The sequence below is a fragment of the Streptococcus sp. S784/96/1 genome, from assembly GCF_902729355.1.
Classification (GTDB): domain Bacteria; phylum Bacillota; class Bacilli; order Lactobacillales; family Streptococcaceae; genus Streptococcus; species Streptococcus caledonicus.
This window is the reverse complement of sequence record NZ_CACVCC010000002.1, coordinates 1-57,671: the sequence shown is the minus strand read 5'-3', so window position 1 is coordinate 57,671 and position 57,671 is coordinate 1. Positions and strand designations below refer to the sequence as shown.

Below are 57,671 nucleotides of genomic sequence, written 5' to 3'. Positions count from 1 at the left end.
TACAGCTGCCGCTGCTGAGATAAACATCATTTTATATTGTTTTTTCTTATCGGCATCAACGTTTTTGTACATAGCAAGAGCCACACCCATAAGTGTACCAGTCGCACCAATCATTTGACCAACTTTAAAGCGAGCTGGAGTAAATGCTGTAAACAAATCACTATAAGCAACCGTATCACCAGCATCTTTAAAATTAATAAGATCTGTTACCCAAGCCAACCAGAGTGGGTCTTGTCCAAATACCTGAGTACCGTTAGCAGCACCGCTTAAAACATCATAGGTACCACCAAGAGCTGTGTAGTTCATTGGAATGGTCAACATGTGATGTAAGCCAAATGGTAAAAGAAGACGTTCCAAGGTACCATAAACAAACGGGGCAAAGAATGGTGCAGATTCCTTGGAAGTCGCAATCCACATACCAAAACCATTGATTCCTGATTGGATAACAGGCCAGATAAAGGCAAGAGCGATAGCTGTTAATACTGAGCGCCAAATAACAATAAATGGTACGAAACGTTTACCGTTAAAGAAAGAGAGCACATCAGGTAGCTTACGGTAGTTGTAGTATTTATTAAAAGCTGTCGCACCCACAAAACCTGAAATGATACCGACAAAGACACCCGTGTTAAGTGCTGGCGCTTCAAGAACACTGGTAAAATAGTTAGCTACTGCCATTTTAGTCCCAAGGAAGCTCGTCACAACTGCTTCTGAATCAGATAACATAGCACTAGAAATGCCATAAATCGCCCCAGTAATACGGTTAATCAAGACAAAGGCAAGACCAGCAGCAAATGCACCTCCAGCACGTTCTTTAGCCCAGCTTCCACCAATGGCTAAAGCAAAGAGCAAGTGAAGGTTACCGATAATTGCCCAACCAATCTGTGCAACAACATTACCAACTGTTGCTAAAACAGCATTACCTGGTGCAATAAGGGGAATTGAGTTCCCGATACTGACCATCAAGCCAGCAGCAGGCATAACAGCGATAACAACCATTAAACACTTACCGAACTTTTGCCAAAATTCAAAACCGAATTTTTCTTTTAAGTTTTTCATAAGTCCTCCTATGCTAACGTTTGCATTTCGATGCAAACGTTTGCGTTGTTTTGATAAGCTTATTATAGCACACTTTTTTATTTTGTAAAGCGTTTTCTAAAAATATTTCACAGAAGTTAAGCTCATCAACTCTTAATTCTTTCCTTACTTAAAACTGACAAAAAAAGCCTAATTAGAAGATTTAATTAGACTTTTGAAGAGTTGCGTTCTATGATTTCGTGTGCGACAATGAGGTGGTCTTTGCTTTCGTTTGGACTGACCAACTGCTTAGCTGCAAGTTCTCCTAATTGGTATGGAAAAATATCCACTGAGGTTAGAGAGGGACTAGCGAGCTCTGTCATCATTGAATTATTGAAACTTATCATAGCATAGTCACTCGGTGATTTGTCAATGCGGAATAAAAAGCGTTGTAAGCGAAGAGCCAACATATCATCAATGCTAACAAATCCTGTAACGGTTTCTTTGGCTAAATAGTGTGCCAACTGTTCTTGATTAGTGTCATCTTCTTGCCTTGGAAGATGGAGTAATTTAGGTGACAGCCCTGCTTCTTCCATCGCTAATCGATAGCCTTCAAAACGGTTTGCTTGTACTAGCTCTGCCATATCTGTATAGGTATAAACGAGGTCTTTATAGCCTTTTTCAATCAGAAAACGGGTCGCATCTTCTCCTGCTCTGCGATTGTCATTATCCACGAAGGTGATCCATGAAGGAACCTTGCTATAGGGTTGACCGACAACGACACAGGGGATTTTCTCTTTTTGAACCGCTTCAAAAACAGGGTCATCTTTTTTAGCGTATAGGAAAATGAGACGGCGGATGTTTCCACTACGGATGAGCGTTTCAACATTTTTAAGTAATTCTGCTTCACTACGCCCTGTTGCTAGACTAACCATGAAATTATAATCTGTACAGACACTACTAATACCTTGAATAATTTGCATGAAAAAAGGGTTGTTACCAAGCGATTCTTGATTTTCGCGCACTGGCAAGACAATTCCTACCATATTAGAATCACGTTTTACGAGATTTTGAGCTGAGTAGTTTGGAGAGTAGTTTAACTCCTCCATTGCTTTTCTAACTTTTGCCTTGGTAGCTTCACTAATCATGTTGTTATTATGGAGTACACGTGAGGCCGTAGAGGCAGAAACTCCTGCTAGCTTTGCGACGTCTTTGATAGTTGCCATATCATCATTTCTTTCTTTCATATTCATTCCTAATAGCCTTAGGATAGCATTTTCTAAAAAACTGTCAACTTAAAAACTTAAAGTACGGTGCTATCTTAAAAAGTATAGATAATAAAAGTCAAAAAAACATCTCACACTAAATGATTTTCAGCGGTGTTTTTTGTAAAATAGCTGTGCGATTTCCCATTTTCTATGTTAGACTAGAAAATAAGAACCAATGAAAGGCATCCAGATGATTAACGTTGAAGAGATTCTCTCACGCATGAATCCTAATCAAAAAGTCAACTACGATAAAGTCATGCAACAAATGGTCAAAAAATGGCAGGCAGAAAACACCCGACCAAGTGTCCTCATGCATGTTTGCTGCGCGCCATGTAGTACTTATACTTTAGAGTACATCACCCAATTTTGTGATGTGACGATTTATTTTGCCAATTCCAACATTCATCCCAAAATCGAATACGAACGCCGAAGCTATGTCACACAAAAATTTGTCAATGATTTTAATAGCAATGCTGGTCAACAGGTGCAATTTTTAGCTGCCCCTTATGAACCAAACGAATTTTTCCGAAAAGTTCACGGTCTTGAGGATGAACCAGAAGGCGGTGACCGTTGTAAGGTCTGCTACGATTACCGCTTAGACAAAACTGCAGCCAAGGCTGTCGAGCTAGGTTTTGACTACTTTGGCAGTGCGCTGACCATCAGTCCACATAAAAACTCCCAGACCATCAATGCCGTCGGTCTGGAAGTGCAAAAAATCTACGACACCCAGTATTTGCCAAGTGATTTCAAGAAAAACCAAGGCTACAAACGATCCGTGGAAATGTGTGCTGAATATGACATCTACCGCCAATGCTACTGCGGCTGTGTCTTGGGTGCCCAAGCCCAAGGCATTGACCTCATACAAGTCAAAAAAGATGGCAAAGCCTTCATGACAGGTAAAGACCTTGAACGTGACTACTCCCATATCCGATTTGTCGTGAGCGGGAAGGAAATTTGATAAGATATAAAACAAGATAATTCAAGTTACTTCAATGTCACACTATACACCTCTCTAATATTTTTGTCGGGAGGACGATTGCCCATTTCACCATCCATTAGAAAGCAAGACTATGACACCTGTTATTGTTTACCCCAAACGCTACCTAACCTTTCTCTACCTCATCGGCTCACTTAGTTTTATATTAGCAGCGACTACCATTTGGGTGATGAATCCCTCTGAAATACCTATATTACTGCGCTCGATCACACTACCATCAGGAGTGTTCTTTACAGTGTGCCGTTATCTTTTTCAAACGCCTTATTTTCCCAAGACCCTTATTAATTGTTAACGATGATGGCATTTTAGACCAATCAGCAGCCATTAGAGTTACCCAAACTATTCCTTGGAAAGATATCAAGGATATCCAGTTAACCTATTACTTTACCCAAACCTTTATCTCAGCCTATCTCTTCAATGAAGAAAAGTATCTGAACCGCATAAATAGCTGGGCAAAGAAAGCATACCTGACAAACCGTAAGTTAGGATTTCCATTAGTCAACATCATCCTAAACACTAGCAATCAAAAAACTGAAAACATTCTGGCTACCATTGAACAAAACTATGGCGAACGGTATTAAAAATTATGAAAGACAGGTCACTCGGCCTGCCTTTGTTTCTTATTTCGCCATCTCCAAGGCATAACTCACTGCCGACAAAGCATAGAGTGGCGCGGTTTCTGTTCGCATGATGCGAGGACCTAAACCAACTTTGATACCACCAGCTTGTTCAAAGGCTTCGATTTCTTTTGGTGAGATACCACCTTCTGGACCGAAGATAAAGAGAAGTTTGTCCCCTTCTTTCACCGCCTTTAATTCACGCGCCAAGGCTGATAATTCACCTGCTTTAGCCGTTTCTTCGTAGGCAATGAAAGTTTTGTCAAAAGCTGATAGCTGTGCTAAAAAATCTGCCTTTTTCTCAAACAAAGTGACGTTTGGGACACGATTGCGTTTACTCTGCTCTGCGGCGCCGAGGGCAATTTTCGCCAGCTTTTCTTCTTTCTTAGCTAATTTTTTGCCATCCCACTTGACCACAGACCAGTCGGCAGGATAAGCCCAGATAGCACTAACACCTAGTTCTGTTGCTTTTTGTGTGACCAAATCTAGCTTGTCTCCCTTTGGAAAGCCTGAGGCGATGGTCACTTGGACTGGCATTTCCACATTGTCAGCTAACTCTTTTACCAATTCAAATTGATGGGCGGCGCTGTCTGACACTTTCGCCAAGTGCTTCACGCCATCTTCAAAGACCAAAACCACCTCATCACCGTCAGTCAAACGCATGACGTGAAACATGTGCTTGATAGTATCCTTATCAGCGATGGTTACTAGCTTCTCTGCTTTGCCATTTACAAAATACTGCTGCATCTAGCCTCCAATCACGCCCGACATATCGTCGGTTTTCTTAAAGACCACACAGTTCCACTCGCCCTGAATCATATGCGTTTCGAGGAAAAAGCCTGCGCTGTAAGCCGCTTCGAGGACCATATCCAGTTTTTCGGCAATAATTCCAGACATGATGAGATAGCCCTCATCCTTGACCAAACGGTACGCATCATCGGTCAAATGAATCAGAATATCCGCCAAAATGTTGGCAACGATGACATCAGCTTCTTGCGTCACACCTTTCAGAAGATCTCCTGCTGCCACATGGATATTCTCCATCCCTGGGTTCATGTCAATATTCTCCTGAGCCACGCGCACCGCCACATCATCAAGGTCATAGGCGAAAATCTCCTTGGCGCCAAGAAGCGAGCTGGCAATGGAAAGAACGCCTGAACCCGTTCCCACATCAATCACCGTCTCCCCACCACGAAGCACCTGCGAAAGAGCAAAAAGGCTCATCTTGGTTGTTGGGTGAGTCCCCGTACCAAATGCCATTCCGGGATCTAGCTTAATAATTTTCTCTCCATCTGTCGCCTCATAGTCCGTCCAAGACGGCACAATGGTCAAGTCACGCGTGATACGAGCAGGCTCATAGTATTTCTTCCAATTCTCTGCCCAATCTTCCTCAGCCAAATCCTGACTGTCAATGCGGACAGCCCCTGTCGCCACACCGTAATCAGGCAACTCCGCAAGACTAGCCTCAATCTCAGCCTTGACCGCCTCCAAATCCATAGTATCAGGATAGTAAGCCGTCACCGCAATCATCTCAGATTGCTCCACCTCAGGATACAGCTCGCCAAAACGATCCTCTTGACCAATATAATCCGCCGAGTCACTAATCGCAACCCCCTGACTCCCTGTCTCAATCAATAAATTTGAAACAGCTTCCTCTGCCTCACGATGGACAGTAATGGTTAATTCTTTCCAGTTGTTCATCATTAAAATACCAAGCCCGTAAAACACAACGTCAAAATAGGAAAGACTCCGACGATGCTTGCATCTAGGAGAACTTTATCTTTTTGACACAGTGTTTAGGGCGGGTTCAGTTAGATAAACTAACTAAACCATTTCCTTTCTGTTCGTTTTATTTAAAACAAGTTACTACATTCTATGTTTTCCAAAGCGTTTTTGAAATGCGGCACTAATAAATTCAATTCATCAAAACCTAACCAGGTGCAGCTATCATGTTCTTCAGATAACGTTAAAGATGATAAGTCTTCTACTTCTACCAAGTATATAAGTCCCGCTACTTGAAAGTCACCTGTCTTCTTCATATAATTCCATGTGGTCAAAATTTTTTTAGGAGCAACAACTAAATTGGTTTCTTCTTTCATCTCACGAATTAGCGTTTCTTCAATTGTTTCACCAAATTCCATTCGACCACCTGGTATTTCCAATAATGGAGAGGCTTGTTTTGTTTTATGTACTGCCAAAAACTTTCCTTCATCATTTAGTACTAGCGCTTTTATTCCAAAAAATAATTGAGTCATTTTTCTCTCCTTACTTAGCTCCCCCTTACCTAAACACCTCAACCCAATTGCGATTTTGATACAGCACTCGCAATACAGCGATTGCTTTGTCATTGACGATGTAAAAGACGAGATAGTTCCCAGCAAGTGTCATCCGTAGCGTATGGTCCTTAGAAAATTGTCTCCCTATTCGTTCTGTCACATCAATACCAAGGTCTGGCACTTCTAAAAACTGCTCCATTGCTAAACGAATGTTGGTCATGGTGGTTTCGGCAGCCTGAGGTGCTAAAAAACGCTTCAAAATATAGTGGTAAATCTCATCTAAATCAGCCTCTGCTTCGGGCATAATCCGCAACTCACGAACCATATTTTGAAAATACCTCATCAACAGACTTCCCTTTGCCATCAAGATAGCTGGTATAGCCCTTTTGAATTTCAGAGAACAGTTCATCTACAATGCGATCTTTTTTAGACTTTTCATTGTCTAATAGCATAGCAGGGACACGCTCTTGCTCAACGACAATCTGTAACAGATTATTAAACAAGGTCGTCATATCTAAGTTTTCATAACCAACAATTTCTTTTGCACGTTGCAATAAATCTGCATCCGTCCGAAAACTAAACTGAGAATTCTTTTGAATCGTAGCCATTCTTTGTCCTTTGTATATTTTGTATATACATTTTAACACATTTGCTACTATTCAGCAATTTAAAGCCCTATGAGACTCACCTTCATAGAACTACGAATTCTTTATTTTTTGCCTCTAATACTCATCCAAAATCAAAACTAGCATTTTAGAACCTCTAATACTTTTGATGGACTACCGAACGAAGTGAAGCTAAAATGTTTCTTTCGCTATAGTGGTATTCATATCGAGAGTTTACTCTCGATATGAACGGATTTTTGGGAGAACTACAAAAATTGAAAGTCAATTTCGTAGTAGTTCCCCCGCAAGGATTATTAGGTTGGACGCTGTCGAGGAGTCGACAAGTACAGCCAATCATCTACTGCGAAAAACAGGCTCAAAAAGTAGCAATGAAACTCCGTAGGAGGTTGCTTGCGTCCGTACCTTTTTAGAAAGAAGCAAAAAAAGTAATTTTTGATTTTTGTTAAGTATAAGGACATCATAAAATCAAATGTCAACAACCAAAATAAAAGCATAAAATCAGCTATTTTATTACTAATACTGATTCTATGCTTTTTATGTTCTATTTAGGTTATCAAACAATGTTTCAGAGAAAAACGATCGTCTTTAATTTCTCTGTTCTAAATAATCCTTCAATCGTGCTTTGAGACTATCATAAACTTGATCATCGTTTAAAAATCCTTCAATCGGCATCATCTTCCAGCCCTGTCCCTCATCTCCAAAGACAATTTGATTAATGTCTGCTTGGCTAATCATTCCGACCATAAAGACAGAGTCTTTTGTTGGATCAATCATACCTGGATATTGTTTAACCCAGCGAATGCTTTCTTTAGAAATCGTAATCCCTAACTCTTCATACGTCTCACGTTGGATACATTCAAAGGGCGTTTCATTATCCTCACGACCGCCTCCAGCTAGATCCCAAGTATTTGGATAGGGGATGGTTGGAATATCATCACGCAAAATACTGAGAATATTGTCCCCATTTAGTAGGGCAATTTTCGCTCCCGAAAAGGGAAATCTTTCATCTAATAGATCCATGTTTTCCTTCCATTATTCTTGACAATAGCTGAGCGGTACTGCTAAATACGGTCATAATAGTATTTTTGAGCTTCTTAAGCTTTCCCGCTTCTGCCCATGTTCCAGAAATCAGTCACAGCACCTTTAGCTGCTGATGACACGGTATGAGCATACTTACCGAGAACCCCACGGCTATAAAGTGGTGGGATAACAGTCGTTTTCTTACGCTCTGCTATTTCGTCATCAGAAACATGCATGGTGATTTCTTTGGTATCTTGGTCAACGGTAACAAGGTCTCCTGTACGCAAATAGGCAATCGGACCGCCATCCTGCGCCTCTGGGGCAATGTGTCCGACAACGAGACCGTAAGTACCACCTGAGAAACGACCATCCGTCAGAAGGGCAACCTTATCGCCTTGACCTTTACCAACAATCATAGATGATAGTGACAGCATTTCAGGCATACCTGGGCCACCTTTTGGACCAACGTAACGCACAACTACCACATCACCGTCAACAATCTCATCGGTAAGAACCGCTTCAATAGCAGCTTCCTCCGAGTCAAAGACCTTAGCTGGACCCGTGTGGTTACGAACCTTAACCCCTGATACCTTAGCCACAGCTCCATCTGGTGCCAAGTTTCCTTTAAGGATGATCAATGGGCCATCGGCACGTTTTGGATTCTCAAGTGGCATGATAACTTTTTGACCAGGTGTCAAGTCATCAAAGGCTTCCAAGTTCTCTGCGACTGTTTTACCAGTACATGTGATGCGGTCGCCATGCAAGAAACCATGTTTCAACAAGTATTTCATGACGGCTGGCACGCCTCCAACCTCATAGAGGTCTTGGAAAACGTATTGACCAGATGGTTTCAAATCGGCCAAATGAGGCACTTTTGCTTGAAACGCATCAAAGTCTTCTAAGGTCAAATCAACATTAGCCGCGTGAGCGATTGCCAACAGGTGAAGGGTAGCATTGGTTGACCCACCGAGCGCCATAGTTACTGTAATGGCATCTTCAAAGGCTTCGCGCGTCAAAATATCAGACGGCTTCAGACCTAACTCAAGCATACGGACAACGGCACGACCTGCTTCTTCAATGTCAGCTTTTTTCTCTGCTGATTCCGCTGGGTGAGATGATGACCCTGGCAAGCTCATTCCCATGACTTCGATAGCTGTTGCCATGGTATTTGCCGTGTACATACCGCCACAACCACCAGGCCCAGGGCAGGCATTACATTCCAAAGCCTTCACTTCTTCGGCAGTCATGTCGCCGTGGTTCCATTTCCCGATACCTTCAAAAACAGATACAAGGTCGATGTCCTTGCCATTCAGATTACCTGGAGCAATGGTACCACCGTAGGCAAAAATAGCAGGAATATCCATATTAGCAATAGCAATCATAGAACCAGGCATATTTTTATCACAGCCACCGATAGCGACAAAGGCATCCACATTGTGCCCACCCATCGCAGCCTCAATAGAATCCGCAATAATATCACGAGACGTCAATGAAAAACGCATCCCAGGGGTTCCCATAGCAATCCCATCGGCTACAGTAATGGTTCCGAACTGAACAGGCCATGCCCCAGCATCCTTGACCCCTTCCTTAGCTAATTTCCCAAAGTCATGCAAGTGAATATTACACGGCGTATTCTCAGCCCAAGTCGAGATAACCCCAACAATCGGCTGCTTAAAATTCTCATCCGTCATCCCTGTCGCACGCAACATGGCACGGTTTGGCGACTTGACCATACTATCGTAAATCGCAGAGCGATGACGCGGGTTAGTTAGATTATTTTCAGTCATATCACTATCCTCTTACCTTGATTTTTATCTATTTTACCATAATTCTAAAAATTTGGTTGAATTTTCTGTCAATTTATTGTTTAGGTCTTAAATGGATGGAGAAAAACTTCGTGATAAGTTGTCCCATGATTCAGATTCTGCCGAATTTATCATATAAAGTTGGCAGGTTAAAAGAGTAATAACCCGAATATTAATAAAACTAGTCATTTTTTAGCTAATCCAAATAGCATTCCCAATAAAAACACATCCCTCCGCTTCACTTTTTCTCTTATTTCATCCCTACCATCCAAAGGCATCTGTTGGTGCTTGAAGATATTGGAGCCATTTCTTATCCTGCAAACGACAAAGTGTAATAGACAAACCAGCCATATCAAGACTGGTAACTAAGCGTCCTGTTTTGGTAAAGACGATTTCTAATTCATCCAGTGCCAAAAACTCTAATACATCATTTGTAAAGATTAATTCTTCCATTTTAGAAGTTGCACCAAGATTATTGATCACCAAAATAAATGACTCCCTATCTTGCCACTTTAACTTCATTTTGAGCTTATTAATCAATTCATTAGCTAATATTTCCGAAGATTGAAATGGAACTGTGCGATAACCAGGTTCGCCATGAATGCCAATCCCAAATGAAATGTTTCCTGGTTCTAATTGAAACATTGGATGGTTGTCACCCAAAATTGTGGCAGGTTTAGTCGCAAATCCTAGTGTTGCCATTGCCGTCGCCACTTCCAATCCAAGTCTTTCCAATTCTTCTAAACTTGCCCCTTCATAAGCAGCCTGTCCAATGATTTTATGAAGTAAAACAGTCCCCGCTACGCCCCGATGTCGTAATTTAAAATTAGAGGTCTCTACTGAAATATCATCATGTGATACGACATACTTCACCGGGATACCTTCCGAGCGCGCTTGATAAATCGCTTGGGAAAATTCGCGCAAATCAGCTTCAAAATTTTTGATGATGACAAACACACCTTTTCCACGATTCAAAAAACGAATGACCTTTAAAATATCATTAGCGCACGGTGGCACAAAAATCGGTCCACTGATGGCAGCCGTCAACATACCTTTTCCTACATAACCAAAGTGGGCTGGTTCATGTCCACTACCACCACCTGATAGTATCGGAATCTGATTTTCCGACACTTCACGATAGTAGACTGCTGCTAAATCCTCAATTTGCTCTAAATGAGCATTAACCTGAGTAATCGCTTCAATACTTTCTAATACAAAATCCATTCCCTTGTTACATACTTGTACCATAAACTTTATTCCTAATAATTTTTCAATGATGCCGTAATCAGTTGCACAATAGCTTGGCTCTCTAATCGACCTAAGGATAGCGGACTCGTTAAAAAACGTTTAATCACATTAGCCAATGCCAAGCTATGATAGATCAGAAATAATTCCCGCTCTGCTTGGCTATCAAAATCTCTAAACTGATAATCTTCCACTAATTTATCAATCAACTGTCGGCAGTACCCTTCAAAATATGATGAAAAATCATTCTGATCTGCAATTTCAAATAATTTTCCATAAAATTCTCTATTTCTATGGCAGAAGTCCAACAGCTCTGTCAACAATTGCATCCCTGAAATATAATCTAAATTGTCTGTGACTTGTTCACGTAATTCTGTCTGAAAAATCCATTCCATCAATTCGTATTTATCCACAAAATGACTATAGAAAGTTTGACGCCGAATGCCTGCTTCTTCCATTATAACACTGACAGAAATTTTATCAAAAGGCTGTATCACAAATAATTTTTTAAAAGCTTTCGCAATTCGCTTTTTTGTAATCAATGAGGAGACCATCTTTTCCTCCCGTGAAATACTAAGTGTCTTCTATAAGCTAGTCTACCACGTTTCCATACAATTAGAAAGTATTGTAAGGCGGACAGTTTCGCCATTTTGTCCCTTCCGGAAAAGGCTTTCAAACTTTATAATGAAATAGAAAAAACGAAAAGGAGTTACACTCATGAAAAAAATTATCAACAAACCAACAGACGTTCTTCCTGAAATGCTTGACGGACTTGCCTTTGTCCACAGTGACTTAGTCCATCGTGTAGAAGGTTTCGACATTATTGCACGCAATGCTGAAAAAACAGGGAAAGTCGGTGTTATCTCTGGTGGAGGAAGCGGTCACGAACCTTCCCATGCTGGTTTTGTCGGTGACGGCATGCTTTCTGCCGCTGTCTGCGGTGCTGTCTTTACCTCACCAACTCCTGACCAAGTGTTGGAAGCTATCAAGGAAGCTGACGAAGGCGCTGGGGTCTTCATGGTCATCAAAAATTATTCGGGTGATGTCATGAACTTTGAGATGGCGCAAGATTTGGCAGAGATGGAAGGTATTCAAGTAGCCAGTGTTATCGTAGATGATGACATCGCTGTAGAAGACAGTCTCTACACTCAAGGAAAACGTGGGGTAGCAGGTACTATTTTTGTTCACAAGATTCTTGGAGAAATGGCACGTGCTGGTAAATCACTTGAAGAAATCAAAGCCGTTGCGGATGAATTGGTACCAAACATTCATACCGTAGGGCTTGCCCTTAGCGGTGCTACAGTCCCTGAAGTTGGCAAACCTGGCTTCGTTCTCGAAGAAGATGAAATCGAATTTGGTATCGGTATTCACGGCGAACCAGGTTATCGCAAAGAAAAAATGCAACCTTCTAAAGCGTTAGCTAAAGAGTTAGTTGAGAAATTAACTGATTCCTTCGATGCCAAATCAGGAGACAAATTCGGTATCCTCATCAATGGTATGGGGGCTACACCACTTATGGAACAATATGTCTTTGCCAACGATGTAGCGGAGCTCTTAGATCAAAAAGGCTTAGCCATCACTTACAAAAAATTAGGAAACTACATGACTTCTATTGACATGGCCGGTTTGTCATTGACCTTAATTAAACTGGAAAACGAGGACTGGCGTGCTGCCCTTGAAAGCCCAGTTACAACTATCGCTTGGGGATAAGGAGAAGAAAATGGATGTAACAACTGCACAAGCTTGGATGACTGCCTTTCATGCAAAAATCCAAGAACACAAAGATTATTTATCCGAACTCGATACGCCAATCGGTGACGGCGATCACGGGGGCAATATGGCGCGTGGCATGTCCGCCGTCATGGAAAATTTGGAAGCCAATGAATTTGCTAGCGCAGCAGATGTCCTTAAAATGGTCTCCATGCAACTTTTGAGCAAAGTCGGTGGTGCCTCTGGTCCTCTCTACGGCTCAGCTTTTATGGGTATGACAAAGGCAGAGCAGGCTGGCGCCGATTTAGCAGACACCGTTGCTGCTGGCCTTGACATGATTCAAAAGCGAGGGAAAGCGGAACGCAATGAAAAAACAATGGTGGACGTCTGGTCGGGTGTTGTGATTGCCTTGAAGGAAGGAACCCTATCTGAAGAAATCATTGATGAGTTAGTTGAGGCCACAAAAGAGATGAAAGCTACAAAAGGGCGAGCTTCTTATGTCGGCGAACGCTCAATTGGACATATTGACCCAGGTTCCTTCTCATCTGGCTTGCTCTTCAAATCTTTACTTGAAGTCGGAGGTGTCTAAATGTCAGATATTGGAATTGTGGTCGTTTCTCATTCAAAACATATTGCCCAAGGCGTAATAGACTTGATTTCAGAGGTAGCAAGAGACATTTCTATCACCTACGTCGGTGGGACTGAAGACGGCGGTATCGGAACTTCATTTGACCAAGTACAGGCGGTAGTGGAACAGAATGACAAAGATACTTTGCTCGCATTCTTCGATCTCGGATCAGCCAAAATGAATTTAGAATTAGTCGCTGATTTCTCAGAGAAAACTATCATCATCAACTCCGTACCGATTGTAGAAGGAACTTATACCGCTGCTGCACTCTTGCAGGCTGGCGCTGATCTAGATAGTATTCAAACACAATTATCGGATTTAACAATCAATAAATAAAGGAGACTACTCATGACTCAATTTTTAGGTGAATTTATCGGAACCTTCATTTTGGTTCTCCTTGGAAATGGTGTCGTTGCCGGAAATATCCTCAGCAAAACCAAAGAGGAAGGAACAGGCTGGACTGCCATCGTCTTTGGATGGGGTATTGCCTGTTCAGTAGCGGTCTATATTTCAGGGCTTTTTAGTCCTGCTCATCTGAACCCTGCTGTCACACTAGCCATGGCTTCCATCGGGGCTCTCTCTTGGAACTTAGTTGTCCCATTTATTCTTGCTCAGATGCTGGGAGCCATGCTGGCTGCTGTTGTTCTATGGTTACATTATTTCCCACATTGGAAAGAAACCAAGGATCAAGGATTGATTCTTGCGAGCTTCTCAACAGGACCGGCTATCCGCCATACAGCTTCAAACTTCCTTGGTGAAACACTTGGAACAGCTATCCTTGTGATGACCATCCTTGCCATTGGTCCAAATAAAGTTGCTGCTGGCTTAGGTCCAATTATTGTCGGATTAGTCATCTTTGCTGTCGGCTTCTCACTTGGCTCAACAACAGGCTATGCCATCAACCCAGCGCGTGACCTTGGTCCACGTATCATGCACGCCCTCCTTCCAATCGAAAATAAAGGAGATTCTGACTGGTCTTATGCCTGGATTCCAGTAGCTGGACCAATCGTCGGTGGCATCATCGGAGCCATTTGCTACAATATCGCCTTAGGATTACTATAAGATACGACATTATGATAAAAGAGCTGTCGCATGACAGCTCTTTTGGTATGTTTAAGAAATCAATGATTTTTCAATCCCCCTCATCGGCACCCGCCCCCAGGTCTGCTCTGCGATTCTGCTGTCTCCCAACTGGTAGATAGCGTCTACTTGTTGCGTAAGGGCGTCCCATGGTTCTGCGCCGATCCGAGCGACGATTTCCACAGACTTTTTCACCGTTTTGAGGTGCTCGCGCCCTTTGTCGGTAAATCCGAGGACATGGACGGCTTCTGGCAACGGTTTTTCCACAGCATTGACCAAGATATAGGTCAATAATCGTCGCACGCGCGCCTTGGTATAGCGCTTGGTAGCGACTTTTTCCACAAGGTCTTCTACCGTCGCTACGCTCCGAATGGCAGAGCGGATACGACTGGCCAGTTCTGCATTGACTTGGAAAACCTGGGTTAAATCTGGATTCGTCAAAATCTGATATTTCAACAATTGGAAATAGTTCTCCCAAGACACCTGTGGAGAACTGAGTATCAAGTCGCTACTTGGAACTGACTTTTCCACAAAGGATTGGTCTGAAAGGTGTTTTCGGATGGCTGTCGCAGAGGCAATGTCGACCTTTTCTTCCGAATGAAAGCCTGCTCCGATACGCTGAATAGGCTGTAATCGTATATTCTTTCCAGCGCAAGCTTTGGCGTAAGCTAAACCAAGAATATGATTTGGGGTATCTCCTGAAAAGTCAATCCCAGCAAAGGTTTCCCACATTTTTTGCGTTTTCTGTGGATAAGTCATGGAATTTGGTAGCGTTTGGAGAAAAGCCTCCATCTGCTCCGCCTTTTCCCCATAAATAGCCGAAAACCGCTGGTAATCAAGGTCTTCCTCCGTGCCAAATGCCAGCGTGTCGATGCCGAGGCGATGCAAGAGGTCAACTGCGCCCTGGGCGAAATGGTCGGCGGACTGGACGGAGACGAGGAAGGGGAGCTCCACCACTAGGTCAGCCCCATGCGCCAGAGCCATCTGCGCCCGTGTCCACTTGTCAATGAGCGCAGGCTCGCCACGTTGCATGAAATTCCCACTCATGGCAACAATCTTGACACCCTTAGCCTGCTCCAGCAGGTATTTGTGCCCATTATGGAAAGGGTTAAATTCGGCGATGATGCCTGTTGTGGTCATAGGTGGCTCCTTTCAAATGGTATATCAATATTCTCCTATCTCTCCAGTAGAAGTTCACCACTTAATCTTTAAAGATGGAACTCCTTCTGGTAGTAACGTTTCTAATAAAATCGCTGTATTACTTTCAATATTTCGATTAGTTCCAATTTTTATACCAACTAATTTTTGTTTCTTATATTTTAAACTATAGAAGTCTAATTTTTTAATATCTGTTTCCACAGGGTAAATTAAAAATTTTTCAATCCCCTGATCCGTATGCTTATAATTATCTATGAAACGAAATTTATTATAATAATCACTTTCATTTTTTCTAGTAACATCTTCTATTTTTACATTACTTGAATAACCTCTTTGGATAGAAACTCTGAGTATCACTCCTAGAAAAGTCAATATTTGTAAAATTCGTAAAAAACAATCTATACACTGTGTCCAATCCATGTTCCCTCCTACTTCTGACACACAAAGAACCATCTCTTGCTTGTCTCTGTTGGTTCTTTATCTTCAAAGTCGGCATAGACTTTGAAGGATTTGAAGCCTGCTTGTTCCAAGAGGATGTCGTAGGTCAATATATCGTAGGTCCGTTCTTCATGAATCTCATCGTAGCGGGTGAAGCGACCATCTTCGTCCTGAAGGAAGAAGGTCAACTCATGCACAACAGAGTGGGGCGCTTCGTCCTCGTAAGTGTCCCAAACCATGGCAAAGTCATCCGCATTTTCATGGTAGGAGTAACCTGGAAAGACCTCGTCCGTCTGATGGGTCGAGTGCACATCAAAGATAAAAGTACCACCCTCATTGAGATGCGCGTAAACCTCCTTAAAGGTATCGCCAACTTCCACTTCATCCTGTAAATAGCAGAGCGAGTCAGAGTAGCAAGTGACAAAATCAAACGTTCCTAGCTCAGACAAGTCCATCATGTTCCCCTGCTGAAAAGCGATGTGCTTCTTAGCAGATGCCGCTCGTTTTTCTGCAATATTCAGCATCTCTTGGCTGAGGTCAAATCCTGTCACCTCAAAGCCTGCCTGCGCAAAACGAACTGACTGAATCCCAGTCCCGCAAGCCAATTCTAAGAGTTTTTTCTTGTCTTTGGCTTTTGGCAAATGGCGGAGCGAAAAGTCTGTCCACAAATCATAAAGTGAGTCGTCCATGATGGCATCGTAAACCGATGCGAATTTTTCGTAATTTTTTTCCATAATCTTTTTTCTTTTTGATTGTTGCACTTAAGTAGTACGGACGTAAGCGAACCTCCGGTTCCATTACTAAACTTCAAGCCAAAGTCTTGAAGTTTCCGACGACCTAAAACCATAAGGTCTCTTACTACGGCGGACAATATCCTAACAGGCGACCTTCGGTCGCTAATACTTTCTATAATAGTTGTTCATAAGAGAGTGGGATAGAAGTCATGATTTCGAAGTCTTGACTTCCCTTCGCTAGTTTATTTCTAAGCTCAGGCTGAAACTGTCCACCGGACAGTTTCACTTCCACATCCTCACAGCTCCAAAGGTCTGGGAGACCTTTGGAGGTTGGAAATAAAATGAACGAAGTTCATTACATTCGTATAGGATGACCGCTAACGGTTACGCAGCAAGGGATTAGGACCTCCAATCACCCACTGCGTCAAACTATCTCTACACTAAAATTTGAGAGGCTGGGATATTTTTGTCCCAACCTCCTATTCTTTATGCAAGATATGTTGACACGTCCACAAGTGGGGCTTCGTGCCAGAGTTTTTCAAGGTTGTAGTGGGCACGTTCTTCTTCTGAGAAGATGTGAACGATGACGTCATTCAAGTCAAGGAGCACCCAGCCGTTTTCACCTTCAACGTGGCTGGCATCGCCACCAGCTTCTTTGACTTTTTCACGGATGTTTTCCGCAATTGCTTCTAATTGACGGCTGTTCATCGCTGACAAGATGACAAAGTAGTCTGTCAAGCTAGTCAAACCTTCTAAGTCGAGTGCGACAATGTCCTCGGCACGCTTTTCATCAGCGGCACGGACAACAAGTTCTAAAAGTTCATTTTTATTCAAATTTATTTCTCCATTAGTTTAAATACTTCACAAAAGCATTATAAGTTTCAAGTGTTTGTGGGTAAATCGGCTGCGCCTTGCTTGCCAAATGTGCGATGGTTCTAGCGGTTTCAAAAGCGACAGCCTTGTCCAAATCCTCTTGAGCGATTTGACGAGCCTCATCAACACCAGGAAAATCACGACTTGGTTCAATATAGTCAGCAACATAAAGCACCTTATCAAGCAAAGACATGTCCTCCGCACCAATGGTATGGCGTTCTATGGCTACAAGAATCTCCTCATCTTCAAGGTTAAATTCTTGGCTAATGATAAAAGAACCAACCACACCATGCCAGATATTATTACCCCATTTTTTCAGTTCAGGGGCTAAACCACAGTCATCAATGACACTTAAAAAATCCTCATCTGGACGCTCTTTGGCGTAGTCGTGCAGGAGTGCCGCTAGGCTAGCTTTGGTTTCATCTGCTCCGTAGCTCTTAGCCAATGCCACAGCAGACTCCTCTACACCAAGTACATGTTTAAACCGTTTTTCGCTCATGGCGCTTTGCACTTTTTCCAAAATAGCAGAGCGAGAAAGTCCGGTATAGCTTTCATAGGTCATTTGTAGAGCCCTGCCTTTTTGATGTAGTTAAGCACGGGAGCTGGCGTCATAAAGTTTGGTGTGCGGCCTTTTTTGATGAAATCGCGGATGTTGCTCGAACTGATGTCCATGAGTGGCACGTCAACCCAAATGACAGGGTAAGATGTCCCAGCTTTATATTTAGGGCGTTGCACACCGACAAATTGGACCAATTCCACCAACTCGTCAATGCGGTGCCACTTAGGAAGGTACTCAACCATGTCTGCACCAATAATGAAGTAATAATCGGTGTCAGGGTTTGCCTCTGTTAGTTGCTTCATCGTATCGTAGGTGTAGCTTTTTCCTTTACGCTCGATCTCAACGGTTTCAATATCCAAGCCTTCCATGCCATTGATAGCCAGAAGAAGCATGTTTAGGCGATGTTTCTCATCAATGGTTTCTTTCTTATCCACATGCGGCGGTTCATATTCAGGCATGAGATAAACGGCATCCAGCCCCAATTGCTGGCGCACTTGATCAGCAACAATCAAATGGGCGTTGTGGACGGGGTTAAAATTACCGCCCAAAATACCAACTTGTTTACGATTCTTATCCTTGACCTCAGTCTCTAACTCAACCTTGGTAAAGGGAGTGAGTAATTCTATTGCCATAGGCTTTCCTTCATTTTCTAACTTTTCATTATCCGTGTTTAATCGCTTTGACTTTTGGAGACAGTTTGCGATTTTCTTTTTTAGCTGATTCTTTAAACAAAATCAAGATGCGTCCAATTTTAAGGACAGTATCACATCCGATTTCATCTTCCAAGATTTCAGCCACTTCATGGATGTCCTCATCCGTATTTTGTAGAAGAGTGATTTTAATCAGTTCACGCGCATCCAAGGCGTTACGAACACTAGTTTTGATTTGGTCGTTAAGACCATTTTTCCCGATTTGGATAATCGGTTTTAAGCTGTGTGCTTCTGATTTTAGAAAAGCACGTTGTTTTGATGTTAGCATGTTTTATTTCCTTTTTTTAATTTTTACAGATAAATAAACCGTATTCCTTAGGAATTATGAGCTTACCATTCTGCATCTGTTTAACAAGCGTTTCTGCAACCTGCTGACGTTGATGACTTTCTAATTCAAAAACTTCCGGAAGTGAATAAAGATAATCCACAATATCATTGATCACAGTCACTTCTAGGCTATCAATGTAATTTCTTTGTTCAACCTGTGAAAAAAAGTTCTTTAATGATTGCTCCCCATTTTGAAGCGTGAAGCTATTAGGAGTATCGTTTGTTTTCCCAATGGCTTCTATCCATTTACCTAAGGTCTGTGACAATCCATTTTCACCGAATGTCGCTGTCAACAAGCGCCCATTAGGTTTTAACACTCGCTTAATTTCCTTAAGGCCATCTTGTAAATTTTCTAAGTGGAACAAGACCATATTAGCAGAAATCACATCAAAAGAATGGTCTTCAAATGGAAGTTCTGTCAAATCAGATACAACATAGTTAATGTTATCCTGTTTAGGTAAATTTGACCGACTTGCTTCTATCATTCCTTCTGAAAAATCGACTAAGGTTAGCTCATAATGTTTAGGGAGTTTGTGAAAATTATCCTTCCACATAATAGATGTTCCACAACCTAAATCTAGAATTTGCTCACCTTCTTGAAATTCGTACTGATCAAAAATCCAATTGTTAAAGCCGTACTTATTGGTTGAATAACATCGATGGATATCAATTCGAATATTCAGATTATCTGATTTTTGATATTGGGAAGTCAACTGTTCTTTTGAAGCCATTATTTCCTCCAATGTTTTAAATCAACGCCTTTCTCAAGACGACTCCAACACCTTCTGGTGCCCAGGCAGCAACGACTGTTGGCTGGTCTGCTTTGCCATTGACCCGAATCCAACCAAGCCCTGAATACACGATGTCCATCTTATCTTTGATGTTAAATTCGTGACGGACGAGTTTAGGAAAATCGGCAACTTCCTTGGTATTTGGCGGTGTTAGCAAGGTTCCTAAGTGCTTGTTGTAAAAAGCATCCGCTCCTTCAAGTTTGGTACGATGAAGGTTAAGATTGTTGTCAAAATAAGCTGTGAAGCCCTGCTTTTCTCCTGAAACGAAATCAAAGCGACCAAGACCACCCAAGAAGAGGGTTTGTTCTGAGTTCAGTTGATAAGTTTTAGGCTTGATTTCCTTTTTAGGACTGACATACTTGAGGTTTTTAGCCGTCAAATAATGTGCCATTTGGTGGCGATGGATAATTCCCGGTGTATCAAAAATGTAGCTACCATCATCCAACGGAATTTCAATCTTATCTAGAGTTGTCCCTGGGAAGCGCGATGTGGTAATCACATTCTTGTCTCCAGTAATTTCTTTGATAATGGCATTGATAAGGGTTGATTTCCCAACGTTAGTCACACCAACCACATAGACATCACGCCCTTTACGCAAGTCATCAATGCGTTCAATTAGCTCTTTAATGACGTGATGGTTTTGAGCACTTGTCAAAATGACATCAACAGGTCTCAAGCCTTCTTCATGAGCACGCTCTGTTAACCACTGAGTGACCTTGCCATCTTTAACGGATTTTGGCAGGATGTCTTTTTTATTGCCAACCAAAAGCACATCATTTCCAGATACAAAGCGTGACAGTCCTGGAATGACTGAACCATTGAAGTCAAAAATATCAATCACATTGACAACAAGGGCATCACTGTCTCCAACTTCATGAAGTAAGGTTAAAAACTCATCATCTGTGATATGCACATCAACGATTTCATTATAATGACGCAGACGGAAACAGCGTTGACAGTATAGTTCACCTGTTTCTTCTGATTTTTCAATACTTGATTTTGGGGTATAACCCGCTTTTTCTTTATCTGTGGTTTGAATTCTCGCCCCACAACCAATACAAAATAATTCTTCCATTAAATTCCTTTTTTATAAGTGATTTTACCATATTTGGTTTCAATTTTTTTCAAAACACGACGCTCACGCCAACGATTAAATTTGGTATTCCATGCATCAGATTTAACTAATGGTTTCACTAAAATAGACTTAATCCCAGCTCGGTGACTGGCACGAATATCCGTCATGAGCTGATCACCAACCATAACAACCTCATCACGATCAAAGCCATAACGCTTGATAGCCATATTAATCCCACGTGTGAAAGGTTTCATTGCACGACTGACAAAATCCACGCCAAAAGGCTCTACCGCACGCTCTACACGGCTATATTTATTATTCGATACCACAACGACAGGAATATCAGCCTCAGTCATATCATCAAGCCACTCACGCAGCTCTGGGGTACCATCTGGATTATTCCAAGCAATCAAGGTATTATCCAAGTCCACTAAAACAGCACGAATCCCATGCTCACGTAACATCTCAGGTTTCAAATCATAAACAGCCTCAACCACAAAGGTGGGCAAGTAGTCGTCTATACTCATGCTTTCTCCAATAATATTATAATCCTTATTATTATAGCATATTCCCATATTTTTTGGGAAGTTCATACTGGAGCTTTAGAAAATAGCAAAGCTATACACAAAAAAGAGCCCTCAGGCTCTTATAAACTATTATAAGTATTATTCCCATGTTTCATCAGAAGCAACTGTAGATTCAGAACTAGAACTTTCAAATCCATTTATTGTCGAATGTGTTTGTGGAGCATTCTCATCTGGATAATCCGTTTCAGGAGAATAGCCATAAAGCGTTTCGTAGAGAACCGCATTTGTTTTTTCTAAAGTCGAAAGCGTTGGCAAACCAAGCTCTGCTTTGATACGATTTTGAGTTTCAAGCAAGTGAGCTGTTGTCACAATTTGGTAAGAGCCACCATCTTCTAACGTCGCGTCTTCGCCATGTAATTGGTAATTTTCTAAAGTTTCTAAAGAATCACGATAGCCTAGCAAATGAGGAATTGTCTTCTCTGTTACTGAGATGTCAGTCTGCATATTATTACTCACTGCTTTTAAAACTTTTTTGTATGAACCAATACTATCAAACGCCAAAAGTTTTTTAACAATAAGACTAATCACTTCACGTTGACGCCGTTGACGACCATAGTCTCCCTCAGGATCTTGATAACGCATCCTAGAAAAAACCAATGCTTGGTCACCATTAACTTTATGAGTCCCAGGAGCAACCGTTGCAGTGTATTGAGGTTCTTGTTCCTCAATAGAGATATCAAAGTCAAATGGATTGGTTACCTTGATACCACCGACAGCATTAACTAAATCAACCAACCCTTGCATGTTAATCTGCATATAGTTGTCTATTTTTATATCTAACAGATTTTCCACAGTCATGATAGCCATTTGAGCTTCGCCAGAAGCATAAGCTGCATTTAGCTTAGCTTCAACACCATTCATGCCACTTTCTTTAGGACCGGTCAAGGTTGTTAAGATATCTCTTTCTAGGCTAGTCATCGTCGTTCTCTTAGTTTTTGGATTGACTGTGACAACAATCATAGAATCACTATTACCTGCCCAAGGGTCCATACGGTCCCCAGAACCTGTATCTACCCCCATTAATAGGATGGAAAAAGGCTCTGTATGCTCAATAGCCGTACTTTTCACCCCAGTATCTATTTCTTTAAACGTTTTTTTAAACTCTGAAGTTGAATAATGAAGAGCTGAAGTGAAATAAATAACCGCAGCAGCTATAGATGTGGCAATAATAGCCATCAACATTAATACAATTTTTTTTCCAAGTGTCATGTTTTTTTAATCTATCAGTTTTGCCATAGCATAAACATCAAGAAATTCTCCATTCTTAGTTTTAGCACCACGTGGTTTAGTGCCTTCAATCACAAAGCCAAATTTTTGGTAAAGACCTACTGCTTTATCATTGCGAACCTGTACTTCTAATTCTAAACGCCGAATAGCCGAAGTATGTTCTGCCCAGTCAATTAAGGCTTCCATGAGAAAACTGCCAATACCATAACTCTGATATGTCTTTTTCACAGCAATAAAAACTTCGCCGATGTGGTTTGTCTTAGCAAACGTCCCCGCAGATACATTCAGGACCCCAACAACCTGACTTCCCAGTTTAGCTACGAAGCAAATAGCATTTTCTTTTTGTAACTGACTATCAATAAATATTTCCGCTTGCTCAGCTGACATAGCTGGACTATCACTATCACGGGTTAAAAAATCAGTTTCTTCTTGAACTAGCTTCAAGACCTCAGATAAACTTTTAGCATCCTCTAACTGCGCTTCACAAATGATTAGTTCCTGCTCAGCCATTTCCAAAAGCCTCCAAAAGCAACTGACTCCGAGAGCCATAAGCCTTCATTTCCAACTGTCTCCCATCACTCTTATGTGACAGTTTTACTTCTAAATAATCAGCTGGCAACTCGCTCAAGAGTTCTCCCCACTCAATAACACAGACACCATCGCCATAAAGGAAATCATCCAAATCAATAGAATCTGGGTCATCACCAATACGATAAACGTCTAAATGATATAAAGGCAAACGCCCTTCATACTCTCTAACAATCGTATAGGTAGGACTTTTTATCATCTGAGAAATTTCAAGTCCTTTAGCAATTCCTTTGGTGAAAGTCGTCTTACCTGCGCCAAGATCACCTGTCAGAATGAGCACCTGACCAGATTCAAGCAATCGTCCTAATTGCTCGCCAAAAGCAATCAATTCATTTTCATTATGAATATATAACATAATAATTATTTTACCAAAAAGTTAGACAATCGTCCAAATTTTTCTAAAAAATAAAAAGACCCACTAAAGCGGGTCAATCATTATATTACAAAATAGCTAAAATAACAAAATTCAAGATAAAGAGTGCCGTTGCTCCCCAAAGAATTGGGTGAATCTCCTTAGACTTACCTGTTGACATTTTAACCAAGCAATAGAAAATAAAGGCTGCTGCAATACCGTAAGAGATAGAGTATGCAAGTGACATGAAGAAGGCTGCAAAGAAAGCTGGAAGGGCATCTTCAAATTTACTCCAATCAACATCTAAGAACGATGACACCATCATCACACCAACAATAATAAGCGCTGGTGCTGTTGCTGCTGCTGGAACAATTCCAACAATTGGCAAAAGTAAAATTGAAAGTAAGAAAAATGTTGCTGTCGAAACAGCTGTCAAACCAGTACGTCCACCTTCAGCAATACCCGCTGCTGATTCAACGTAAGTTGTGGTATTTGAAGTACCAAAGAGAGCACCAATTGAAGTTCCGATAGCATCCGCAAAGAGAGCACGGTCCATTTTTGAAGAAAATCCTGTTGAATTTTCAAGAGCAGCTTCATCTTCGGCTGAGAAAATACCTGTTTTACGTCCTGTACCAATAAATGTACCAAGCGTATCAAATGTGTCAGAAAGTGAAAAAGCAAAAATAGTCATCAAAACAAGCGGTAAACGTGAGCTATCATTAAAGAGGGAACTCATCCCATCAAATGCGGCAAGGAAAGTTGTTCCAAGTTCAGAAAAAGCAGATCCGATGTTGTTTGAAAAGCTAACAGCTGATACATCTACAACTCCCATTGGAATACCAAGAAGCGTTGTTACAATAATACCAAGAAGAATAGCACCACGAATATTTTTAATAACCAATACAGCAGTTAAAAGAAGTCCGATAACTGCCAAAATAACAGAAGGATCTGTAAACGTTGAAATAGCAGGTACTACACCTCCATTAGCAGCAATCGCATTAACACCATTTGACAAGTCAGCCGCTGCTGGAGCTGCACCATTGATTGTCACGATGTTGCTACCAGAAAGTGAAAACTCAATAATATTGGCATTTTTAAAGCCTAGATAAGCAACAAACACACCAATACCACCACCGATAGCATGCTGAAGACTCACTGGAATAGCTTTAATGATACTCTTACGAACCTTAGTTACCGTAATAAAAATATTGAACAGCCCACAAATGAAAACCATCGCTAACGCTTCTTGCCAAGTAAAACCTAGACCAAAAACAACAGTATAAGTAAAGAAGGCATTTAGTCCCATACCTGGTGCCAAAGCGTAAGGAACATTAGCAAAAAGTCCCATAATTAGAGTAGAGATTACCGTAGCAATAATCGTTGCCAAGAATACCGCTTGTGTCGGCATACCAGCTGCACCTAGGATAGATGGGTTTACAAATAAAATATAACTCATGGCAAAAAAGGTTGTCAATCCTGCCATGATTTCTGTAGAAACGGATGTTCCGTTCTCGTTTAATTTAAAAAATTTTTCCATTTGGACAATTTCTCCTTATGTATAAATAAAATTATCCGTAAATTACGAACGACTAGTACAGTTTAACAAACTTTTGTTCATATTTCAACGTTTTTGACTCAAAAAAATAAAAAGATTAGTGGACAGAAGTCACATTTTATAAAAATTATGTCACTTCAAATGCCTATTCCAATGTTTAGAATGTAACTTTTCACAAACCTGTTAGATTTCTTCAAACTGACTATAGCTACAAAATAAAAAGGCTGGAAATGTTTTCCAACCTTGCTATTTTAATGCTAATCACCAAGTAACAGTGCCAAAATCATTTGAATAGCAGCAAATCCTAATAAAAAAGTGACATCAATTGTTGCTGCATTAGCCCATACTATCTGAGCAAAATTAAGAGGACTTGCAATAAAATCTAGCCAACCTACATTAGCTGTTCTCATAAAATGAATAGCAAAACCAGAGTAGACAGTTGCTATCACCATAATAGCTAACTCTGTGTAAACACCTAATTTAAGAACTTTCATCAAGGATTTCAAACTAACCGTTGCTGCGGCTAGTGCAAAAAGAAGACTCGCCAAATAAGTTAAAAAGCTTGGTAAATCTCCCGCTGTCCAAATATGTTCACCACTCCACGAAACTGAAGCAATACTAAATAATTGATAAAATGTGACGGGATAAAAATAAAACCATACAATAGCCGTAAAAAAGCGCACCATCCCATTTTGTGAGTTGATTCCTAAAAGTCCTAATTCCAGAGTGATAAAAGAAGTCAAGGTATTAAATAGCAATCCTTCAACACTAGGCTGAAAAACTAAAATACTAATCACTAAAAAAACAGCAATAATATGCCCAAAAATAACTTTATGCATGCGCCAATCCTATCCCTAAGAAGTTCACTAATCATTATAACACATTTTAGGATCGTTGCTAGAGTTTTAGGTTACTTTTTATTATTTTTAGTTCAAATAATGTTATAAAAATACTACCATTTATTCGCCAGCTATATTTTATTCTTTTTTCATCAAAGTAACATTTCACTTTTTTTTGTTTATTTTTCACAAAACTATTGATTTTTTTCTGAAAACGTTTTAGAATAGAAAGCGTTCTTGAATCTGTGTTACAAAAATGTAAGCGTTTGTCAAGAGACCTTGGCAGTAATTTACAAAAAAAGAACACAAAAAATTAATTTAAGGAGGAACTCAAGAATGGGTATCGGAATCGTTATCGCAAGCCATGGCGAATTCGCCGCTGGAATTCATCAATCAGGTTCGATGATCTTTGGTGAACAAGAAAAAGTTCAAGTTGTAACGTTTATGCCTAGTGAAGGTCCAGATGACCTCTACGCTAAATTTAACAATGCCATCGCTCAATTCGACACTGAAGATGAAGTGCTTGTACTTGCAGACCTTTGGAGTGGTTCACCATTCAACCAAGCGAGTCGTGTTGCTGGAGAAAATCCAGACCGCAAATTCGCTATCATCACTGGTCTTAACTTGCCAATGCTGATTCAAGCCTACACTGAGCGTATGATGGACGCTAACGCCGGTGTTGAGCAAGTTGCAGCAAACATTATTAAAGAATCTAAGGATGGTATCAAGGCACTTCCTGAAGAGCTCAATCCTGTTGAGGAAACAGCTGCTGCTCCAGTTGAAAAAGCGGCACCTCAAGGCGCTATCCCACCAGGAACTGTTATCGGCGACGGTAAACTTAAAATCAACCTTGCTCGTATCGACACTCGTCTCTTGCATGGTCAAGTTGCAACCGCATGGACACCAGCTTCTAAGGCTGATCGTATCATTGTGGCATCAGATGCTGTTGCTCAGGACGAACTTCGCAAAGGATTAATCAAACAAGCTGCACCAAACGGTGTGAACGCTAATGTTGTCCCAATCAAAAAACTAATTGAAGTTGCAAAAGATACTCGCTTTGGCGAAACTCATGCACTTATCCTATTCGAAACTGTCCAAGATGCTCTTCGTGCTGTTGAAGGAGGCGTTGAAATCAAAGAACTAAACGTTGGTTCAATGGCTCACTCAACAGGAAAAACTATGGTAAACAACGTCTTATCAATGGACAAAGACGATGTCGCTGCTTTTGAAAAGTTACGTGACCTCGGCGTTCAATTCGATGTTCGTAAAGTACCAAACGATTCTAAGAAAGATTTGTTTGACTTGATTAATAAAGCAAACGTACAATAGAAAGGAATACAACTATGTCAGATATTTCATTTATCTCTGCGATTTTGGTTGTTATCGTTGCCTTCTTTGCTGGCCTTGAAGGTATCCTCGACCAATTCCAATTCCATCAACCACTTGTTGCATGTACTCTTATCGGACTTGCAACTGGTCATCTTGAAGCAGGAATCATGCTTGGTGGTTCACTTCAAATGCTTGCCCTTGCTTGGGCTAATATTGGTGCTGCAGTAGCACCAGACGCTGCCCTTGCTTCTGTAGCTGCTGCTATTATCTTCATCAAAGGTGGAGACTACACAAACGTTGGAATTAACGTTGCAACAGCTGCTGCTATCCCACTTGCTGTAGCAGGTCTTTTCCTTACAATGATTGTTCGTACAATCTCAGTTGCCCTTGTTCACACAGCTGACAATGCTGCTAAAAAAGCTGACTTCGCCGCTGTTGAACGTGCACACTTGTTTGCACTTGTCCTTCAAGGTCTTCGTATTGCAATCCCTGCTGCTATGCTCCTTGCTGTCCCAGCGGATGTCGTGCGTAACGCTCTTGGACTTATGCCTGACTGGCTAAACCATGGTATGCAAGTTGGTGGTGGTATGGTTGTTGCCGTAGGTTATGCTATGGTTATCAACATGATGGCAACTCGTGAAGTATGGCCATTCTTTGCACTTGGTTTTGCTTTCGCAGCACTTAGCGACCTTACCCTTATCGCTCTTGGTACAATCGGTGTAGCTTTTGCCTTTATCTACCTTAACCTTTCAAAACAAGGTGGCAACGGAGGCGGTGCTACTGGTTCTGGTGACCCAATTGGCGACATCCTTGAAGACTACTAGAAAGGGGATTTACTATGTCTGAAAAATTAACACTTTCATCTGCTGATCGTAAAAAGGTTTGGTGGCGTTCACAATTTCTACAAGGTTCATGGAACTATGAACGTATGCAAAACTTGGGATGGGCTTATGCTTTGATCCCAGCTATCAAAAAACTTTACACGAAAAAAGAAGATCAGGCCGCTGCGCTTGAACGTCACTTGGAATTCTTCAATACTCACCCATATGTTGCCGCTCCAATCATCGGTGTAACACTTGCCCTTGAAGAAGAAAGAGCAAATGGTACAGAAATTGAAGATGCTGCTATTCAAGGGGTTAAAATCGGTATGATGGGACCTCTTGCTGGTATTGGTGACCCAGTCTTCTGGTTTACAGTTCGTCCTATCCTTGGGGCTCTCGGAGCTTCATTAGCTACTGGCGGTGGTATCATGGGGCCACTAATCTTCTTCTTTGGTTGGAACATTATCCGTATGGCATTCTTGTGGTATACTCAAGAATTTGGCTATAAAGCTGGTTCTGAAATCACCAAAGACATGTCGGGTGGTATCTTGAAAGACATCACTAAAGGGGCTTCTATCCTTGGTATGTTTATTCTTGCCGTTCTTGTTGAACGTTGGGTATCAATTAACTTTACCGTTAATCTCCCAGGTAAACAATTATCAGAAGGAGCTTATGTTGTCTTCCCTGAAGGTACCGTAAAAGGTGCTGAGCTGAAAGGCATTCTTGGAAATGCCCTAAGCGGCATGAGCTTGGATCAAGTTCAAGTACCAACTCTTCAAGACCAATTGAATTCATTGATTCCAGGGTTAATGGGATTACTCTTAACTTTCGTATGTATGAACTTACTTAAGAGAAAAGTATCTCCAATCACTATCATCCTTGCACTCTTTGGCGTTGGTATTCTTGCAAGTTACTTCGGAATCATGTAAGATAAGACCTTATTCATAAACGAAACTCTCCATACACAACGAGGCAGGAAATCCCTAGCCTCGTTGTCTTTTCTAAAAAATGGTGTTCTTTTCCTTTAGTTCATCACTATCTTATCCCCCTCGAACATGTTATAATGACCTTAGCGATATCCTAATCTATTCAACCATTCTACAGCGGAACACATGATGAACACTAGGAAAAACTTACAACCATTAACTCAAAAGCATCTTCAAGTTGACCTACTGGATGCTTTTAAGAGTATTCGTAAAGGAGACTAAAATGAACGAACCTCTATTTTTAACCTCACAAATGCATCCTAAAATTTGGGGCGGGACAAAGTTGCGGGATGTTTTTGGCTACACTATTCCTTCAGAAACAACTGGAGAATATTGGGCTATTTCTGCCCATCCAAATGGTGTTTCTATCGTTGCTAATGGAGAATTTGCTGGACAACCACTGGATAAACTCTACCGCGAACAGCCTCAACTCTTTGGCAATCCGAGTGACGATGTTTTTCCACTTTTGACTAAAATTCTTGATGCCAACGATTGGCTCAGCGTTCAAGTCCATCCAGACGATGCATACGGTTTAGAGCACGAAGGCGAACTTGGAAAAACAGAATGTTGGTACGTCATTGCATCAGACGAAGGTGCTGAAATCATCTATGGACATCAAGCCTCATCAAAGCAAAACCTTCAAGAACTGATTGAAAGAGGAGACTGGGATAATCTTTTAACTCGCGTCCCTGTCAAAGCTGGTGACTTTTTCTATGTTCCTAGCGGTACGATTCATGCCATCGGTAAAGGGATTATGATTCTTGAAACCCAACAGTCTAGCGACACGACCTACAGGGTTTACGATTTTGATCGCAAAGATGACCAAGGACAGACTCGAGAACTTCACTTGCAACAATCTATTGATGTGACTTATATTGGCCAACCTCAAAATAGCCATCCCGCAACTTTAAAAACTCGCGATTTAACCTCAACGTTACTGGTTTCTAATGAATTTTTCACTGTTTATCACTGGGTGGTCAATGGCAGAGCTGACATGCAACAAACTGCTCCCTATCTTCTCGTCAGTGTTTTAGATGGCAAGGGAGAGATTAGTTCCAATAACAATAGCTTTTCTCTAAAAAAAGGAGACCATTTTATTATTCCAAATGCAATCACAGAATGGACTTTCTCTGGGCAACTCGATCTTATCGCTAGTCATATTTCAGAAAAATAGGAGAATTTCATGGCACAATCTTTAAATAAAACAATCGACTTCCAAACAACCGGCGTGTCTTACTTCGGTATTGGTAGCAAGGTTGGTAAATTTCTAGTGGGCGATATTGCTTTAGAATTTTATCCCGATGTCAATGTAGAACAATATATCCAAATTCCTTGGGCAAATGTGCTACAAATTGGGGCAAACGTTACTGGTAAAAAAATCAGTCGTCACTTTGAAGTTTACACCGACAGTGGCAAGTTCTTATTCGCTTCCAAAGATTCGGGAAAAATTTTAAAAATCGCTCGCCAGCATATCGGCAATGAAAATGTCGTTAAACTTCCAACGCTCATCCAGCTCATCTGGAATAAAATTCGCCGTAAAAACTAAGAAAAATCAGGGAAAGGCAAAAAATGAACTTTCTCTGATTTTTTAGTCTTTTTTTGCTATAATAAGTCCCATGACTAAAAAAATTATTGCTATTGATTTGGATGGAACACTTTTAAGAAGTGATCACACCATCTCTGATTATACTGTTAACACTTTGCAAAAAGTTCAAGAGAAGGGACATCAGGTCATTATCTCTACAGGCCGCCCTTATCGCACTGCTTTTCCATATTATCAGCAGTTGGGGCTTCATACACCAATGATTAATTTCAACGGTTCTCTCACGCACATTCCTGAAAGCAAGTGGGCTTACGAGCACAGTGTAACGATTGACCGTCGTTACCTTTTAGAGCTTTTGGGAAAAGCTGAGCAGATTCAAGCAGACTTCATCGCCAGTGAGTACCGTAAGAATTTTTATATCACAACTGATTTTCCAGAGACCATTGAACCGCAACTGTTTGGAGTGTCTAAAATTACAGACAAGATGAAATTAGTGACCGAGAAAATCACTAAAAATCCTAATGCCATCTTATTCCAAACTAGAGTTGAAGATAAATATGCACTAGCTAGTGAGCTGCGCCAGCATTTTTCAGAAGAAATGGAAGTGGACTCTTGGGGGGGACCTCTCAATATCTTGGAATGCTCTCCTAAAGGCGTTAACAAAGCTTATGCCCTCAAGTATCTTTTGAATGCTTTAAACATTGATAAGAGCAAGCTCATTGCTTTTGGTGATGAGCATAACGATACTGAGATGCTTGCTTTTGCTAGCACAGGTTATGCTATGCAAAACGCTAATCCATTGCTCCTTGATTTTGCTGATGAGCAGATTTCTTGGACCAACAATGAGGATGGGGTTGCTAGAAAACTAGAGGAACTCTTTTTATCATAAGTGAATAGGACAGAAGTCATGATTTTAAAGTCTTAACTTCTTTTCACTATCTTATTTCCAAACTAAGGTTGAAACTGTCTAGTGGACTATCTAGGTGAACACTTATAACTAAAGAAGCGTCCCAATCAACCACTGCATCAAAGTAAGCCTACGTTAAAATTTAAGAGGCAGGGATACTTTTCTCCACCCTCTTTTTGATATAATTAAGAGAACTATAACACAACAATTATAGTGGATTGAATAAAGGTTAGGACATCATTAAGTAGCTTTGGCCTATTATTCAATCCACTATAAAACTAGATTAGGAGGAAATTGTGCCTGATAATTTAGCATTACGGATGCGACCACGAAATATTTCAGAAGTCATTGGGCAACAGCATTTGGTCGGGGAAGGTAAAATTATTCGTCGCATGGTTGACGCTAATATGTTGTCTTCGATGATTCTATACGGCCCTCCCGGTATCGGTAAGACATCCATTGCTTCTGCAATCGCAGGAACAACTAAATGGGCTTTTCGAACGTTTAATGCAACGGTTGATAGCAAAAAACGTCTCCAAGAAATCGCCGAGGAAGCTAAATTCTCTGGCGGTCTCGTTCTTCTGCTCGATGAGATTCACAGACTAGATAAAACCAAGCAAGATTTTCTATTACCGCTGTTAGAAAATGGCAATATCATTATGATTGGGGCAACGACAGAAAATCCCTTTTTCTCCGTCACTCCTGCCATTCGCTCGCGAGTACAAATTTTTGAGCTTGAACCATTGTCTAACGATGACATTAAGGTAGCAATCCAGTGTGCTATTTCAGACAAGGAAAGAGGCTTTGCCTTTGACATTAACCTTGACGAAGATGCTCTAGATTTTATCGCTACAGCTACCAACGGGGACCTTCGTTCTGCTTATAATTCACTTGATTTAGCGGTGATGTCCACTCAAGAAAATGAAGATGGTAGTCGCCATATTAGCTTAGACACTGTTGAAAATAGTTTACAACGAAGCTATATTACCATGGATAAAAACGGAGATGGGCATTATGACGTCTTATCTGCCCTGCAAAAATCCATCCGTGGGTCGGATGTCAATGCTGCGCTACACTATGCAGCTCGGCTCATTGAAGCTGGAGATTTACCAAGCCTAGCCAGGCGGCTAACTGTTATTGCCTACGAAGATATCGGCCTTGCCAACCCTGAAGCACAAATGCATACCGTAACCGCTTTAGAAGCAGCTCAAAAAATCGGATTCCCTGAAGCTCGCATCCTCATCGCCAATGTAGTCATTGATTTAGCCCTATCACCTAAGTCCAACTCAGCCTATGCTGCCATGGATGCTGCCTTATCTGATTTGAGAAAATCAGGTAGCCTCCCAATTCCAAGACATCTCCGAGATGGGCACTATTCTGGCAGTAAAGAATTGGGAAATGCTGTGGATTATCTCTACCCACATGCCTATCCTGAAAAATGGGTGAAACAACAGTATCTGCCAGATAAACTATTAGGAGCTAACTATTTCCAAGCCAACGATACTGGAAAATACGAACGTGCTTTAGGAGTTAATAAAGACAGAATTGATAAATTGTCACGATAAATGAAGAGGTTGAGACAAAAATATCTCAACCTTCTCTTTTTGATAGCAATAACAGATTGGCGCAGTGGTTGATTGGAGGTCTGTAACTGGACCCTTCTTTCATTTTCAAGTGTCCACCTAAAATAGTCCACTGGACTATTTTAGTACTACGCAATCGTTAGCGGCCATCCTAATCAACTGTGCGGAGGTGGGACGACAAAATCGAAATCGTCTTTTTTGACGATTTAACGATTTTTGTCCCACTCTCTTTTTATTATGAATTTGGGTCATCTAGTGAGCGACCGTGAAGGCCTTTCTCACGTTGGAGTTGACGTAATTTTTCAGGTGTCACATCATTCCCTTCTTCGTCAACAACTTTAATGCCTGCAATGTGGTGACGGACAGCACGACGATACCCTTCAATATATTCTTCACGAAGTTTCGCCTGCTCCACTTTTTCATCAGCGGTTAAACCAACTGATTTTTTCTTGCGAGCTAGCTCATTGATTCGGTCAATTTTTGCTTGTTCCATGCTTACTCCTTTCTTTTATACCTACGATAGTATCCATTTTCCTTCATTATCTGGTAAATAAGCTTCTTGCGGATTCAATGGGTTATAACATTTTCGAACCCTTTTAAGGTCTGGTAACTTAGATTTCATTTCGTATTCAGTAGGGATTGGACTTAGTTTATAGACTTTTCCTATACGATAGATAATAACGTCATAAACTTCATAGTACTTACCATCTACTGAATAAGAATAAATATTAACACGAGAATTTTTAAAAGGTAAAATCCTCGAAAAATAGCCGATTGTTTCGTGTGTACAATTTTTCTTGAATTTTTGCGCCTCACCGCTGGTCTAGCTTGTCCTTTCTCTCGCTTACAGGTTTTACGCACCCAACGAAAGATTAAAAAGAGGGCAAGAATAAGAGCAAAAATCTCTAAAGGGATAAGAATATAAGAAACTAGAAAATTTCTTAAATCATAGAAAACTTCTATCTTATGCCTTACTTGGTATTCAATCGGTTAAAGGCGGCAACAGAACTTGCTTTGGCAACAAGGCTATCCAAGAGGGCAAGGCGGTTATTTTTCAACGCTTCATCGTCTACCATAACCATTGTGTTATCAAAAAAAGCATCAATAACAGGGCTTAGGGCGAAGAGCTTATTCAATTTCTCAAAGGAGCTACCTGTCAATGTCAAGTTAACACTCGCCTCTGCCAAAGCTTTTTCAGAATCATTTTCAAATAGTTCTGCTGTCACACTTACACCTGCGCTAGCTTTTTCCGCCAAATTAAAGACACGAGAGAGGGACTCAACTGCTGCTTTGTAACCATCCGTTTGACTAGCTGCCACAAGGGCTTCTGCCGCTGCCAACATTTCGGGAACAACGAAAGTAGAACCAGCTAGTACCGCTTCCTTGATATCTTTTAGCGTTTTGCCCATCATCTTGTCCACACGCGCCTTGATAAAGCTGATAACCTCAGCTTTGTTGTCATAGGTCAAGCTATCAAACGATAGGGCGTAAAGGCTGTCAACCAGCTCATCCATTGGAATAGTCCAACCAAAGGCATCCAAAATACGGACAATCCCTTGAGTCGCACGGCGAAGGGCATACGGGTCATTAGAACCACTCGGAATGAGCCCTACTGAGAAGAATGACAAGAGGGTGTCTAGCTTGTCAGCCAAGGAAAGCACCGCACCAACTTTTGTCTTAGGAAGCTCACCCTCGGCTGAATTTGGCAAGTAGTGCTCACGAATCGCTGCCGCAACAGCCTTGTCCTCACCTGCAAGAAGGGCGTATTTCTCACCCATAATCCCTTGAAGTTCGTCAAATTCACCAACCATACTTGTCAAGAGGTCAAACTTGTAGATTTGGCTCGCACGGTCAACCGCAGCTGTTTCTTCTGCTGACAGACCAGCTTGTTTGGCAAGTGACGCGGCAATGACTTGGGCACGGTTCATGTGCTCTGCAAGCGAACCAATTTTTTCATGGAAGGTCACGTTTGCCAATTTTGCCACAAGGTCAGCAATGTTGAGTTTTTGGTCCTCACGCCAGAAGAATTCCCCATCTTCCAAACGTGCCACAAGCACTTTTTCATTTCCTTTAACCACATTTTTAATGTGCTCAGCGTTACCATTACGCACCGAAATGAAGTTTGGCATGAGTTTTCCAGCCTGATCACGCACAACAAAATAACGTTGGTGGTTCTTCATTGAAGTGACCAAAACTTCCTCTGGAACATCGAGGTATTTGGCATCGAAGCTACCCATGAAGGCAGTTGGGTACTCGACAAGGTTCAAGACCTCATTCAACAAGTCTTCGTCAATCTCCACCTGAACATTTTGTTCCGTTTCAATCGCCTTAATTTGCCCTACAATCATGTCTTCGCGCTCTTTAGCATCTGCGATGACAAATTGACTGCGCAAATCAGCTTCGTAAGAATCTGCTGAGGCAATCTCAGTTTCTTGCCCCAAGAAACGGTGTCCACGGCTGACGCGTCCAGAATGGATATCCAAGAAGTCAAGCTCGAGTGCCTCATCATCCAAGAGAACTGTCAAGGTGTGGACAGGACGAATGTATTCAAAACTATTCTTAGCCCAGTGCATGCTGACTGGGAACGTCAAACTAGCAAGCACCTTAGGCACCCCTGCAAGAACTTCCTTGGCAGGTTTTCCTGCTTCATTTTTGGTCACATAGACATACTCTTCACCTTTGATTTCCTCAAAGCGGATATCTGCTGTTGTCAAACCTTTTCCGCGGACAAACCCTTCTGCTGCCTTGGTGAAATTCCCATTGCTATCCACGGCGATTTTCTTGGCAGGACCTTTGAAATCCTCTGTCAAATCTGTCTGCGCATCTGCTAAACCAAGTACACGCACTGCCAAGCGGCGTGGCGTTGAAAAGGTTTCAATGGCATCAAAACTCAAACGATTTTCCTTTAAAAAATCTGCCATTTTTTCACCTAATTGTTTTTCACTTGGGGTTACAACGTAGGCTGGAAGTTCTTCCAAGCCAAGTTCAATTAATAAATTTTTTGTCATATTTTTTCTCCTGCTAGGTTTCTATTGTCACACTCTTAACATTGTAATGTCGTTTTTGTTTTATAGTAATTGGCTTACAGTTAATAAAATCTTTCATCTCAAGTTCTCTCTCAAGTTGTTGAATTTTTTGATTATCTATATCTAATTTAACATAATTCAAACAACATTCATTTGTTTCGTCAAGCTCACAATAATCTAAAAGATTTTCATTATCACCTATGCACTGTGAAACATTTTCTATCAACCAATTTAAAATATCATATTGTATTTCTGAGTTATCAAATTCTTGTTTATAAGGAGTATTTAATTCGATTTTTATGACACAAATTGAAGTTGAGCAGGTATTTATTTCTGCCATTATTCCTCTCCTTTTAACAATTCCAATCGTGTTTCTTCGTCTAAAAGCGGGAAGCCGAGTTTTTTACGTTCTGCGACAAAGGTTTTAGCAACAACACGAGCGAGGTTACGGATGCGGGCAATGTAGCCTGCACGTTCTGTTACAGAAACGGCACCACGCGCATCAAGCAAGTTGAAGGTGTGCGAACATTTAAGCACGTAGTCATAGGCTGGGTGCACCAGTCCTTCTTCCAAGGCACGCGCAGCTTCTTTTTCAAATTTCTCAAAGTTCTCAAGAAGCATGTCTTGGTTTGAAATCTCAAAGCTGTATTTTGAGTGCTCAAACTCTGGTTGCAAGAAGATTTCACCGTACTTAACCCCTGGTGCCCACTCAATGTCATAAACCGAATCCACTTCCTGAATGTATGACGCCAAACGTTCTAGACCATAAGTTACCTCAGCAGTTACAGGGCTTGTTGCCAAACCACCGACTTGTTGGAAGTAAGTGAACTGAGTGATTTCCATCCCATCAAGCCATACTTCCCAACCAAGACCAGCTGAACCTGTTGATGGGTTTTCCCAGTTATCTTCAACGAAACGAATATCGTGTTCTAACGGGTTGATTCCTAATTTTTCCAATGACTCAAGGTAAAGCTCTTGAATGTTTGATGGTGATGGTTTCATGACCACTTGGAATTGGTGGTGTTGGTACAAACGGTTTGGGTTCTCACCATAACGTCCATCCGCTGGACGACGACTTGGCTCCACATAAGCCGCATTCCAAGGCTCAGGACCAATGGCACGAAGGAACGTATAAGGTGACATCGTTCCTGCACCTTTTTCATTATCGTAAGCCTGCATCAACATACAGCCTTGGTCATTCCAGTATTGTTGTAGTGTGAGAATAATCTCTTGGAAAGTTAATTTTTTAGACATCATTTGCTCTCTTTCTTGGTAAGTGTATTTTGCGATGTTTCAGTTTCAAAACGATATTTTTTGAAACTGAAACAAGTGCATAGCCTAGGCAAATCGTTATAACGATTGCCGTTAGTTGCTTAAACCTTTAGATTTATTAGCAACTTTGGCTAGGTGGAAAGTAAGTTTTTTTATTCATTGAATTCCTCCAATTATTTGAATTATTTTATGACTAGCTTTAGGATATGAAAAAGAACCACGCTCCCCACTCCCATGCCATCTGACATAGGGGCGTTGAAAACGCGGTTCCACCCTAATTTATTACTTCATTTATTTTGTTGTTAACTTGACACGTCAAGCGAAAGCGCCAATTACTCCTTGCCTCTACTCGGCTTCCACCACCCCGAACTCGCTAAAGAAACAATCAGAATAACCTTCTTTCTTAGGCATTATTATAGCAGAAAATAAAGAGGTTGTCTAATATTAGCAGACTTCGAATCATTCCCGTAGTTGCTAATTTCAATGAGTGATTTTAGGATAGAAAAGTCAATTTTTTGAAAATACAATCAAATAACCCATATTATGCGCGATACAACTGTCCTTACACCTACAATTTCAATTACCTTTATATCTGAAAACGCCAAAACTTTGTGGCGATAATGTTGAAAAACGGATGTTCTTCTATAAGTTGATAAGCTAAAACGTTAATATCATGTGGTTATTTTTATTTTTATAGTCTTCCAATCGCTTAATAGGACTGGGAGAAAGAACAATGGGAATGATTCGACTTCTAGAACTACAGCTTGTCAACTAAATTCTTTTTATTAATACGCACATTAACAAATAGATAAAATCCTGATAGTAACGCAAACAATATCACAATAATTGCAACGGGCATCAACTCAGGAGCATCGTAACTAGCTAACGCCATTAATGGAATAGCAAAAAGCGCATAAGGGATTAGCATTATTGAACCAGCTGCGACAGCTACTTGATTTTTATTAGGAAAATCAACAAACCAAGTAAATGGTAAAAATAAACGAATCCACTTTTTCTTTTCTGTTAATGATATTAGAGAGGTGGGAAATAAACTTAATATTCTATATCCTACCCAAGCTAAAAGATTATACCAAAGTAAAAAATACAACGCCAATAGAAAACCGATAATTACTTCAACAAGTCCTCGACTTTCGCCCGCTCTTCTTTTCGGAGCAAAGGCATTAGCTAGCAATACTCCGACACTTACCATAGGGATATGCTGTACATAGGTATCAAGTAAAGGTACATCATAGCCAATTTTGATATATTGCAATCCTTCTTGAATATATACATTATTTTCACTATCAATATAGGTCCCTTCTTTATATGGACTAAGTGTACCTACTGGTTGTTTAATATACTCATCTGCTGTTTTTCTAAAAGTCACTCCATCACCTACTATTCTTTCACAAACTCCGCCTGTTCCAATCTTGAATCATCCGTATCCAATGTTAACACATTCCCTTCAATGGTATAATCCACTGTTGAGCCATCATTTTCAGCTGTTAATGTTTTCCTATCTTGATCAACTGTTAACTTTTGACTATCTTTATCGTTACCATCATCTGACAAAGTCTCAAAAGTTAACGAACCTGTTTCACCATCAATCTCAGTAGTAACTTCCCAAGTTGCTTCACCTTCATCATATCTTCCATTAACGTGCGGAGCATCTACTTGATAGACATAGGTACCATTATCATTTTTAGCTCCGCAGGCTGTAAGAATACATACCCCAATCACACTCAAAATGACATATCTCAAGCATCTTGTTACCTTCACTTCATTCTCCTTAATGTACAATAGTATAATTTACCAGCATCGGAAGAACATAATACTCCTCCGCCCTATAATCTTTTAACTAACCTATTTTCCCCAAACCTACTCTCTGTCTAATATTTTTCTAAAAACTACTTTTTTCTCAACTTTTTTGTAAAATCTGTTGAAATTTGTAACATTTCCTTTATAATATATACTGTATTATTTTGTAATTTTTAGTAAGGAAGTTCTATGAAATCAAAAAGCGAATATTTTTATCTTTTTCTCAGCGTTATTGTCCTATCAGCATTGGCTGCTTTATACCTAGTATTTGGCCGAAATTTTGGGGCTTATCAAGCAAGCACCCAAACAGCTAATAGTCGTGAAATTTCAACGACTGAGGAAGAATTATCACCCGAAGAGAAACAATTAATGGAGTTAGAGAACGCTCTCTCCGATTTAGAAAATACACCAAGCAACGAAAAATTAGTGGCACTTCAAGATCAAGTTGCAAATATAGCAGATCAAACTAAGAAAGACGAGCTTCAAAAGCGGCTTGATACGGCAAGTACCGAATTGGCTAACCAAACAGCAGCTGAAACGGCTGTCGTAAATGCTGAAGGATATCGCATCCTTTATAATGTCGAAGTTGCACAGGCTGCTATTAATCTGTTAACGTCTGCGGAAAAAAAAGCGGAGCTCCAACAACGACTTGATGTTGTATCTACAGCCATTCAATCTACCTATAGTGAACAAACAACACTTGCAGTCTCTCAACAATAACCAAAAATAACCTTCAGACTTGTAATAAGATAGTCTATTACAAGTCTGAAGGTTTTTATTATCGTTTAGTTTGAAAATAATACCCCCTTTACCCCCATTACAATTTATACTCATTCAGAATCAAAATTAGCAGTTTAGTTAAAAATAAAAGTTTACGAACATATAAACTAAAAGACGTTTCTTTCACCATAGTGATATTCTTATCGGTGGAACGGATGGAATTTGATTATCTAGGGAAGGACTGTCAAATCCTATCACTGAGAAACAGGAGAGTTACCTTAGAAATGAGAGAGTTCAGAGTTTACGCTTGTTAAGAACAGCTTTTAGGAGCACTACCGAAATTGAAAATCAATGTCGTAGTAATTCCACCAAAAGGGGATGATTAGGTTGGACAATATCAAGGAGTCAACATGTAGAACCAAGCATCTACTGCGATAAACAGGCTCAAATCTAGCAACGAGATCACCGTAGGAGATTTTGAGGCAGACTTTGTCAACTTTATTTCCCACTTCGAAAAAGACCCCTTTTGATTGTCCGCACTCTTAAGAACGGAACAAAAAGTAATTTTTGATTTTTGTTAAGTATTACCCGTGGTGCTAGTTGATTTTCAACGACAATAAAAAAACCAAAAGGACTATACTGTAAGTGACAAAACAAACAGGAGGTAGTCCTAATGAGCCACTTACAGTATACCGCTAAATCCCATCATTTCCAATGGAATATCAAACAATTATCCCAAATCAGTTCCCAATTTTATCGTACTTACTGCCCCGATTCGTTGAAACATCGTCGCAATATCGTTTTAGCCAAAGTTTCAGATGAGTCTCTTCTTGTTTTATTACTACTTCAAGCTGAGTTAGGCATTACCTCTCAACGCCATTTTTTATCTAGTGAATTTGTCAATTTTTCTTTGGTGGCAACTTACTAGAAAGAAGCCGATTTAACAGACGAACAAAACAATTGATTTGGTTGGTTCAACTCATTCGACATGCCTTGAGTGGGGCAATCTCGCCAGATACTATTGTGATTATGGACAGTTTTCCCTTGCCGCTTTGCCAGCCTATTCGCAATCATAGAGCCAAGATTTTCAATGATTTCGCTGATATTGGGTATAAGCCGCTAAAAACCTTTGGTCTATGGTTTTAAAGTCCATATGTTGGTCACTTTATCGGGGTTTATTCTCAACTATGTTGTGGCACCAGACTCTGTTCACGACATTAAAGTCGTTGATGAACTCCTAGAAGACTGTAGGCAATCTGTAGTTCTTGCCGATTTAGGCTATCTCAGTCAAGAGCTAAAAGATAGCTTAGAACAGAAATGCTATCACATATGGACACCTTTACGTCAAAACATGGTTGGTGCAGAACAGCATAATCACTGGCAGTTACTTGTCATGAGAAGAACGATCGAAACTCGCTTTTCTGAACTTTGTGCGCTATTTAATATTGAACACACATTAACGAGAAGCATTAGGGGACTACAATTGAGAATCGAACAAATCATACTGGCTTATCATTTGAGATATTTTATTAACTAGCACCACGGGTTAAGTATTACTTCTATCACCTTATGGTTGTTTCACAATGTATTATTACTGGTATTTTTTGTAATTTTATGGGCCATAAAGATACTTTCAGACTGAGCTTAAAAATGAGAAAGCGAGTAAACTTAGACCTGTCAAGATGAAATAAAACTCCCAAGAAGGCTCTCAAACTTTTTTAGGAAAATCATTTTGACTTTTGACAAGTATAGAATCGCTATATCCATAGTAAAAAAGCATAAGGTCACTCTTCAACATGTGATATACTCCCCTTATAGTGGACAGTGAAAAAACAAAAATTCACTAGAAACTAAAAGGGGAGTTTTCGTATGTCAAAAAGAATTCCAAAATCAGTAGAAGAAAAACTAGAGATTGTTAACTTGTATCTAGAAAAAGGGAAATCCATTTCAAGCTTAATAAGGGAATATGGCGTTAGTGATACCACCATTAGGACTTGGGTTCGTAAATACCAACAGCTAGGTATAGCAGGACTAAGAGAAAGTACTACTTGGACGAGGAAGTCAATACACTTCACGGGAATACTGGATGGTAACGCCCCAATATCAGATGCCACACTCTAGGTAACGAGTTGGTAAATGCATTGACAATGCGCCAATTGAGAGTTTCTTTGGTCACTTTAAGACGGAATGTTATGATTTGAAGACCTACAAGACATTTGAGGAATTAGTTTATGATATTGATGACTATATCGATTTTTACAATAACGAACGATTTCAAGAGAAGCACAACGGCCTTGCCCCTCTTGAATTGAGGGACAAGGCCGTTGCTTAATCTTTTATTATTTCATTGTCCACTTGACGGGGGAACAGTTCAATGACGTTATACTTTTTGTGTATAAAATATTTATAATCATTAAGCAATTTCATATCCCATCAGAAGACCACCTTCTTCAGCATAGAATGAACAAAGTCCTGATGTTGGAACATCTTGAATGTCTGCGCCTGGGAACTTAGCATGAATCGCCTCTCTAATTTGCTGGCAAATTTTATCATTGTTATGATGGGCAATAATCGCTTTTCCACCTTGATAACCCGCTTTTAGCATTTCTTCAACTAAGGCAACAACCGCTCTTTTCTGTCCACGAGGTTTCTGAAGAAGCTCTAATTTCCCTTCGTCGCTAGCTTCACCAACCATACGGATATTGAGTAAGCCAACAACTTTTCCTAACAATTTACTTAATCGTCCATTTTTTACTAAATTATCAACTTTAGCAAGAGCGAATATCAATTTCGTTTTAGCCCGATAGGCTTTCATTCCTAAAACGACATCTTCAAATCCAAGACCTTTTTCAATGAGACTTTTAGCATGAAGGACCAAGAGATCAATTTCACCTCCTGCTGATAAAGTATCCACAATATGGATATTAACATTTGGATACTCTTCAAGCAACATTTCCTTGGCTACTCGAGCACTATTATAGCTCCCTGATAAGCCACCTGTAATTGTAAAAACTAGAATATTTTGTGCTCCCTCAAAAGCTCTTGCATAGGCATCTGGACTTGGACAAGCTGAACTTGCAGGTGCTGATGACGCATACATATTAGCCATCATTTGGTCAATATCAAGCCCGCTATCATCTACATAGACTTCAGATCCTATTTGAATTGTTAAAGGAACAGATACAAATTCTGTTCCGTTAGCAAGATTCTCTAATTCTCTAAAGTTACAGCCAGAATCAGCTACAATCTTCCACATCATCATTTTCCTCCAAGGAATGTATTTCAATTATCAAACTATGCTAATTATAGCACAGTTTCAAAATTTTTACCAGTATTACTTCTTCAAAGCATAGGTTTCAATCGCTCGTGCTACTCCCGCTTCATCACAGCTACTCGTTTCATATTTTGCTATTGATTTAACCGTTTCAGTAGCATTCCCCATAGCAACACTAACTCCCGCAAAAGCTAGCATTTCCAAATCATTATCTGCATCTCCTATCGCCATTACTTCCTCAGGAGAATAACCAAGATCCGCAGATAATTTCGCCAGTGCACTTGCCTTCGTAACTCCTTTAGGCATTGCTTCAAAAATATAGGATTGGCTACGCACCGTACTAAATGTTTTCGATAAAAGTTCTGCTTGCTCAGCCTGAAAAATATCCAAAACAGACTTTTCAGCAAGATACATCGCTTGAAAAATTGGTCTATTGTCAAAAACAGTTCCTAAATTGACAGGTTTTGCTTCCGTAAAAACTAATCCTGCATCGTAAGCAACAAGATCTGGAACAACATTTTCCAAAACCGTGTAATTAATCTGATCTGCAAAAGTTAAATAAACACCTGGGTAATCTGCACTAGCTTTTGCCAAAAGAGCCACATCCTCACGCAGAAGCTCTGAATACGAGTGTAAACTCCAGTCAGAAGTATGGTGAACCGAACAACCATTGTTTAAAATCGCATATTCATCATGACCTGCAAAATCCAATTGTTCAAAATATGGAATGACACCAGACTGCATACGACCTGTGCAAATAACAACCTTTATACCTGCTTCTGCTGCCTTTCGAATCGCAATAATGTTATCTTCAGGAATCTTTTTATTATGGTCAAGAAGAGTACCATCCATATCAATTGCAATAAGTTTAATCATATTCTATCCTTCGAACTTTCCTTTACAAATTCAAGCAACCAGGCCCAACTCCTATTTTAATCACATTTCAAAGTTACTCCCTTTCCATTCTATTATAGCATAGAATAGATAACGGTAAAGGAGAAATATTACCGTTGTCACAAGTAAGCATTAAGTAACCTTTTTATCCCTTTGGAACAATAAGAAACCTTTTTAACAGCTAGTCATCAGGACTAAATGATATCAAACTATTTCGACCACTTAGCCTTTGGTAAATGCCAATTATGCTTAACCCCATAAACTCTCAAGCTAGTAATCACAACAACTAAAAAGTAATAAGCAAATTCACTGTGAATAATACGATAATGGATTAATATCGCTACTAAAATCGACCATCCTGCATAAATCTCACTACGAAGAACACCCGGTTTACGCCCTGCTAAAACATCACGGACAACACCACCACCTGTTCCCGTTAACACCGCTGCCACAATCACAGCACTCAGTGGTTGACCTAAATTCTCAGCATAAATTGCTCCCTGAATTGAAAAAGCCGCAAGGCCTATAGCATCTGTTAAAAGCCCTGCACGTTCCCAATGACGAGCTACTACATGTGGCATCAAAAAGAGAAGAAGTATGGCTACAAAAGCCACATTAAAACTTATCCCTTGACTCCAAAGTGCCGACATAGGGAGCCCTATCAGAAGATTTCGGATAGTTCCACCACCAAACGCTGTCATAAACCCTAGGACAAAAATCCCTAAGATATCAAACTCTTCCTCCATAGCCACAATAGCACCTGATAAAGCAAAAGCAACCGTTCCAATCAAACTTAAAATATTCCAAAATGTCCCGTCCAATGATATTACCAAAACTGTCTGAAATAAGAGTTTCTGCTCTGTATAAGACCGTTTTATATTCCTTCTAAAAAATAATTGATAACTGATTTGCTAGTGAGTTTACCTATTTAGAGGCCTAAAATATATTGACCATTTCATATACTAAATTATAGTAATGTCCTCTTTAGCTCTCTTAGTTTACCATGATTTTCTAAGAAAGAAAAGGGTTACATCATATCATAAAAATAGGGGAGGAAATTTCTTTAGACACTCCGCATTCAAAGAAATCTCTCCCACTTTTCAACATATTAAACTTCTTCACCAAGTTCAAATTTAGTTCCCTTTAAGGCACCTTTGAGCAAAAACTTTAACGTTTTCCCTTCTATTGTTACTTGTTTTTTCTCAAGATCAACTTGAACTGATTTAACCCCTGGAACTTTTGAGAGTTTTTCAGTGACTGTTTTAACACAGCCATCGCATTTCATTCCAATGATTTGATAAGTTTTCATGTTATTTTCCTTTCATTTAATAACCAATTATGGACTGGTTTTAGAGTTTTTTTAATTTCAATCGGAGGCTATTTGCCACCACAGAAACCGAACTAAAGCTCATCGCAAGACCTGCTAACATGGGATTGAGAAGGGGACCTCCAAATAGATGTAATACACCCATAGCAACCGGAATCGCTAAAACATTATAAATAAAGGCCCAAAAGAGATTTTCTTTAATAGCTATTAAAGTTGATTGACTGACCTTAAGAACCTTCGTCACATCCATCAAGTCAGGCTTCATCAGCACCACATCAGCAGATTCGATTGCAATATCAGTCCCAGCACCCATGGCAATACCAATATCTGCTAGAGCTAATGCAGGGGCATCATTGATTCCATCTCCTACCATGGCCACTTTTTTACCTTGAGATTGAAGATCTTCAATAACTTGTGCCTTTTGATCTGGCAAGACTTGGCTGATGACTTTATTAATTCCTGCTTTTTGAGCAATGGTTTGCGCAGTCACCTCATGATCTCCAGTCAACATAATTAATTCTAAACCATTTTTCTGCAGACTTTTAATGGCTTTTTGACTGTCTTCTTTTAATTGATCGGCCACCCCTATCAGTCCGACTAATTGACCATCAATTGCTGCTAAAACAGGGGTTTGTCCCTCACTTATCAACTGATTAAAATCGGCTTCCATTTTTGATAAGTCAATACAGTGTTTTTCCATGAGTGAATGATTCCCCACTAAAAGTTCATACCCATTAACGATTCCTTTTAAACCAAATCCTGCCAATGATTCAAAGTGTGTTACCTCTAGCAGTTCTATCTTTTCCTGCTTTGCCTTTTGAACAATGGCAGAGCTAATCGGATGTTCTGACAAACTCTCTAGAGAGGCTAAAAGCTGCAGGATAGCTTTGCTATTGTCATAAATATAAAGAGAAACCAACTCTGGCTTGCCTCGTGTAATGGTTCCAGTTTTATCAAAAACAATCGTATCTACCTGATGGGCCATTTCAAGACTGTCACCCGTTTTAAAAAGAATACCATTTGAAGCTGCCAAACCTGTTCCAACCATGATAGCAGTCGGTGTCGCTAGCCCCAAGGCACACGGGCAAGCAATCACAAGAACAGCTACCGCAACTGTCATCGCAAAGGTAAAACTTTCACCACCAATAAGGTACCAAGCCAAACCAGAAATAATTGCAATCGCCATAACAATCGGAACAAAAACACCTGAGACACGGTCTGCAATTTTAGCAATAGGAGCTTTGGTTTGCTGGGCGTCCTCGACTAATTTAATAATCTGTGAAAGAAGGGTCTCACCTCCCAATTTTTCAGCAACAACAGTAAGAGAACCTTGACGATTGATAGAACCTCCAAAAACCTTGCTATCAAGTCCTTTTTCTACTGGGATAGATTCTCCCGTCAACATTGACTCATCTACAGAGGAAGAACCTGTGATGACTTTACCATCCACTGCAATTTTTTCACCCGGACGGACAATAATCAGATCACCCAAAATCACTTGGTCAATAGGAAGTATTAGTTCTTTTCCATCGCGAAGTACACGTGCTTCTTTAGCAGATAAGTGCATTAATTTTTTTATAGCTTCAGAAGTTTTTCCCTTTGACAAGGTTTCAAAGAATTTTCCTAATGTAATCAAGGTCAAAATTACCGCAACTGATTCATAATACAGCTCATGTGTCAAATGATAGTGACCCGATACAACATGGTAAGAACTATAGAGGCTATAAAGAAAAGCTGCGCTAGTAGCTACTGCTACAAGACTATCCATATTAGGGTGACCTTTGGCGAGAGCCCTGAAACCATTGCTATAAAATTTCCAGCTAATCACCATAACAGGCAAGGTTAATAGTAACTGACTGAGCGCAAACATTATCGGTGAGATTTCATGCGCCAGCCATTCTGGTAAAGGCAGACCAACCATTGACCCCATAGAAATATAAAGTAAAGGAACGGTGAATACTGCAGACCAAATTAATCTCGTCTTCATCCCTAAAAGATGCTCTTGCTCTCGATTCTCCTGACTTTTTTCTTGCCCTTCAATAAAAACATGTGCTCCATATCCAGCGTCTGCAACTGCATCAGCAATCATCTCTGGTGAAACTTTTTCACTGTCAAAATCTACAGACATTTTCTCTGTTGTTAAATTAACAACTGCTGATTCAATACCATCTATTTTTTTTACGGCATTTTCAACATTAAGAACACATGAGGCACAAGTCATCCCATCTATAACAAATGTTTCTTTAACCATGCTTTACCTCCCCATGACGGACACAACGACATTGCCCTGGTATACAATCGCAAATCACTCGTTCCACAGCATTTTCTTTTTTTAACAATAGCAAAGCTTCTAACTGCTCAATATCTGACAAGGTCATCGGCATTTTAGAAACCAAGTAATCAATAAGACTTCTGTGCTCCGTCACACAGATCCGATTAAAAATCATTTCAATTTCATCGCGATAAGCTTGTTTCTCAGAAACCCTAGCTTGATAGATAAATGCCTTTCCCTCTCTTTGACTTGATACTAGGCCTTTATCAACCAGACGCCCCAGTAATGTTTTTATCGTAGAATCTGACCAAGAAAACTTATCTGCCAAGGTAGCAATAATCTCTGAACTTCTCGTCTGTCCTTTTGTCCAAATGACACGCATGACTTCCCATTCAGAATCCGAAATACGATACATAAAAACTCCCTTTCATTGCTTTACGTTTGTAAATTAATTTTAGCATCGTCTCTAAAAAACGCAAGTTTTTTGTTTACATTTGTAAACTTTATAAATAAATCAAAGAGAGTGGACAGAAATCATAATTTCGAAGACTTAACTTCCCCTCACTATTTTATTTTTAAGCTCAGGCTGAAACTGCCCAGTGGGGAGTTTCACTCCCACCTCCGCACAACTCCAAAGGTTCGGGAAATATGATGAACGACGTTCATCACAGTCGTATAAGATAGGTGCTAACGATTGCGTGGTACTAAAACATCCAGTGAATGTTCTAGGTGGACACTTTAAAATGAAAAAGTGTCCAATTGCAGACTTCCAATCAACCACTGCGTCAATCTGTTATTGCTATCAAAAAGAGAAGATTGAGATATTTTATCCCAACCTCCTTTTCATTATGCTGTTTTTTCAACACTGATAATTTTCACTTCATAACTACCCGCAGGCGATTCAATGGTAGCAGAGTCTCCTTTTTTCTTACCAATAAGGGCTTGTGCAATTGGACTTTCATTAGAAATCTTACCTGAAAAGATATCCGCACCAGCCGCACCAACGATGTGGTAAGTATCTTTATCAGTGGTTCCCACTTCTTGAACGATAACTGTCTTACCGATAGCTACTTCATCTTTGGCAATTGCATCACTATCAACGATTTCCGCATAGCGAATTTTAGTCTCAATCGTAACAATTTGTCCTTCTATGAAAGCTTGCTCATCTTTGGCAGCATCATACTCAGAGTTTTCTGAAAGGTCACCATAAGAACGTGCAATTTTAATGCGTTCAACAACCTCTGGACGACGAACTAGTTTTAACTCTTCTAATTCTTTTTCAAGTTGCTCTTTCTCAGCAAGGGTCATAGGGTAAGTTTTTTCAGCCATATTTTTCTCTTTTCTTATCTCTATTTTAGTTATTGTAGTTTACTGTTAACGTATTTTTCGACATTTGCTGAATGTTCTTCATAAGTCTCAGCAAAGTAAACAGCACCTGTTGTGACATCTGCCACGAAATAATAGTATTTTGTATTCGCAGGATTAATTGTTGCAACCAAAGCAGATAATCCTGGACTATCTACTGGCCCAGGCATGAGACCAGTATTCAAATAAATATTATAAGGAGAATTGATGCTAGTGTCAATAGCAGCATCCTCTGCCAAGGTTGTTTTTTCTCCAAGCTTATCCATTGCATAAAGAATGGCAATATTACTTTGGAGAGGTTGCCCAATATTCCAACGGTTATAGAAGACACTGGCAATCATCTTACGATCATCATCTGTCGCTCCTTCTTTCTCAACAAGAGATGCTAAACTAAGCACTTGATTCACAGTCATCCCATTAGTTGTAATTTTCTCATAATAAGGAGCCAAGTTTGTATCCATAGCAGCAAGCATCTGATCTATAATATCGTTTATAGTAGTACCTTCATAATAATCATAAGTCGCTGGGAAAAGATACCCCTCTAAACGATATTTAACCGCAGAAGCCTCTGGAAGGCTTCCTAGAAGTTTTGGGTATTTCTGAACCATTTCAGCAATAAAAGCTTCATCCTGTACAGTAGACATGAACTCTTCAGCAGTGTATGGCGTGTTATCTCCTTTTTCCTCAGTATTCGCGTTTAAAGCAACAGCTTGCGCAATCTGCTTCAAAGTATACCCTTCAGGAATAGCGATTTTCCCTAAAACTGGCTTTTGAGGCTCCGCAGTTCCACCTTGTTGCAAATACTTAGCAATATCATCTAAGGACATACTCTTTTGGAAATTATAAAATCCGCTTTGGAAATTGCTATAATTTTTAAACTTAGTATAAAAATTAAACACTCGTGAATCTTTAATTACACCATGCTCTTTTAAGATATTACCAATCAACTTATTTCCAGACCCAGATGGAATTTCCACTTGAATATAATCCGTTGCTTGACTATCTAAAGGACCGATAGCACTAGTCACATATCGGTATGTAAAGAAACCACCTGATAAAATCACTAAAACTAACAGACTCACAAAAACAGTCGAAATTTTAGCGGCAAGGCGATTTGCTTTTCTGCGACTTTCTCGGCTCATTTCTTTTACTCCTATTTTTTCAATGTCACTATCTAAGTTCCTATTAACTGATTCTACTTGCTGAGTTGTCCAAACCGCTAATTCATCATTAGTTGGGAGAGTAGTCTTTCCAAACTCTTTCAAATTTGGCAACTCTTTCGTTTCTTCTAAGGAATTTTCAACAATCTCTTTCTGATCATGAAAAAGAGCAGAGCTTTCAGAATGTGCCTCACTATTCACTTTAGAAATGTTATTCTCAACATTATCCTTAGGAGATCCTGGCTCTAATTCTTCAGCATTTTCGGGAATACCCTTAGAAACGAATTTTGTCGATTCAACTTCTAAAGTTTCACCTACTACAACCTTATCAATCTTAGCATTTTTATCCATGCTTAGGTCTTGCTGATGCCATTCTTCACGTTTACGCTGACGTTCTTGTGTCGCTATTGCCAAGTCTGCTAATATTTTTTCTTTAAAACTCATGGCATCTAAATGTTCTTGAACATTCTTGTCCTTATTTGTATCGGTCAAGTCCAGTCCTCCTCATACTATCTTCGCCATTATATCCTAAAAAGCGCTTAGAATCAACCCTTTAGGGCTTATCACAGGCATTTTCACGTCACAAAACAAATATTATTCTATAATTTATCCAAATAAGGGTTTTCCCAAACCAAATTATACCAAAATGCTCCACCATGTACTGATGCAGATTCCCCCTCATCAACAAAACCATTCGCTTCATAATAAGCAATTAAGTAATCATGGCAAGTCAATGAAATTCCTTGTCGTTTTTGCGACACAGCTACATCTTTTAAGGCAGCAAGCAAGGCAGTTCCAATACCTTGCCCTTGAGACTCTTTAGCTACAGCCAAACTGGTCACGATAATAAAACCACCTTGATTAGTATTTTTCTCAACTTCATGAAACAAATTATCACTTAAGTAGCGCTGAAAAACAGCTTGTCCTACAATATATCCCGCAACACAACCACTAATTTCAACCACTAAAAAAGTATCTCTCAACTGGTTAATACGTCTTCGTAAGTCATTAGGTGTCGCTGCCTCTTGCTTAGGAAAATTGTCTGCTTCAATTTTACAAATTGCCGCCCAGTCCTCACTAGTAACATATCTGATAAGCATGCCTTACATACCACTCTTCGATAGAAAGTCCCATTAAAACCATCATTTAATTAACTTCTCAAATTTACTTTACTACCAAAGATATCCTTTCTCCTAATACGAAAAGGCGAGAACCATGTCCTGCCCTTCAATTTCATCTTAATCATTATTGCAAAATATATTTAAACTAATAAAACTGGCATTAAAAAAACATCTCGAACCCCCAACAGGATAATCTCAAGTTTTCTTTAAATAGAGAGCTTTAACAAAGAAATACTTTATTGGTTATTTTTACTCAAATTAGACAACAATTCTTCAAAAGAACGTTCATAAAGTTGGATATCTCCCGCCCCCATAAAAATATAGACAGCATTATCATGATTGAGAAGTGGCGAAACATTTTCTACAGTCACTAAAGCAGCGGGCTTAGTGATTTTAACAGCCAAGTCCTCTACTTTGACATCTCCATTATCCACTTCGCGTGCTGAACCATAAATTTGAGCCAAATAAACAGCATCAGCCTCATTCAAAGCACTAGCAAACTCATCTAAAAGTGCAATCGTCCGTGTAAAGGTATGAGGTTGAAAAATAGCTACAATTTCCTTCGTAGGATATTTTTGACGTGCCGCATCTAGTGTTGCAATAATTTCAGTTGGATGATGGGCAAAATCATCAATAATCACTTGATCATTAACAATTTTTTCAGTAAAACGACGCTTCACGCCAGAAAATGTTCTAAGATGTTCTGCCACTAAAGACATCTCAAATCCTGCAATATAGAGATTTGCAATGACTGCTGTCGCATTTAAAACATTGTGTTTTCCAAAAGCTGGAACATGGAAAGTTCCCAATTCTTTATTACCATACTTAACTTTAAAGTCCGAACCATTTACCGTACGTACTAAATCGTAAGCTACAAAATCATTCCCCTCTTCAAACCCATAATAATAAATAGGAGCACTTGACGTTAATTGACGCAGGTAAGTATCCTCACCGTAAACAAAAAGTCCTTTTGATACTTGTTTTGCGTAATCATTGAAAGCATTAAAAACATCATCAATGCTTGTAAAATAGTCAGGATGGTCAAAATCAATATTTGTAATAATCGAATACTCTGGGTGATAAGGCATGAAATGTCTCTCATATTCATCAGATTCAAAAACAAAATAACGTGCTTTGTCTGACCCTCGTCCTGTTCCATCACCAATTAGATATGAGGTATCCGTAATATTCTTCAATACGTGTGACAAAAGCCCTGTCGTCGATGTTTTACCATGTGCACCGGCAACTCCCATACTCGTAAATTGACGCATAAAATCACCAAGAAACTCGTGATAACGCTTATATGAAAAGCCTTTATCAATCGCAGCATCAACCTCAATATTTTTCCCCTCTTTAAAGGCATTCCCTGCAATCAATTCAACATTTTCTGTAATATTATCTGCTGAAAATGGCAAGATTGGAATACCTGCTTGCTCTAACTCACGCTGAGTAAAATAATATTTATCAACATCTGAGCCTTGAACTCTATGCCCCATTTGGTGAAGCATTAGTGCAAGAGCGCTCATTCCTGAACCTTTGATTCCAATAAAATGATAATTTTTTGTTGTCATGATGTAACATATTAAGAACGATTTTTAAGTATTGCGTATCGTTCTCTATCTAACTCACCTTTGTAAGCTAGATAACCCTTTCTATAATCATTTACACTTTTTCATAATTAATCTAAGCGACTTAAATTTAGTTCTTGAGCCACCTGGTATTCTTTTCGGTTTTGATTTTCTTCATAATTGTAGATTTGACTCTTCTTTAAAAAATCATACGAATTTTTTCGTGTTCTCCCTAAATCAGTTGTTTGACCGGGAACATAAGTTGGTGTTATTTCAGCTAAAATATAATGTTCTTGTTGTAACTTACTTGCTGCACGCGATAATCCCGTAAGTTCTTCCTTAATCTGCACTAATTTTGCAGTAGGAGACTGCTTAACCTCCCTATGATGAACGGCTGTTTTTACAGTTTTTTTAGTCTCTTTTGCGAGAAAGGCTTGTCTCTTTTGCTTAACATCACGTTTAGCCTCTTGACGAGCTAATGTTGCATAGGATTTACCAGCAGCAATCGTTGCTGCGCGATCTGGTGCTGTTTTTTCAAGTAAAGACATATCCTTTACAACTTGGAAATCTTTAGTGACATCGTGATAATCTTTTTCTTGATAATCACCATGAATATTAGTAATCAAATCTTCCTCATCATACAAGGCCATTTGCCTCAACGGACCAACGACTGGTTCGTCATCCGCAACAAGAGGAAAACGTTTCACAAAATTGTCCACAAGCTTACCTTTCTACATCTGGCACTTACTAAAACCAAGTTATACTATAGCAAAACATCACATCGCTCCAATAGTTCAGCAGGTAGGCCTCCAGATAAAGAGTAGTCAAATCTAATGAACACAGTAAAACTTAACTGTTTCAGACTAATCTTAAAATTCGAGAGAACGGAGACCTAGACTTACAAAAAGAATAAAACTCCCTTCACCACATGACATTAGATGATGTGCAATTGCAATAAAGACTAAGTAACTATCAAAATAAATGTAATTTAAAAATAATAGTCAACTTGCAAATAGCAACAGTCCTATTATAAACTAAAATTAATATTTTATCAAAAAGAAAAAGGTGAGTCAGTTTTTCACCTCTTACTTTTGATTATTGAATACCTAAAATCTCCTTAATCTCCTCAACACTTAGGCTACTACGACTTTCATTACCATCAAGCACTGTAGTCACCAGGTGCTTCTTACTCTCTTGGAGTTCCAGAATTTTTTCTTCTATTGTTCCTTTTGTTATGAGTCGATAAACTTCAACATTTTCTTTTTGTCCAAGTCGGTGAGCTCGACCAATCGCCTGCATTTCCACTGCAGGATTCCACCAGAGATCAACAAGAATAACGGTATCCGCACCCGTCAAATTAAGACCGACACCACCAGCCTTAAGTGAGATAAGAAAGGCATCTTTTGCCCCCTTATTAAACGCTCGAGTCATATCTTGCCGTTCCTTTGCTGGCGTTGAACCTGTTAGTTTATAAGCAGTCATGTCAAGATCATTCAGCTCATTTTCAACCAAATCTAGCATCCCTCTAAATTGTGAGAAAATAAGTGCACGCCTTCCATTAGCCTTGATTTGGAATAAAAGCTGACGCAGGCTTTCTAACTTACCACTGTTACCTAGATAGTCCATAAACAGTTTTGGAGTGTCACAAATCTGACGTAACCTAGTGATACCTGAGAGAATCTCTATCTTGCGACCATTGATCTGATCATCTGTTGCTCCACGAACAGATTCCTGCATTTGCCTTAATTGGGCAAGATAAACTGCTTTTTGTTCCTCCGTTAATTCATTGGAATAAGTCATTTCAATTAACTCAGGCAACTCTGGCAAGACTTCCTCTTTACGCCTTCTAAGAATAAAGGGTTTAATAAACCGAGCAATTTCTTTGGCAGACAATTTTAAAAATTCCTTTTTACTTGGCAACAATCCAGGTAAAACAATTTGAAAAATCGACCAAATTTCCAATAGATGATTTTCTATTGGCGTCCCTGATAAGGCAAAACAGTGCTGTACTTCAAACTCTCTTAGATGCTGAGCAATTTTGGTTTGGCTATTTTTCATCACCTGTGCTTCATCTAAAATTAAGTAGGTGTAACTACCCTGACGATACTCCTCAAAATCTTGACGGAAGGAAGCATAGCTGGTTACCATCACCTGATGCCCTTCAGAAATTAACTGGTCTCTCTGGGACTTTGCTCCATAGGAAACCACAACATCTAGGTCAGGAGTAAACTTAGAAAATTCATCTTTCCAGTTATAAATAAGACTAGATGGCGCTAAAATAAGTACCCTATCTTGATCAGAAAGTCTGCTAGACAGAAAAGCAATGGTTTGAAGTGTTTTCCCCAACCCCATATCATCAGCTAGGATACCTCCAAAACCATAGTGCGCTAACATTGATAACCATTTGATCCCAAGTTGCTGGTAATCCCTAACCTGAGCTTTTACATCCAGTTTAGGGAGTTTAAACATCTCTGGATGTCTTAAATCATAGATTAAAGACTCAAAACTCTCCGTGAAGGAAACTGTTTCATTATCTTTAAGAGTCTCCATCACTTGAAAGGCTGAAGCCTGGTTCAGTTGCAAGTGACCATTTTCTACCTTTCGATGACGTAAATTTTGCAACACTTGACTAATTTTCTTAGTTTCATCATCAAAGATAAGCAATTTACCAGTTTTACTGACAAAATAAGCCGATTGGTTAATGAGCGCCTGCATGGCATCGTCAACATCACTTGCTTCAACGTCAGAAAAATCAAACGAGATATCTAACAGCCCTCCTTGACTGTCAATAATCAGTCTAGGAACAGACGAAACACCTTTTTCCGATAATTCTTCTGACACCATGACTTGCCCTAATCGTTCTAAACGAGGCAAGGTCTGGTTAAAGAAATGGTATATGGCTTCTGGGGTATCAATTGTTTTGTGGCTTGAAAATCCTAACGGGAAGCCCTCTTCTCGAAGTACACGAATAATTTTTTCTTCTTTTTTAAAGTGACTGGTAAAGGGAAGCTGATTAAGGTCCTCACGATTAGAAACCTTCACATTACCATAATCAAATGTCATCTGTAAGGAAACCTTATCTCGCTCTGCCATTTCCAAGAAAAAAAGAACCTCAAAATCCCGTATTTCAAAAGCTTTAGGGGCCTTAACAAAACCTAACGTCTTAAAATCCAAAAGGCTAGCTGCTAATTTAGCTTGGTCATCTACGCTAAAATTTAAATGTTTTTTTAAATCGGCACTAATAGGTAAACTTGCTAACGCTTGTGCTATTTTTTGCTGACGCCTCGTTAAACGGTAAAAAACACCGTTATAATAAAGATAGGTAAAGTTAAAAAGAACTTGCACCTGTTTTTCGGCCACAATTAACTCCAAGAATTGTCTATGAACAAATACCTCAAACTGATACAAACCACTTTCAGCCGTTAGACTTTCAAAAGAAACATGGCTAAAATTAGCTCCCTTTAATTCCACCGTAAACTCATAGAGGGACTGGAGTAATGCCACCCCTTCTTCAAAAAAACCAGCTGGCAGGTTTAAATAGCGTCCCTGACTAGGAAATAACCGGTCACTTATTGAACGATCGCTATCAGGAAGTAATTTCCATAAAAAATGAATTAAGTTTTGACTTTCCTCATCAAATTGAAGATAAGAAAGTGGTTCAAAATAACCTTTTCCTATCTGGTAAGATGATTCTTTTTTGACTGACTGTAAAAAACTCGCAATGTCTCGAATCACATAGGCTCTGTCATCCGGGAGACGATTAAGCCGCAATGTCCAATGAATCTCCTTTGTGTAGAAAGCCTCTACTCCCTCAGCAGACAAACGATATTTTACCCTATCGTCTTCATTCATTGTAATCCCATCCAAAAATAACGAGCCAAAAGACGTTTCAACCTGTTTAGTTTCTTTCTCTTTTTCTTTTGAAAAAAGCTGTGCTGCTAAATCTTTTCCATAGGCATCATTTTTTAGAAACGCTTCAACCGCCGCTATATGTTCGCAATAGCCTTTGCTCACAAAAAAATCACAGGTACACTGAACTAGACTATCATCTTCCGTAAAAGTCACTTCTTCAGCATCTACTTTCAAAAGTAACTGATTAGCATTTTCGGAAATAAACGTAACCTTCCCCTCTTCATAAAGGGAAATCCCAGCATTTCTGACCCGTCCAGGAATTAATTTTGCCATATCATACCGCCTTTACATTATCCCTTCATTATAGCAAAAATAAAATTATTTTTCAGAGATAAAAGTGTCAATTTGCAGTCAAAACACTTAGTAAAATTATTAACTACCTAAAGAAGAGGCTGGGCAAAAACTAGCTTCAAAATAAAACCACACAGTGATTTCCGTCTCGAAAACAATCAAGATGAAAGAATCGCTGTGTGGTTTTTGAGTATTTGAAGTTTTTGAGCCTAGATTCTTGGCCAATTTTGTGAGATTCATACTCATAAAGAGGAAGCCAACTTCCGTTTGGACAGCTTGATTGCCTCTTACATGAACTCTTCGCACACCAAAAACACTCTTTAATCTGCCAAAAACGGGTTCAACATCGATTTTCCGTTTGGCATAGATACGAGAGCCTTCTT

At 39.9% G+C, this 57,671-nt stretch carries 59 protein-coding genes and 3 pseudogenes (1 of these 62 running past the window's edge); 17 read left to right on the top strand and 45 right to left on the bottom strand.

Features of this window, described 5'->3' with window-relative positions; translation table 11 throughout:
• Together GZ996_RS00930 and GZ996_RS00925 are read right to left on the bottom strand one after the other, a co-directional pair.
• A pseudogene (locus GZ996_RS00930) lies at window positions 1-1,056 on the bottom strand (PTS transporter subunit IIBC) (its annotated part extends 606 nt beyond the left edge of the window); the annotation flags it as partial.
• A gap of 185 nt (window positions 1,057-1,241) precedes the next feature.
• The gene (locus GZ996_RS00925; protein WP_162011159.1) at window positions 1,242-2,240 is read right to left on the bottom strand and encodes a LacI family DNA-binding transcriptional regulator; all 999 of its coding nucleotides are present in this window, start codon (window positions 2,238-2,240) and stop codon (window positions 1,242-1,244) included.
• 232 nt (window positions 2,241-2,472) lie between these two features.
• On the opposite strand from GZ996_RS00925, the gene GZ996_RS00920 reads away from it, so the two are divergent.
• Window positions 2,473-3,240: an epoxyqueuosine reductase QueH gene (locus GZ996_RS00920; protein ID WP_162011158.1), complete on the top strand. Its 768-nt coding sequence runs from the start codon at window positions 2,473-2,475 to the stop codon at window positions 3,238-3,240.
• 212 nt (window positions 3,241-3,452) lie between these two features.
• Window positions 3,453-3,860 (top strand): STM3941 family protein, encoded by a 408-nt coding sequence (locus tag GZ996_RS12165; RefSeq protein ID WP_380434554.1) that lies wholly within the window; start codon window positions 3,453-3,455, stop codon window positions 3,858-3,860.
• A 39-nt stretch (window positions 3,861-3,899) separates the two neighbouring features.
• On the opposite strand, the gene GZ996_RS00915 is transcribed toward GZ996_RS12165, so the two are convergent.
• The 9 genes from GZ996_RS00915 to dhaS all read right to left on the bottom strand — a co-directional run bounded on the left by GZ996_RS00915 (window position 3,900) and on the right by dhaS (window position 11,422).
• Window positions 3,900-4,643, bottom strand: a complete 744-nt coding sequence (locus GZ996_RS00915) for a 16S rRNA (uracil(1498)-N(3))-methyltransferase (RefSeq protein WP_156805909.1) — start codon at window positions 4,641-4,643, stop codon at window positions 3,900-3,902.
• Window positions 4,644-5,597, bottom strand: a complete 954-nt coding sequence (gene prmA, locus GZ996_RS00910) for a 50S ribosomal protein L11 methyltransferase (RefSeq protein WP_162011157.1) — start codon at window positions 5,595-5,597, stop codon at window positions 4,644-4,646. It lies immediately after the preceding gene.
• Window positions 5,598-5,749: 152 nt separating this feature from the next.
• The gene (locus GZ996_RS00905) at window positions 5,750-6,151 is read right to left on the bottom strand and encodes an NUDIX domain-containing protein (RefSeq protein WP_162011119.1); all 402 of its coding nucleotides are present in this window, start codon (window positions 6,149-6,151) and stop codon (window positions 5,750-5,752) included.
• Between the two features lie 25 nt (window positions 6,152-6,176).
• Window positions 6,177-6,515: a type II toxin-antitoxin system RelE/ParE family toxin gene (locus GZ996_RS00900; RefSeq protein ID WP_238386372.1), complete on the bottom strand. Its 339-nt coding sequence runs from the start codon at window positions 6,513-6,515 to the stop codon at window positions 6,177-6,179.
• Entirely contained in the window at window positions 6,487-6,780 is a 294-nt protein-coding gene (gene relB / locus GZ996_RS00895) for a type II toxin-antitoxin system RelB/ParD family antitoxin (protein WP_162011118.1), read from the bottom strand. Before relB ends, GZ996_RS00900 begins: the two co-directional genes overlap by 29 nt.
• 603 nt (window positions 6,781-7,383) lie before the next feature.
• Window positions 7,384-7,818 (bottom strand): NUDIX hydrolase, encoded by a 435-nt coding sequence (locus tag GZ996_RS00890; RefSeq protein WP_162011117.1) that lies wholly within the window; start codon window positions 7,816-7,818, stop codon window positions 7,384-7,386.
• Window positions 7,819-7,892: 74 nt separating this feature from the next.
• The gene (ilvD, locus tag GZ996_RS00885; RefSeq protein ID WP_162011116.1) at window positions 7,893-9,605 is read right to left on the bottom strand and encodes a dihydroxy-acid dehydratase; all 1,713 of its coding nucleotides are present in this window, start codon (window positions 9,603-9,605) and stop codon (window positions 7,893-7,895) included.
• A gap of 279 nt (window positions 9,606-9,884) precedes the next feature.
• Entirely contained in the window at window positions 9,885-10,871 is a 987-nt protein-coding gene (dhaQ, locus tag GZ996_RS00880) for a DhaKLM operon coactivator DhaQ (protein ID WP_161979242.1), read from the bottom strand.
• An 11-nt stretch (window positions 10,872-10,882) separates the two neighbouring features.
• Window positions 10,883-11,422, bottom strand: coding sequence for a dihydroxyacetone kinase transcriptional activator DhaS (dhaS, locus tag GZ996_RS00875; protein ID WP_162011115.1), 540 nt, complete (start codon window positions 11,420-11,422; stop codon window positions 10,883-10,885).
• Between the two features lie 163 nt (window positions 11,423-11,585).
• Here dhaS and dhaK point away from each other — a divergent pair, with 163 nt between their 5' ends.
• From dhaK to GZ996_RS00855, 4 genes are read left to right on the top strand one after another with little or no spacing between them, the layout of a single operon-like run.
• Window positions 11,586-12,578, top strand: coding sequence for a dihydroxyacetone kinase subunit DhaK (gene dhaK / locus GZ996_RS00870; protein ID WP_156805902.1), 993 nt, complete (start codon window positions 11,586-11,588; stop codon window positions 12,576-12,578).
• Between the two features lie 10 nt (window positions 12,579-12,588).
• Window positions 12,589-13,167 carry a dihydroxyacetone kinase subunit DhaL gene (gene dhaL / locus GZ996_RS00865; RefSeq protein ID WP_156805901.1) on the top strand — a complete coding sequence of 193 codons (579 nt, stop codon included), beginning with the start codon at window positions 12,589-12,591 and terminating at the stop codon, window positions 13,165-13,167.
• Complete coding sequence (dhaM, locus tag GZ996_RS00860; RefSeq protein WP_156805900.1) at window positions 13,168-13,542, top strand: dihydroxyacetone kinase phosphoryl donor subunit DhaM; 375 nt, start codon at window positions 13,168-13,170, stop codon at window positions 13,540-13,542.
• Window positions 13,543-13,554: 12 nt separating this feature from the next.
• Window positions 13,555-14,268 carry an MIP/aquaporin family protein gene (locus tag GZ996_RS00855; RefSeq protein WP_162011114.1) on the top strand — a complete coding sequence of 238 codons (714 nt, stop codon included), beginning with the start codon at window positions 13,555-13,557 and terminating at the stop codon, window positions 14,266-14,268.
• 51 nt (window positions 14,269-14,319) lie between these two features.
• Here the strand turns inward: GZ996_RS00855 and GZ996_RS00850 are convergent, their stop codons facing one another.
• The 15 genes from GZ996_RS00850 to GZ996_RS00780 all read right to left on the bottom strand — a co-directional run bounded on the left by GZ996_RS00850 (window position 14,320) and on the right by GZ996_RS00780 (window position 26,099).
• Window positions 14,320-15,426 (bottom strand): nucleotidyltransferase, encoded by a 1,107-nt coding sequence (locus GZ996_RS00850; RefSeq protein WP_162011113.1) that lies wholly within the window; start codon window positions 15,424-15,426, stop codon window positions 14,320-14,322.
• Between the two features lie 54 nt (window positions 15,427-15,480).
• The gene (locus GZ996_RS00845; protein WP_162011112.1) at window positions 15,481-15,864 is read right to left on the bottom strand and encodes a hypothetical protein; all 384 of its coding nucleotides are present in this window, start codon (window positions 15,862-15,864) and stop codon (window positions 15,481-15,483) included.
• Between the two features lie 8 nt (window positions 15,865-15,872).
• Window positions 15,873-16,616, bottom strand: coding sequence for a class I SAM-dependent DNA methyltransferase (locus GZ996_RS00840; RefSeq protein ID WP_162011111.1), 744 nt, complete (start codon window positions 16,614-16,616; stop codon window positions 15,873-15,875).
• 486 nt (window positions 16,617-17,102) lie between these two features.
• A complete protein-coding gene (rsfS, locus tag GZ996_RS00835) occupies window positions 17,103-17,450 on the bottom strand; it encodes a ribosome silencing factor (RefSeq protein WP_161980868.1) in 348 nt (115 codons plus the stop codon).
• Between the two features lie 13 nt (window positions 17,451-17,463).
• Window positions 17,464-18,051, bottom strand: coding sequence for a bis(5'-nucleosyl)-tetraphosphatase (symmetrical) YqeK (gene yqeK, locus GZ996_RS00830; protein WP_156805893.1), 588 nt, complete (start codon window positions 18,049-18,051; stop codon window positions 17,464-17,466).
• Complete coding sequence (locus GZ996_RS00825) at window positions 18,048-18,680, bottom strand: nicotinate-nucleotide adenylyltransferase (protein WP_162011110.1); 633 nt, start codon at window positions 18,678-18,680, stop codon at window positions 18,048-18,050. The genes yqeK and GZ996_RS00825 overlap by 4 nt, the downstream gene beginning before the upstream one ends.
• Before the next feature lie 28 nt (window positions 18,681-18,708).
• Window positions 18,709-19,026 (bottom strand): ribosome assembly RNA-binding protein YhbY, encoded by a 318-nt coding sequence (yhbY, locus tag GZ996_RS00820; protein ID WP_156805891.1) that lies wholly within the window; start codon window positions 19,024-19,026, stop codon window positions 18,709-18,711.
• A 16-nt stretch (window positions 19,027-19,042) separates the two neighbouring features.
• Complete coding sequence (locus GZ996_RS00815) at window positions 19,043-19,816, bottom strand: class I SAM-dependent methyltransferase (protein ID WP_161979237.1); 774 nt, start codon at window positions 19,814-19,816, stop codon at window positions 19,043-19,045.
• Window positions 19,817-19,832: 16 nt separating this feature from the next.
• Complete coding sequence (gene yqeH / locus GZ996_RS00810) at window positions 19,833-20,951, bottom strand: ribosome biogenesis GTPase YqeH (protein WP_162011109.1); 1,119 nt, start codon at window positions 20,949-20,951, stop codon at window positions 19,833-19,835.
• On the bottom strand, window positions 20,951-21,478 hold the full coding sequence (locus tag GZ996_RS00805) for a YqeG family HAD IIIA-type phosphatase (protein WP_156805888.1): 528 nt from the start codon (window positions 21,476-21,478) through the stop codon (window positions 20,951-20,953). Before GZ996_RS00805 ends, yqeH begins: the two co-directional genes overlap by 1 nt.
• Window positions 21,479-21,616: 138 nt before the next feature.
• Entirely contained in the window at window positions 21,617-22,747 is a 1,131-nt protein-coding gene (gene lytR, locus GZ996_RS00800; RefSeq protein ID WP_162011108.1) for a glycopolymer--peptidoglycan transferase LytR, read from the bottom strand.
• A 6-nt stretch (window positions 22,748-22,753) separates the two neighbouring features.
• Window positions 22,754-23,275, bottom strand: a complete 522-nt coding sequence (locus GZ996_RS00795; RefSeq protein ID WP_162011107.1) for a GNAT family N-acetyltransferase — start codon at window positions 23,273-23,275, stop codon at window positions 22,754-22,756.
• Window positions 23,268-23,708, bottom strand: coding sequence for a tRNA (adenosine(37)-N6)-threonylcarbamoyltransferase complex ATPase subunit type 1 TsaE (tsaE, locus tag GZ996_RS00790; protein ID WP_156805885.1), 441 nt, complete (start codon window positions 23,706-23,708; stop codon window positions 23,268-23,270). The genes GZ996_RS00795 and tsaE overlap by 8 nt, the downstream gene beginning before the upstream one ends.
• A gap of 85 nt (window positions 23,709-23,793) precedes the next feature.
• Window positions 23,794-25,242, bottom strand: a complete 1,449-nt coding sequence (locus GZ996_RS00785) for an NCS2 family permease (protein ID WP_162011106.1) — start codon at window positions 25,240-25,242, stop codon at window positions 23,794-23,796.
• 275 nt (window positions 25,243-25,517) lie between these two features.
• Window positions 25,518-26,099: a DUF1361 domain-containing protein gene (locus tag GZ996_RS00780; protein WP_161979232.1), complete on the bottom strand. Its 582-nt coding sequence runs from the start codon at window positions 26,097-26,099 to the stop codon at window positions 25,518-25,520.
• A gap of 336 nt (window positions 26,100-26,435) precedes the next feature.
• On the opposite strand from GZ996_RS00780, the gene GZ996_RS00775 reads away from it, so the two are divergent.
• The 7 genes from GZ996_RS00775 (at window position 26,436) to GZ996_RS00745 (ending at window position 33,250) form a co-directional block, all read left to right on the top strand.
• Entirely contained in the window at window positions 26,436-27,428 is a 993-nt protein-coding gene (locus tag GZ996_RS00775; RefSeq protein WP_156805882.1) for a mannose/fructose/sorbose PTS transporter subunit IIA, read from the top strand.
• A gap of 14 nt (window positions 27,429-27,442) precedes the next feature.
• Window positions 27,443-28,252 carry a PTS mannose/fructose/sorbose transporter subunit IIC gene (locus GZ996_RS00770; protein WP_156805881.1) on the top strand — a complete coding sequence of 270 codons (810 nt, stop codon included), beginning with the start codon at window positions 27,443-27,445 and terminating at the stop codon, window positions 28,250-28,252.
• 14 nt (window positions 28,253-28,266) lie between these two features.
• Complete coding sequence (locus tag GZ996_RS00765) at window positions 28,267-29,178, top strand: PTS system mannose/fructose/sorbose family transporter subunit IID (RefSeq protein ID WP_156805880.1); 912 nt, start codon at window positions 28,267-28,269, stop codon at window positions 29,176-29,178.
• A gap of 280 nt (window positions 29,179-29,458) precedes the next feature.
• Complete coding sequence (gene manA, locus GZ996_RS00760; RefSeq protein WP_162011105.1) at window positions 29,459-30,409, top strand: mannose-6-phosphate isomerase, class I; 951 nt, start codon at window positions 29,459-29,461, stop codon at window positions 30,407-30,409.
• 9 nt (window positions 30,410-30,418) lie between these two features.
• Window positions 30,419-30,781 carry a DUF956 family protein gene (locus GZ996_RS00755; RefSeq protein WP_156805878.1) on the top strand — a complete coding sequence of 121 codons (363 nt, stop codon included), beginning with the start codon at window positions 30,419-30,421 and terminating at the stop codon, window positions 30,779-30,781.
• A gap of 70 nt (window positions 30,782-30,851) precedes the next feature.
• Entirely contained in the window at window positions 30,852-31,667 is an 816-nt protein-coding gene (locus GZ996_RS00750; RefSeq protein ID WP_156805877.1) for a Cof-type HAD-IIB family hydrolase, read from the top strand.
• Between the two features lie 314 nt (window positions 31,668-31,981).
• The gene (locus GZ996_RS00745) at window positions 31,982-33,250 is read left to right on the top strand and encodes a replication-associated recombination protein A (RefSeq protein ID WP_156805876.1); all 1,269 of its coding nucleotides are present in this window, start codon (window positions 31,982-31,984) and stop codon (window positions 33,248-33,250) included.
• Window positions 33,251-33,503: 253 nt separating this feature from the next.
• On the opposite strand, the gene GZ996_RS00740 is transcribed toward GZ996_RS00745, so the two are convergent.
• From GZ996_RS00740 to GZ996_RS00715, 6 genes are all read right to left on the bottom strand, one after another.
• Window positions 33,504-33,761, bottom strand: coding sequence for a DUF896 family protein (locus GZ996_RS00740; protein WP_156805875.1), 258 nt, complete (start codon window positions 33,759-33,761; stop codon window positions 33,504-33,506).
• Window positions 33,762-34,239: 478 nt separating this feature from the next.
• Window positions 34,240-36,276 (bottom strand): glycine--tRNA ligase subunit beta, encoded by a 2,037-nt coding sequence (gene glyS / locus GZ996_RS00735; RefSeq protein WP_162011104.1) that lies wholly within the window; start codon window positions 36,274-36,276, stop codon window positions 34,240-34,242.
• Between the two features lie 13 nt (window positions 36,277-36,289).
• Window positions 36,290-36,634, bottom strand: a complete 345-nt coding sequence (locus GZ996_RS00730; RefSeq protein ID WP_161981072.1) for a hypothetical protein — start codon at window positions 36,632-36,634, stop codon at window positions 36,290-36,292.
• Window positions 36,634-37,548: a glycine--tRNA ligase subunit alpha gene (glyQ, locus tag GZ996_RS00725; protein ID WP_161981073.1), complete on the bottom strand. Its 915-nt coding sequence runs from the start codon at window positions 37,546-37,548 to the stop codon at window positions 36,634-36,636. The genes GZ996_RS00730 and glyQ overlap by 1 nt, the downstream gene beginning before the upstream one ends.
• Window positions 37,549-38,323: 775 nt before the next feature.
• Window positions 38,324-38,953, bottom strand: coding sequence for a hypothetical protein (locus GZ996_RS00720; protein WP_162011103.1), 630 nt, complete (start codon window positions 38,951-38,953; stop codon window positions 38,324-38,326).
• A gap of 11 nt (window positions 38,954-38,964) precedes the next feature.
• Complete coding sequence (locus GZ996_RS00715; protein ID WP_238386371.1) at window positions 38,965-39,345, bottom strand: hypothetical protein; 381 nt, start codon at window positions 39,343-39,345, stop codon at window positions 38,965-38,967.
• Window positions 39,346-39,573: 228 nt separating this feature from the next.
• Here GZ996_RS00715 and GZ996_RS00710 point away from each other — a divergent pair, with 228 nt between their 5' ends.
• The 4 genes and pseudogenes from GZ996_RS00710 to GZ996_RS00695 all read left to right on the top strand — a co-directional run.
• The gene (locus GZ996_RS00710) at window positions 39,574-40,104 is read left to right on the top strand and encodes a hypothetical protein (RefSeq protein ID WP_156805869.1); all 531 of its coding nucleotides are present in this window, start codon (window positions 39,574-39,576) and stop codon (window positions 40,102-40,104) included.
• 673 nt (window positions 40,105-40,777) lie between these two features.
• Window positions 40,778-41,641: pseudogene (locus GZ996_RS00705) on the top strand (IS982 family transposase).
• A gap of 332 nt (window positions 41,642-41,973) precedes the next feature.
• Complete coding sequence (locus GZ996_RS00700; protein WP_162011102.1) at window positions 41,974-42,225, top strand: helix-turn-helix domain-containing protein; 252 nt, start codon at window positions 41,974-41,976, stop codon at window positions 42,223-42,225.
• Window positions 42,158-42,436, top strand: a pseudogene (locus tag GZ996_RS00695) (transposase); the annotation flags it as partial. The gene GZ996_RS00700 and the pseudogene GZ996_RS00695, both read left to right, overlap by 68 nt.
• An 81-nt stretch (window positions 42,437-42,517) precedes the next feature.
• Here GZ996_RS00695 and GZ996_RS00690 read toward each other — a convergent pair.
• The 13 genes from GZ996_RS00690 to GZ996_RS00630 form a co-directional block, all read right to left on the bottom strand.
• Window positions 42,518-43,363, bottom strand: coding sequence for a DegV family protein (locus GZ996_RS00690; RefSeq protein ID WP_162011101.1), 846 nt, complete (start codon window positions 43,361-43,363; stop codon window positions 42,518-42,520).
• A 75-nt stretch (window positions 43,364-43,438) separates the two neighbouring features.
• Window positions 43,439-44,254 carry a Cof-type HAD-IIB family hydrolase gene (locus GZ996_RS00685; protein ID WP_156805866.1) on the bottom strand — a complete coding sequence of 272 codons (816 nt, stop codon included), beginning with the start codon at window positions 44,252-44,254 and terminating at the stop codon, window positions 43,439-43,441.
• A gap of 227 nt (window positions 44,255-44,481) precedes the next feature.
• Window positions 44,482-45,093, bottom strand: coding sequence for a trimeric intracellular cation channel family protein (locus GZ996_RS00680; RefSeq protein ID WP_443255845.1), 612 nt, complete (start codon window positions 45,091-45,093; stop codon window positions 44,482-44,484).
• Between the two features lie 287 nt (window positions 45,094-45,380).
• A complete protein-coding gene (locus tag GZ996_RS00675; protein WP_156807057.1) occupies window positions 45,381-45,581 on the bottom strand; it encodes a heavy-metal-associated domain-containing protein in 201 nt (66 codons plus the stop codon).
• A 40-nt stretch (window positions 45,582-45,621) separates the two neighbouring features.
• Window positions 45,622-47,850, bottom strand: coding sequence for a heavy metal translocating P-type ATPase (locus tag GZ996_RS00670; RefSeq protein ID WP_162011100.1), 2,229 nt, complete (start codon window positions 47,848-47,850; stop codon window positions 45,622-45,624).
• Complete coding sequence (locus GZ996_RS00665; protein WP_162011099.1) at window positions 47,843-48,286, bottom strand: CopY/TcrY family copper transport repressor; 444 nt, start codon at window positions 48,284-48,286, stop codon at window positions 47,843-47,845. The genes GZ996_RS00670 and GZ996_RS00665 overlap by 8 nt, the downstream gene beginning before the upstream one ends.
• Before the next feature lie 431 nt (window positions 48,287-48,717).
• Window positions 48,718-49,200: a transcription elongation factor GreA gene (gene greA / locus GZ996_RS00660; RefSeq protein ID WP_156807054.1), complete on the bottom strand. Its 483-nt coding sequence runs from the start codon at window positions 49,198-49,200 to the stop codon at window positions 48,718-48,720.
• 29 nt (window positions 49,201-49,229) lie between these two features.
• Window positions 49,230-50,840, bottom strand: coding sequence for an endolytic transglycosylase MltG (gene mltG / locus GZ996_RS00655; RefSeq protein ID WP_162011153.1), 1,611 nt, complete (start codon window positions 50,838-50,840; stop codon window positions 49,230-49,232).
• A gap of 155 nt (window positions 50,841-50,995) precedes the next feature.
• Window positions 50,996-51,496, bottom strand: coding sequence for a GNAT family N-acetyltransferase (locus tag GZ996_RS00650; protein WP_156807053.1), 501 nt, complete (start codon window positions 51,494-51,496; stop codon window positions 50,996-50,998).
• A 257-nt stretch (window positions 51,497-51,753) separates the two neighbouring features.
• Window positions 51,754-53,088: a UDP-N-acetylmuramate--L-alanine ligase gene (murC, locus tag GZ996_RS00645; RefSeq protein WP_156807052.1), complete on the bottom strand. Its 1,335-nt coding sequence runs from the start codon at window positions 53,086-53,088 to the stop codon at window positions 51,754-51,756.
• 107 nt (window positions 53,089-53,195) lie between these two features.
• The gene (locus GZ996_RS00640) at window positions 53,196-53,804 is read right to left on the bottom strand and encodes a hypothetical protein (protein ID WP_161980600.1); all 609 of its coding nucleotides are present in this window, start codon (window positions 53,802-53,804) and stop codon (window positions 53,196-53,198) included.
• 376 nt (window positions 53,805-54,180) lie between these two features.
• Complete coding sequence (locus GZ996_RS00635) at window positions 54,181-57,270, bottom strand: DEAD/DEAH box helicase (RefSeq protein WP_162011098.1); 3,090 nt, start codon at window positions 57,268-57,270, stop codon at window positions 54,181-54,183.
• A 99-nt stretch (window positions 57,271-57,369) separates the two neighbouring features.
• On the bottom strand, window positions 57,370-57,671 hold a 302-nt coding region (locus GZ996_RS00630; protein ID WP_162011097.1), incomplete at its 5' end, for a transposase.

Bases quoted from the DNA above. Each gene is read 5' to 3' on its own strand.
- GZ996_RS00925 (WP_162011159.1), bottom strand. From the start codon at position 2,240: ATGGCAACTATCAAAGACGTCGCAAAGCTAGCAGGAGTTTCTGCCTCT.
- GZ996_RS00920 (WP_162011158.1), top strand. From the start codon at position 2,473: ATGATTAACGTTGAAGAGATTCTCTCACGCATGAATCCTAATCAAAAA.
- GZ996_RS00915 (WP_156805909.1), bottom strand. From the start codon at position 4,643: ATGCAGCAGTATTTTGTAAATGGCAAAGCAGAGAAGCTAGTAACCATC.
- prmA (WP_162011157.1), bottom strand. From the start codon at position 5,597: ATGAACAACTGGAAAGAATTAACCATTACTGTCCATCGTGAGGCAGAG.
- GZ996_RS00905 (WP_162011119.1), bottom strand. From the start codon at position 6,151: ATGACTCAATTATTTTTTGGAATAAAAGCGCTAGTACTAAATGATGAA.
- GZ996_RS00900 (WP_238386372.1), bottom strand. From the start codon at position 6,515: ATGAGGTATTTTCAAAATATGGTTCGTGAGTTGCGGATTATGCCCGAA.
- relB (WP_162011118.1), bottom strand. From the start codon at position 6,780: ATGGCTACGATTCAAAAGAATTCTCAGTTTAGTTTTCGGACGGATGCA.
- GZ996_RS00890 (WP_162011117.1), bottom strand. From the start codon at position 7,818: ATGGATCTATTAGATGAAAGATTTCCCTTTTCGGGAGCGAAAATTGCC.
- ilvD (WP_162011116.1), bottom strand. From the start codon at position 9,605: ATGACTGAAAATAATCTAACTAACCCGCGTCATCGCTCTGCGATTTAC.
- dhaQ (WP_161979242.1), bottom strand. From the start codon at position 10,871: ATGGTACAAGTATGTAACAAGGGAATGGATTTTGTATTAGAAAGTATT.
- dhaS (WP_162011115.1), bottom strand. From the start codon at position 11,422: ATGGTCTCCTCATTGATTACAAAAAAGCGAATTGCGAAAGCTTTTAAA.
- dhaK (WP_156805902.1), top strand. From the start codon at position 11,586: ATGAAAAAAATTATCAACAAACCAACAGACGTTCTTCCTGAAATGCTT.
- dhaL (WP_156805901.1), top strand. From the start codon at position 12,589: ATGGATGTAACAACTGCACAAGCTTGGATGACTGCCTTTCATGCAAAA.
- dhaM (WP_156805900.1), top strand. From the start codon at position 13,168: ATGTCAGATATTGGAATTGTGGTCGTTTCTCATTCAAAACATATTGCC.
- GZ996_RS00855 (WP_162011114.1), top strand. From the start codon at position 13,555: ATGACTCAATTTTTAGGTGAATTTATCGGAACCTTCATTTTGGTTCTC.
- GZ996_RS00850 (WP_162011113.1), bottom strand. From the start codon at position 15,426: ATGACCACAACAGGCATCATCGCCGAATTTAACCCTTTCCATAATGGG.
- GZ996_RS00845 (WP_162011112.1), bottom strand. From the start codon at position 15,864: ATGGATTGGACACAGTGTATAGATTGTTTTTTACGAATTTTACAAATA.
- GZ996_RS00840 (WP_162011111.1), bottom strand. From the start codon at position 16,616: ATGGAAAAAAATTACGAAAAATTCGCATCGGTTTACGATGCCATCATG.
- yqeK (WP_156805893.1), bottom strand. From the start codon at position 18,051: ATGACCTATGAAAGCTATACCGGACTTTCTCGCTCTGCTATTTTGGAA.
- GZ996_RS00825 (WP_162011110.1), bottom strand. From the start codon at position 18,680: ATGGCAATAGAATTACTCACTCCCTTTACCAAGGTTGAGTTAGAGACT.
- yhbY (WP_156805891.1), bottom strand. From the start codon at position 19,026: ATGCTAACATCAAAACAACGTGCTTTTCTAAAATCAGAAGCACACAGC.
- GZ996_RS00815 (WP_161979237.1), bottom strand. From the start codon at position 19,816: ATGGCTTCAAAAGAACAGTTGACTTCCCAATATCAAAAATCAGATAAT.
- yqeH (WP_162011109.1), bottom strand. From the start codon at position 20,951: ATGGAAGAATTATTTTGTATTGGTTGTGGGGCGAGAATTCAAACCACA.
- GZ996_RS00805 (WP_156805888.1), bottom strand. From the start codon at position 21,478: ATGAGTATAGACGACTACTTGCCCACCTTTGTGGTTGAGGCTGTTTAT.
- lytR (WP_162011108.1), bottom strand. From the start codon at position 22,747: ATGACACTTGGAAAAAAAATTGTATTAATGTTGATGGCTATTATTGCC.
- GZ996_RS00795 (WP_162011107.1), bottom strand. From the start codon at position 23,275: ATGGCTGAGCAGGAACTAATCATTTGTGAAGCGCAGTTAGAGGATGCT.
- tsaE (WP_156805885.1), bottom strand. From the start codon at position 23,708: ATGTTATATATTCATAATGAAAATGAATTGATTGCTTTTGGCGAGCAA.
- GZ996_RS00785 (WP_162011106.1), bottom strand. From the start codon at position 25,242: ATGGAAAAATTTTTTAAATTAAACGAGAACGGAACATCCGTTTCTACA.
- GZ996_RS00780 (WP_161979232.1), bottom strand. From the start codon at position 26,099: ATGCATAAAGTTATTTTTGGGCATATTATTGCTGTTTTTTTAGTGATT.
- GZ996_RS00775 (WP_156805882.1), top strand. From the start codon at position 26,436: ATGGGTATCGGAATCGTTATCGCAAGCCATGGCGAATTCGCCGCTGGA.
- GZ996_RS00770 (WP_156805881.1), top strand. From the start codon at position 27,443: ATGTCAGATATTTCATTTATCTCTGCGATTTTGGTTGTTATCGTTGCC.
- GZ996_RS00765 (WP_156805880.1), top strand. From the start codon at position 28,267: ATGTCTGAAAAATTAACACTTTCATCTGCTGATCGTAAAAAGGTTTGG.
- manA (WP_162011105.1), top strand. From the start codon at position 29,459: ATGAACGAACCTCTATTTTTAACCTCACAAATGCATCCTAAAATTTGG.
- GZ996_RS00755 (WP_156805878.1), top strand. From the start codon at position 30,419: ATGGCACAATCTTTAAATAAAACAATCGACTTCCAAACAACCGGCGTG.
- GZ996_RS00750 (WP_156805877.1), top strand. From the start codon at position 30,852: ATGACTAAAAAAATTATTGCTATTGATTTGGATGGAACACTTTTAAGA.
- GZ996_RS00740 (WP_156805875.1), bottom strand. From the start codon at position 33,761: ATGGAACAAGCAAAAATTGACCGAATCAATGAGCTAGCTCGCAAGAAA.
- glyS (WP_162011104.1), bottom strand. From the start codon at position 36,276: ATGACAAAAAATTTATTAATTGAACTTGGCTTGGAAGAACTTCCAGCC.
- GZ996_RS00730 (WP_161981072.1), bottom strand. From the start codon at position 36,634: ATGGCAGAAATAAATACCTGCTCAACTTCAATTTGTGTCATAAAAATC.
- glyQ (WP_161981073.1), bottom strand. From the start codon at position 37,548: ATGTCTAAAAAATTAACTTTCCAAGAGATTATTCTCACACTACAACAA.
- GZ996_RS00710 (WP_156805869.1), top strand. From the start codon at position 39,574: ATGAAATCAAAAAGCGAATATTTTTATCTTTTTCTCAGCGTTATTGTC.
- GZ996_RS00700 (WP_162011102.1), top strand. From the start codon at position 41,974: ATGTCAAAAAGAATTCCAAAATCAGTAGAAGAAAAACTAGAGATTGTT.
- GZ996_RS00690 (WP_162011101.1), bottom strand. From the start codon at position 43,363: ATGATGTGGAAGATTGTAGCTGATTCTGGCTGTAACTTTAGAGAATTA.
- GZ996_RS00685 (WP_156805866.1), bottom strand. From the start codon at position 44,254: ATGATTAAACTTATTGCAATTGATATGGATGGTACTCTTCTTGACCAT.
- GZ996_RS00675 (WP_156807057.1), bottom strand. From the start codon at position 45,581: ATGAAAACTTATCAAATCATTGGAATGAAATGCGATGGCTGTGTTAAA.
- GZ996_RS00670 (WP_162011100.1), bottom strand. From the start codon at position 47,850: ATGGTTAAAGAAACATTTGTTATAGATGGGATGACTTGTGCCTCATGT.
- GZ996_RS00665 (WP_162011099.1), bottom strand. From the start codon at position 48,286: ATGTATCGTATTTCGGATTCTGAATGGGAAGTCATGCGTGTCATTTGG.
- greA (WP_156807054.1), bottom strand. From the start codon at position 49,200: ATGGCTGAAAAAACTTACCCTATGACCCTTGCTGAGAAAGAGCAACTT.
- mltG (WP_162011153.1), bottom strand. From the start codon at position 50,840: ATGAGTTTTAAAGAAAAAATATTAGCAGACTTGGCAATAGCGACACAA.
- GZ996_RS00650 (WP_156807053.1), bottom strand. From the start codon at position 51,496: ATGCTTATCAGATATGTTACTAGTGAGGACTGGGCGGCAATTTGTAAA.
- murC (WP_156807052.1), bottom strand. From the start codon at position 53,088: ATGACAACAAAAAATTATCATTTTATTGGAATCAAAGGTTCAGGAATG.
- GZ996_RS00635 (WP_162011098.1), bottom strand. From the start codon at position 57,270: ATGGCAAAATTAATTCCTGGACGGGTCAGAAATGCTGGGATTTCCCTT.